53 protein-coding genes, 7 tRNA genes and 2 rRNA genes are annotated in these 52,884 nt (G+C 43.5%); 61 read left to right on the top strand and 1 reads right to left on the bottom strand.

Features of this window, described 5'->3' with window-relative positions:
* The first annotated feature begins 8 nt into the window (after nucleotides 1-8).
* From rrf (HT574_RS18915) to rsmI, 9 genes are all read left to right on the top strand, one after another.
* A 5S ribosomal RNA gene (rrf, locus tag HT574_RS18915) occupies nucleotides 9-125 on the top strand.
* A 201-nt stretch (nucleotides 126-326) separates the two neighbouring features.
* Nucleotides 327-533, top strand: a complete 207-nt coding sequence (locus HT574_RS18910) for a sigma factor G inhibitor Gin (RefSeq protein WP_017434453.1) — start codon at nucleotides 327-329, stop codon at nucleotides 531-533.
* Nucleotides 534-711: 178 nt separating this feature from the next.
* On the top strand, nucleotides 712-2,151 hold the full coding sequence (locus HT574_RS18905) for an aminotransferase class I/II-fold pyridoxal phosphate-dependent enzyme (RefSeq protein ID WP_017434454.1): 1,440 nt from the start codon (nucleotides 712-714) through the stop codon (nucleotides 2,149-2,151).
* A 14-nt stretch (nucleotides 2,152-2,165) separates the two neighbouring features.
* Entirely contained in the window at nucleotides 2,166-2,798 is a 633-nt protein-coding gene (tmk, locus tag HT574_RS18900; RefSeq protein WP_017434455.1) for a dTMP kinase, read from the top strand.
* An 84-nt stretch (nucleotides 2,799-2,882) separates the two neighbouring features.
* Nucleotides 2,883-3,890 (top strand): DNA polymerase III subunit delta', encoded by a 1,008-nt coding sequence (gene holB, locus HT574_RS18895; RefSeq protein ID WP_175245751.1) that lies wholly within the window; start codon nucleotides 2,883-2,885, stop codon nucleotides 3,888-3,890.
* The gene (locus HT574_RS18890) at nucleotides 3,883-4,710 is read left to right on the top strand and encodes a PSP1 domain-containing protein (RefSeq protein WP_017434457.1); all 828 of its coding nucleotides are present in this window, start codon (nucleotides 3,883-3,885) and stop codon (nucleotides 4,708-4,710) included. The genes holB and HT574_RS18890 overlap by 8 nt, the downstream gene beginning before the upstream one ends.
* 14 nt (nucleotides 4,711-4,724) lie before the next feature.
* Entirely contained in the window at nucleotides 4,725-5,084 is a 360-nt protein-coding gene (gene yabA, locus HT574_RS18885) for a DNA replication initiation control protein YabA (RefSeq protein ID WP_175245746.1), read from the top strand.
* Nucleotides 5,085-5,147: 63 nt separating this feature from the next.
* Nucleotides 5,148-5,897, top strand: a complete 750-nt coding sequence (locus HT574_RS18880; protein WP_175245750.1) for a tRNA1(Val) (adenine(37)-N6)-methyltransferase — start codon at nucleotides 5,148-5,150, stop codon at nucleotides 5,895-5,897.
* A gap of 14 nt (nucleotides 5,898-5,911) precedes the next feature.
* The gene (rsmI, locus tag HT574_RS18875; RefSeq protein WP_175245745.1) at nucleotides 5,912-6,787 is read left to right on the top strand and encodes a 16S rRNA (cytidine(1402)-2'-O)-methyltransferase; all 876 of its coding nucleotides are present in this window, start codon (nucleotides 5,912-5,914) and stop codon (nucleotides 6,785-6,787) included.
* Between the two features lie 35 nt (nucleotides 6,788-6,822).
* On the opposite strand, the gene HT574_RS18870 is transcribed toward rsmI, so the two are convergent.
* Nucleotides 6,823-7,122, bottom strand: a complete 300-nt coding sequence (locus tag HT574_RS18870; RefSeq protein ID WP_017434461.1) for a transition state genes transcriptional regulator AbrB — start codon at nucleotides 7,120-7,122, stop codon at nucleotides 6,823-6,825.
* Nucleotides 7,123-7,573: 451 nt separating this feature from the next.
* On the opposite strand from HT574_RS18870, the gene metG reads away from it, so the two are divergent.
* From metG to HT574_RS18610, 52 genes are all read left to right on the top strand, one after another.
* The gene (metG, locus tag HT574_RS18865; RefSeq protein WP_175245744.1) at nucleotides 7,574-9,520 is read left to right on the top strand and encodes a methionine--tRNA ligase; all 1,947 of its coding nucleotides are present in this window, start codon (nucleotides 7,574-7,576) and stop codon (nucleotides 9,518-9,520) included.
* A 143-nt stretch (nucleotides 9,521-9,663) separates the two neighbouring features.
* On the top strand, nucleotides 9,664-10,434 hold the full coding sequence (locus HT574_RS18860; RefSeq protein WP_175245743.1) for a TatD family hydrolase: 771 nt from the start codon (nucleotides 9,664-9,666) through the stop codon (nucleotides 10,432-10,434).
* Nucleotides 10,435-10,635: 201 nt separating this feature from the next.
* Nucleotides 10,636-11,871, top strand: a complete 1,236-nt coding sequence (locus HT574_RS18855; protein ID WP_175245742.1) for a G5 and 3D domain-containing protein — start codon at nucleotides 10,636-10,638, stop codon at nucleotides 11,869-11,871.
* Nucleotides 11,872-12,119: 248 nt separating this feature from the next.
* The gene (rnmV, locus tag HT574_RS18850; RefSeq protein WP_175245749.1) at nucleotides 12,120-12,683 is read left to right on the top strand and encodes a ribonuclease M5; all 564 of its coding nucleotides are present in this window, start codon (nucleotides 12,120-12,122) and stop codon (nucleotides 12,681-12,683) included.
* Nucleotides 12,676-13,557 carry a 16S rRNA (adenine(1518)-N(6)/adenine(1519)-N(6))-dimethyltransferase RsmA gene (rsmA, locus tag HT574_RS18845; RefSeq protein ID WP_175245748.1) on the top strand — a complete coding sequence of 294 codons (882 nt, stop codon included), beginning with the start codon at nucleotides 12,676-12,678 and terminating at the stop codon, nucleotides 13,555-13,557. The genes rnmV and rsmA overlap by 8 nt, the downstream gene beginning before the upstream one ends.
* Nucleotides 13,558-13,671: 114 nt before the next feature.
* The gene (gene yabG, locus HT574_RS18840; protein WP_017434467.1) at nucleotides 13,672-14,556 is read left to right on the top strand and encodes a sporulation peptidase YabG; all 885 of its coding nucleotides are present in this window, start codon (nucleotides 13,672-13,674) and stop codon (nucleotides 14,554-14,556) included.
* A gap of 195 nt (nucleotides 14,557-14,751) precedes the next feature.
* On the top strand, nucleotides 14,752-15,009 hold the full coding sequence (gene veg / locus HT574_RS18835) for a biofilm formation stimulator Veg (protein WP_175245741.1): 258 nt from the start codon (nucleotides 14,752-14,754) through the stop codon (nucleotides 15,007-15,009).
* 107 nt (nucleotides 15,010-15,116) lie between these two features.
* Nucleotides 15,117-15,296, top strand: a complete 180-nt coding sequence (locus HT574_RS18830; protein WP_017434469.1) for a small, acid-soluble spore protein, alpha/beta type — start codon at nucleotides 15,117-15,119, stop codon at nucleotides 15,294-15,296.
* 206 nt (nucleotides 15,297-15,502) lie between these two features.
* Entirely contained in the window at nucleotides 15,503-16,372 is an 870-nt protein-coding gene (gene ispE / locus HT574_RS18825) for a 4-(cytidine 5'-diphospho)-2-C-methyl-D-erythritol kinase (protein ID WP_175245740.1), read from the top strand.
* Between the two features lie 55 nt (nucleotides 16,373-16,427).
* The gene (gene purR, locus HT574_RS18820) at nucleotides 16,428-17,252 is read left to right on the top strand and encodes a pur operon repressor (protein WP_017434472.1); all 825 of its coding nucleotides are present in this window, start codon (nucleotides 16,428-16,430) and stop codon (nucleotides 17,250-17,252) included.
* A gap of 26 nt (nucleotides 17,253-17,278) precedes the next feature.
* On the top strand, nucleotides 17,279-17,653 hold the full coding sequence (locus HT574_RS18815) for a RidA family protein (protein ID WP_017434473.1): 375 nt from the start codon (nucleotides 17,279-17,281) through the stop codon (nucleotides 17,651-17,653).
* Nucleotides 17,654-17,796: 143 nt separating this feature from the next.
* A complete protein-coding gene (gene spoVG, locus HT574_RS18810; protein ID WP_003247437.1) occupies nucleotides 17,797-18,087 on the top strand; it encodes a septation regulator SpoVG in 291 nt (96 codons plus the stop codon).
* Nucleotides 18,088-18,227: 140 nt separating this feature from the next.
* Nucleotides 18,228-19,607: a bifunctional UDP-N-acetylglucosamine diphosphorylase/glucosamine-1-phosphate N-acetyltransferase GlmU gene (gene glmU, locus HT574_RS18805; protein ID WP_175245739.1), complete on the top strand. Its 1,380-nt coding sequence runs from the start codon at nucleotides 18,228-18,230 to the stop codon at nucleotides 19,605-19,607.
* Nucleotides 19,608-19,620: 13 nt separating this feature from the next.
* Nucleotides 19,621-20,568: a ribose-phosphate diphosphokinase gene (locus tag HT574_RS18800; protein WP_017434475.1), complete on the top strand. Its 948-nt coding sequence runs from the start codon at nucleotides 19,621-19,623 to the stop codon at nucleotides 20,566-20,568.
* Between the two features lie 80 nt (nucleotides 20,569-20,648).
* On the top strand, nucleotides 20,649-21,281 hold the full coding sequence (locus tag HT574_RS18795) for a 50S ribosomal protein L25/general stress protein Ctc (protein ID WP_017434476.1): 633 nt from the start codon (nucleotides 20,649-20,651) through the stop codon (nucleotides 21,279-21,281).
* 66 nt (nucleotides 21,282-21,347) lie between these two features.
* Nucleotides 21,348-21,908 (top strand): aminoacyl-tRNA hydrolase, encoded by a 561-nt coding sequence (gene pth / locus HT574_RS18790; protein WP_175245738.1) that lies wholly within the window; start codon nucleotides 21,348-21,350, stop codon nucleotides 21,906-21,908.
* A 66-nt stretch (nucleotides 21,909-21,974) separates the two neighbouring features.
* Nucleotides 21,975-22,205 carry an anti-sigma-F factor Fin gene (fin, locus tag HT574_RS18785; protein ID WP_017434478.1) on the top strand — a complete coding sequence of 77 codons (231 nt, stop codon included), beginning with the start codon at nucleotides 21,975-21,977 and terminating at the stop codon, nucleotides 22,203-22,205.
* A 143-nt stretch (nucleotides 22,206-22,348) separates the two neighbouring features.
* On the top strand, nucleotides 22,349-25,882 hold the full coding sequence (gene mfd / locus HT574_RS18780; RefSeq protein ID WP_175245737.1) for a transcription-repair coupling factor: 3,534 nt from the start codon (nucleotides 22,349-22,351) through the stop codon (nucleotides 25,880-25,882).
* A gap of 197 nt (nucleotides 25,883-26,079) precedes the next feature.
* Nucleotides 26,080-26,616: a stage V sporulation protein T gene (gene spoVT, locus HT574_RS18775; RefSeq protein WP_175245736.1), complete on the top strand. Its 537-nt coding sequence runs from the start codon at nucleotides 26,080-26,082 to the stop codon at nucleotides 26,614-26,616.
* Between the two features lie 120 nt (nucleotides 26,617-26,736).
* A complete protein-coding gene (locus HT574_RS18770; RefSeq protein WP_175245735.1) occupies nucleotides 26,737-28,320 on the top strand; it encodes a putative polysaccharide biosynthesis protein in 1,584 nt (527 codons plus the stop codon).
* Nucleotides 28,321-28,326: 6 nt separating this feature from the next.
* Nucleotides 28,327-29,793 carry a bifunctional methyltransferase/pyrophosphohydrolase YabN gene (yabN, locus tag HT574_RS18765; protein WP_175245734.1) on the top strand — a complete coding sequence of 489 codons (1,467 nt, stop codon included), beginning with the start codon at nucleotides 28,327-28,329 and terminating at the stop codon, nucleotides 29,791-29,793.
* Nucleotides 29,794-29,809: 16 nt separating this feature from the next.
* Nucleotides 29,810-30,094, top strand: coding sequence for an RNA-binding S4 domain-containing protein (locus tag HT574_RS18760; RefSeq protein ID WP_042410401.1), 285 nt, complete (start codon nucleotides 29,810-29,812; stop codon nucleotides 30,092-30,094).
* A gap of 120 nt (nucleotides 30,095-30,214) precedes the next feature.
* A complete protein-coding gene (gene yabP, locus HT574_RS18755) occupies nucleotides 30,215-30,520 on the top strand; it encodes a sporulation protein YabP (RefSeq protein WP_003247459.1) in 306 nt (101 codons plus the stop codon).
* Nucleotides 30,517-31,149 (top strand): spore cortex biosynthesis protein YabQ, encoded by a 633-nt coding sequence (yabQ, locus tag HT574_RS18750; protein ID WP_175245733.1) that lies wholly within the window; start codon nucleotides 30,517-30,519, stop codon nucleotides 31,147-31,149. Before yabP ends, yabQ begins: the two co-directional genes overlap by 4 nt.
* An 18-nt stretch (nucleotides 31,150-31,167) precedes the next feature.
* Nucleotides 31,168-31,539, top strand: a complete 372-nt coding sequence (locus tag HT574_RS18745; RefSeq protein ID WP_042410399.1) for an FtsB family cell division protein — start codon at nucleotides 31,168-31,170, stop codon at nucleotides 31,537-31,539.
* Nucleotides 31,540-31,844: 305 nt separating this feature from the next.
* Nucleotides 31,845-32,243 carry a S1 domain-containing RNA-binding protein gene (locus HT574_RS18740; RefSeq protein WP_017434486.1) on the top strand — a complete coding sequence of 133 codons (399 nt, stop codon included), beginning with the start codon at nucleotides 31,845-31,847 and terminating at the stop codon, nucleotides 32,241-32,243.
* A 438-nt stretch (nucleotides 32,244-32,681) separates the two neighbouring features.
* Nucleotides 32,682-32,758, top strand: a tRNA-Met gene (locus HT574_RS18735).
* 5 nt (nucleotides 32,759-32,763) lie between these two features.
* Nucleotides 32,764-32,835, top strand: a tRNA-Glu gene (locus HT574_RS18730).
* Nucleotides 32,836-33,038: 203 nt separating this feature from the next.
* On the top strand, nucleotides 33,039-35,516 hold the full coding sequence (spoIIE, locus tag HT574_RS18725; protein WP_175245732.1) for a stage II sporulation protein E: 2,478 nt from the start codon (nucleotides 33,039-33,041) through the stop codon (nucleotides 35,514-35,516).
* Nucleotides 35,517-35,581: 65 nt separating this feature from the next.
* Nucleotides 35,582-36,319 (top strand): VWA domain-containing protein, encoded by a 738-nt coding sequence (locus HT574_RS18720; RefSeq protein WP_017434488.1) that lies wholly within the window; start codon nucleotides 35,582-35,584, stop codon nucleotides 36,317-36,319.
* A complete protein-coding gene (locus HT574_RS18715) occupies nucleotides 36,285-37,265 on the top strand; it encodes a protein kinase domain-containing protein (protein ID WP_175245731.1) in 981 nt (326 codons plus the stop codon). The genes HT574_RS18720 and HT574_RS18715 overlap by 35 nt, the downstream gene beginning before the upstream one ends.
* Nucleotides 37,266-37,391: 126 nt before the next feature.
* Entirely contained in the window at nucleotides 37,392-38,789 is a 1,398-nt protein-coding gene (tilS, locus tag HT574_RS18710) for a tRNA lysidine(34) synthetase TilS (RefSeq protein WP_017434490.1), read from the top strand.
* Nucleotides 38,790-38,802: 13 nt separating this feature from the next.
* Entirely contained in the window at nucleotides 38,803-39,348 is a 546-nt protein-coding gene (gene hpt / locus HT574_RS18705; protein WP_017434491.1) for a hypoxanthine phosphoribosyltransferase, read from the top strand.
* Nucleotides 39,349-39,444: 96 nt separating this feature from the next.
* Entirely contained in the window at nucleotides 39,445-41,361 is a 1,917-nt protein-coding gene (gene ftsH / locus HT574_RS18700) for an ATP-dependent zinc metalloprotease FtsH (protein WP_017434492.1), read from the top strand.
* 98 nt (nucleotides 41,362-41,459) lie between these two features.
* Nucleotides 41,460-42,236, top strand: coding sequence for a type III pantothenate kinase (locus HT574_RS18695; protein WP_026078399.1), 777 nt, complete (start codon nucleotides 41,460-41,462; stop codon nucleotides 42,234-42,236).
* A 14-nt stretch (nucleotides 42,237-42,250) separates the two neighbouring features.
* Nucleotides 42,251-43,141, top strand: coding sequence for an Hsp33 family molecular chaperone HslO (gene hslO, locus HT574_RS18690; RefSeq protein WP_017434494.1), 891 nt, complete (start codon nucleotides 42,251-42,253; stop codon nucleotides 43,139-43,141).
* A 94-nt stretch (nucleotides 43,142-43,235) separates the two neighbouring features.
* Complete coding sequence (gene cysK, locus HT574_RS18685) at nucleotides 43,236-44,162, top strand: cysteine synthase A (RefSeq protein WP_042410391.1); 927 nt, start codon at nucleotides 43,236-43,238, stop codon at nucleotides 44,160-44,162.
* A 116-nt stretch (nucleotides 44,163-44,278) separates the two neighbouring features.
* A complete protein-coding gene (trpE, locus tag HT574_RS18680; protein WP_175245730.1) occupies nucleotides 44,279-45,700 on the top strand; it encodes an anthranilate synthase component I in 1,422 nt (473 codons plus the stop codon).
* A gap of 7 nt (nucleotides 45,701-45,707) precedes the next feature.
* Nucleotides 45,708-46,286, top strand: coding sequence for an aminodeoxychorismate/anthranilate synthase component II (gene pabA, locus HT574_RS18675; protein ID WP_175245729.1), 579 nt, complete (start codon nucleotides 45,708-45,710; stop codon nucleotides 46,284-46,286).
* A 4-nt stretch (nucleotides 46,287-46,290) separates the two neighbouring features.
* Nucleotides 46,291-47,169: an aminodeoxychorismate lyase gene (gene pabC, locus HT574_RS18670; RefSeq protein ID WP_175245728.1), complete on the top strand. Its 879-nt coding sequence runs from the start codon at nucleotides 46,291-46,293 to the stop codon at nucleotides 47,167-47,169.
* Complete coding sequence (gene folP / locus HT574_RS18665; RefSeq protein WP_017435419.1) at nucleotides 47,166-48,020, top strand: dihydropteroate synthase; 855 nt, start codon at nucleotides 47,166-47,168, stop codon at nucleotides 48,018-48,020. Before pabC ends, folP begins: the two co-directional genes overlap by 4 nt.
* The gene (gene folB, locus HT574_RS18660; protein WP_175245747.1) at nucleotides 48,013-48,372 is read left to right on the top strand and encodes a dihydroneopterin aldolase; all 360 of its coding nucleotides are present in this window, start codon (nucleotides 48,013-48,015) and stop codon (nucleotides 48,370-48,372) included. Before folP ends, folB begins: the two co-directional genes overlap by 8 nt.
* Nucleotides 48,373-48,900 carry a 2-amino-4-hydroxy-6-hydroxymethyldihydropteridine diphosphokinase gene (gene folK / locus HT574_RS18655; protein WP_175245727.1) on the top strand — a complete coding sequence of 176 codons (528 nt, stop codon included), beginning with the start codon at nucleotides 48,373-48,375 and terminating at the stop codon, nucleotides 48,898-48,900.
* A complete protein-coding gene (locus HT574_RS18650; RefSeq protein WP_175245726.1) occupies nucleotides 48,852-49,073 on the top strand; it encodes a helix-turn-helix domain-containing protein in 222 nt (73 codons plus the stop codon). The genes folK and HT574_RS18650 overlap by 49 nt, the downstream gene beginning before the upstream one ends.
* 15 nt (nucleotides 49,074-49,088) lie before the next feature.
* Nucleotides 49,089-50,090, top strand: a complete 1,002-nt coding sequence (gene dusB / locus HT574_RS18645) for a tRNA dihydrouridine synthase DusB (RefSeq protein WP_175245725.1) — start codon at nucleotides 49,089-49,091, stop codon at nucleotides 50,088-50,090.
* Nucleotides 50,091-50,178: 88 nt separating this feature from the next.
* Entirely contained in the window at nucleotides 50,179-51,663 is a 1,485-nt protein-coding gene (gene lysS, locus HT574_RS18640) for a lysine--tRNA ligase (protein ID WP_175245724.1), read from the top strand.
* Nucleotides 51,664-52,024: 361 nt separating this feature from the next.
* Nucleotides 52,025-52,141 (top strand): 5S ribosomal RNA (gene rrf / locus HT574_RS18635).
* Between the two features lie 9 nt (nucleotides 52,142-52,150).
* Nucleotides 52,151-52,226, top strand: a tRNA-Val gene (locus HT574_RS18630).
* A 285-nt stretch (nucleotides 52,227-52,511) separates the two neighbouring features.
* A tRNA-Lys gene (locus HT574_RS18625) sits at nucleotides 52,512-52,587 on the top strand.
* Between the two features lie 4 nt (nucleotides 52,588-52,591).
* Nucleotides 52,592-52,676: transfer RNA gene (locus HT574_RS18620), tRNA-Leu, on the top strand.
* A 22-nt stretch (nucleotides 52,677-52,698) separates the two neighbouring features.
* Nucleotides 52,699-52,773 (top strand) — tRNA-Gly (locus HT574_RS18615).
* A gap of 6 nt (nucleotides 52,774-52,779) precedes the next feature.
* A tRNA-Leu gene (locus HT574_RS18610) sits at nucleotides 52,780-52,865 on the top strand.
* Nucleotides 52,866-52,884 lie beyond the last annotated feature (19 nt).

Raw genomic sequence — 52,884 nt, 5'->3', positions numbered from 1 at the left:
ATTACTTGCCTAGTGACTATAGCGGAGAGGAAACACCCGTTCCCATCCCGAACACGGAAGTTAAGCTCTCCAGCGCCGATGGTAGTTGGGGCCAGCGCCCCTGCAAGAGTAGGTCGTCGCTAGGCAATTGTTGTTGGAACAGCTGATTAGGCGTAACGCTTAATCAGCTGTTTTTATTTTTCTTCCCTATTAAACTCAAACATCTGGAAAAGACATATGGTGGTTCCGATCATGTGACATGTGATAATTTTCCAAATGCATAATAATGATCTATTAGTATAGAAACTTATTAATGTGGGAAAAATAATGGGTGGGAGGTGGAGAAGGTGGGGACATCCATTACTAGCAAAGATGACATGGAAAAGGTATGTATCGTTTGCGAGCAGTCAAAACAAGAAGGCATTCACATTTTTGGCCGATTTCTTTGTCTAGACTGTGAAAAAGCAATGGTTCAGACTGATACAGCCGATCCGAAATATAGATTTTACGTAAAACAATTAAAGAAAATTATATCTTCTGAAATATATTCATAAGGTCCTATTGATATAGGGCCTGTTTTTATTATGCCGCCGTGTCCGCTTGCTATGAATCAATTGGAAAATCATCTCGCTTTGTCTGCTTCTATTCAAGTCGGTTCGTTAATGTTAATATATATTTTGTTATTGATGCACAGCAATGAAAAATGACCTTGGAAAGAAAAGAGGGTTGTTCATGGATCAAGGGAAAACCCCCTTATATACCGCTCTAAAACGTCATGATGCCATCCATCCGTTTTCCTTTCATGTGCCAGGTCATAAATACGGTTTTGTATTTCCGGCAAACGCAAGAAATGATTACGAACCATTATTAAAACTGGATGCTACGGAGTTAACCGGATTAGATGATTTACACCATCCGGAATCGGTTATTGCCGAGGCACAGTTGCTAGCGGCAAAACTGTATAATGTAGAAGAGACATTTTTTCTTGTGAACGGTTCTACAACTGGAAACTTGGCGATGATTTTTGCTGTTTGTGGGGAAAAAAAGAAAGTCATTGTACAGCGCAATTGCCATAAGTCGGTGATGCATGCGCTTCAGTTAGCAGGGGCCACTCCTGTTTTTCTTTCTCCTGAATTTGATGAAGACGTTCGTGTTGCTTCTTATGTGGCCTATGACACGATAAAAAAGGCGCTCGAACTTCATCCAGATGCCGCGGCGCTAGTATTAACCAATCCTAATTATTACGGCATGGCCGTTGATCTTACAGAAGTAGTTCATCTCGCGCATCGCTACGGCATTCCCGTACTTGTCGATGAAGCGCACGGCGCCCATTTTATTCTCGGCCAGCCTTTTCCGAAAACAGCGGTCGCGTGCGGAGCGGATGTAGTTGTTCAGTCAGCTCATAAAACGCTGCCGGCTATGACAATGGGTTCGTATTTACATTTCAATAGTTCATTGGTCGATAAAGAAAAACTGAAATATTTTTTGCAAGTATTTCAATCGAGCAGCCCATCTTATCCGATTATGGCATCGCTGGATTTAGCGAGAAGCTATGTCGCTTGTTTGACAAAAAACGATGTCAAAAAGGTGGCTGAACAAATCAGAGAGTTTAAAGATGCTTTAGCAACGATTGAAGGAATTGCCATCGTGCATTCGCACCAGCCGCTTGTACAGACCGATTTGTTGAAAATTACGCTGCAAACACGGAGCGAATTATCAGGCTATGAATTGCAGCAGTTGCTAGAGCGCGAAGGAATTTTTGCCGAGCTAGCCGATCCGTTTAACGTTTTGCTTATCTATCCGCTTGCTGTGATTGAACAGATGGAGCAAGTGGTGGAAAAAATACAACAGGCGTTTCGCGGCTTGCGTTATAGTGAGCAGTTGCTATATTCGTTTCATTCTTTCTCGTTTTTGCCATCTACGGATGCGATCTCGTATAAGGAATTGCAAACGTTGCCGAAAAAAGTAGTAGATTTAAAGAGAGCGGAAGGATATATTGCCGCGGAAACGATTATACCTTATCCGCCCGGGGTGCCTCTGTTATGGATAGGGGAACGAATTTGCAAGGAACATATCGAACAAATCGAACAGCTAAAACGTTGCCATGCACGCTTTCAAGGTGGAAGATATTTATCTACTCAGCAAATAGAAGTGTATGATCTTATAAAATAAGGGAGATGTAGCGTATGAAAGGATGCTTTTTTTCGTTCGAAGGACCTGATGGCGCAGGAAAAACGACGATGATTGCGAAGCTAGAAACATTTTTACGGGAAAAAGGATTTGCCGTACTGTCGACAAGAGAACCGGGGGGCGTGCGCATTGCGGAGGCCATCCGCTCGATTATTCTAAATCCAGATCATACAGAAATGGATGGACGTACTGAAGCACTGCTTTATGCTGCGGCGAGAAGGCAGCATCTTTTAGAAAAAATTATTCCAGCCGTCGAGGCTGGTAACATTGTGTTGTGCGACCGGTTTGTTGACAGTTCTTTAGTGTATCAAGGGTTTGCCAGAGGATTGGGTGTGGACGAAGTATTGCAAATCAATCAATTCGCGATTGATGGATATTTTCCATCACTAACCATTTATTTTGATATTGATCCGAAAATGGGGCTGGAGAGAATTCAAAAAAATAAGCAGCGAGAAATAAACCGGCTCGATATGGAAAGCTTGTCCTTTCATTATAAGGTACGGGAAGGATATTTAAAGCTGGCCGAACGGTTTTCTGAGCGGATTGTTACTATTGATGCTTCCAAGCCGGTTGATGAAGTATTTGCCATGACCGTAACGGCGGTAATGAAGCAAATAGAAGGAAGATAGCAACGGTATTTCCATGAAACAAAACATGATAGGAAGAACAGGACATGGTAGAATAATGATAAAGGAAATAAGCGAGTGATGACGATGACGATGCAGTGGGAACAGCTTGAGCAATACCAGCCTGTCGTAGTAAAGATGCTCACCAAAAGTCTTGAAAAAGGAAGAGTTTCCCATGCTTACTTATTTGAAGGGCAGCGCGGAACCGGGAAAAAAGCGGCAAGCCTTTTGCTGGCGAAAAGTTTGTTTTGCTTGCATCCGTTGGAAATAAAACCTTGTAATGAATGCCGAAACTGCCGCCGCATCGATTCGGGAAACCATCCGGATGTTCATGTTATTGCGCCGGATGGACAATCGATTAAAAAAGAACAAATTGAACTGCTGCAGCAGGAATTTACGAAAACGGCAATGGAGGCCGATAGAAAACTATATATTATTGAACACGCTGATCAAATGACCACGAGTGCAGCGAACAGCTTGCTGAAATTTTTAGAAGAACCCCGTCCGGGAACGGTGGCGATTTTGCTGACAGAGCAATACCATCGCATATTGGAAACAATTGTTTCCCGCTGTCAAGTTTTTTCGTTTCAACCACTGCCGCCTGCTTTGCTTGCCAATGATTTAATAGAGCAGCAAATTCCGCCTCATATGGCTTTTCTTGCTGCCCATGTGACAAACAATTATGAAGAAGCACTTGAATTAAGCCGAGATAGTTGGTTTGCGCAAGCGCGAAAAATAGTGTTACAATTATATGAAATGTTAAAGAAAAACGATTTGCAGGCTCTTTTTTTCCTTCATGATCAATGGGTTCCGCACTTTCAGGAAAAGCAGCAAATTGATTTAGGGCTGGATTTGCTTTTATATATATATAAAGATATGTTGCATATACAATCAGGGCAACCGGATTATGTTGTGTATCGGGATAAGATCGACGATTTGCAGCAATGGGCGCTCGCTTGCTCTCAGCGGCAGATCATCCAAAGCATGGAAATCATTTTACAGGCGAAAGCACGTTTAAATACAACGAATATGAGCGTACCGCTTTTAATGGAGCAACTCATCCTTGATTTAAAGGAGGGAAAAGCGTTTGTATAATGTAGTTGGCGTTCGTTTTAAAAAAGCAGGAAAGATTTATTATTTTGACCCTGGGGAGTTAATTATTCCTGCCGGAGAGTTTGTTATTGTAGAAACCGTGCGCGGGATTGAATATGGAAAAGTAGTGATCAGCAACAAGCAAGTCGATGAAAACGATATTGTGCTGCCGCTGAAAAAAGTGATCCGCATCGCCGATGCGAAAGATAAATGGATTGTCGAAGAAAATAAAAAAGCGGCGCGCGAAGCGTATGATATTTGTCTGAAAAAAGTGGAAGAGCACGGATTGGAAATGAAGCTAGTTGATGTGGAATATACATTTGACCGCAATAAAGTGATTTTCTATTTTACCGCAGACGGGCGTGTGGATTTCCGCGAGCTTGTAAAGGATTTAGCAGCTATTTTCCGCACGCGCATCGAGCTACGGCAAATTGGCGTGCGCGATGAAGCAAAAATGCTGGGCGGAATCGGTCCGTGCGGAAGAATGCTGTGCTGTTCCACGTTTTTAGGCGATTTTGATCCCGTCTCCATTAAAATGGCAAAGGATCAAAATTTATCGCTCAATCCGACCAAAATTTCTGGTCTTTGCGGCCGCTTGATGTGCTGTTTGAAATACGAAAATGAGGAGTATGAAACAGCAAAAGAACAGCTCCCTGATTTAGGCGAATTTGTGGAAACTCCGCACGGTCTTGGCAAAGTGATAGGATTAAATATTTTGGAACGGGTATTACAAGTAGAGCTGTCCGAACATGGACGAGTCGTGGAATATACGCTTGATGAATTGATGAAAGACGGAACTCTGCCAATTCGAGCCGCAGATTAATTGGGGTGGGCAATGTGGATAAGAAAGAGATTTTTCAATCTGTAACAAGCATGGAAGAACAACTTAGCCATTTATACCGCCAGCTTGTGCAATTAAAGGAGTATGTATCGCAACTACTTGAGGAAAATCACCATTTACAAATTGAAAATGCGCATTTGCGCCGGCGGCTTGAGCAAATGGCTAATGAATGGACGGAGGAAAAGCGCAAAGGTCATAGGCATGGCCATGAGCGCAAACTGATTGATATCGGCGAAGGGTATGATAATTTAGCGCGTCTTTACCAGGAAGGGTTTCATATTTGTCATGTCCATTATGGAAGCGTCCGAAAGGAAGGAGATTGTCTGTTTTGCTTATCCTTTTTAAACAAAAAATAAGTATAGGTTGTAGCCTTTCCATTTTCGGAGAGGTTATTTTTTTGAACGTAGGGAGGATGGATGATGGTCGAATTATATGAAGATGAGAGGCTGGATTATCTTTTAAACGAAGAGATCCGCATTATTCAAAGCCCGTCGGTGTTTTCCTTTTCGCTCGATGCGGTGCTGCTGGCCAAGTTCGCCTATATGCCGATTCAAAAGGGAAACATTGTCGATTTATGTACGGGAAACGGTGTTATTCCGCTATTGTTAAGCAGGAGAACAAAAGGAAAAATTATCGGCATTGAAATTCAGGAACGGCTTTGCGATATGGCAAAGAGGAGTGTGCAATATAATGGCTTGGAAAAACAGATAGAAATTATTCAAGGCGATATTAAAGAAGCGCCTAAACAGTTAGGATATAGCAAATATGACGTGGTGACGTGCAATCCTCCTTACTTTCCGACAGTCAGCAAGGAGGAAATGAACAAAAATATTCATTTGGCCGTCGCCCGTCACGAAATTTATTGTACGCTTGAAGATGTGATTCGCGTAAGCAGCCAGCTGTTAAAGCAAGGCGGGAAAGCAGCGTTTGTGCACCGCCCAGGACGTCTCCTTGATTTGATCACCTTGATGCGTGAGTACCGGTTAGAGCCGAAACGGCTGCGCTTTGTCTATCCGAAAATGGGAAAAGAGGCCAATACGATTTTGGTAGAAGGAATCAAAGATGGGAATCCGGATTTGAAAGTGTTGCCGCCACTGGTGGTGTATAATGACAATAATGAATATACCGATGAAGTGAAGCAAATATTATACGGTATTATCCCATCATAAAGGAGCAGAAGAACATGCTTTGGCAGCAAAAAAGCTTTACAGAGCATAAAGATAAGGGAACATTGTACATTGTCCCAACACCAATCGGCAATCTCGAAGATATGACGTTTCGGGCGGTGCGGGTTTTGAAAGAAGTGGATATGATCGCGGCGGAAGATACGCGGCAAACGAAAAAGCTGCTCAATTATTTTGACATTCACACACCAGTGATGAGTTACCATGAACATAATAAATACACGAGCGGACCGCAAATTATTGAGCGGCTGAAAGAAGGAAAATCGGTAGCGCTTGTCAGCGATGCGGGAATGCCGGGAATTTCCGACCCGGGACATGAACTGATTGTGTCTGCACTCAAAGAGCGATGCACCGTCGTTCCGCTTCCCGGCGCCAACGCAGCCTTAACTGCGCTGGTTGCGTCGGGGCTGCCGACCGATCACTTTTATTTTTTCGGCTTTCTCGAGCGAACGAAGAAAGAAAAGAAACGGCAGTTGGAATCATTAAAAACGGTTCGCGAAACGATGGTTTTTTATGAAGCCCCCCATCGCCTAAAAGAAACACTGGCTATGATGTATGAAGTGTTTGGCGAGCGCCGCGCCGTCATCTGTCGTGAGCTGACGAAACGGTTTGAAGAGTTCATTCGCGGCAATTTGAGCGAGGCGGTGGAATGGGCGGAAACGAATGAAATCCGCGGGGAATTTTGTTTGATTATTGAAGGAGCACAGGAAGTGAATGAAGAGAAAGAAACATGGTGGCATTCGCTGACATTAGTAGAGCATGTAGAATATTATATAAAGGAAAAACGACTTTCGACAAAAGAGGCGATTAAACAGACAGCAAAAGATCGAAATATGTCGAAACGCGATGTCTATCAGAAGTATCATAACGAGTAAAAAAAAGGAGTTTCTCAGAAGCTAGAGAAACTCTTTTATTTATCGTTATTGGTAGCCGATTGTTGCAGATGTTCTTGGATTTCTTTTAAAAGAATTTCCGCACCTTCACGGCTTAAAATAATTTTACCGCCGGCTAATTTGAAATTGTCATCAGAAACTTCGCCAGTGACGACACATGTCATATTTGGCTTATATTTTTTCAAAATGATGCGGTCGTCGTCTACATAGATTTCCAATGCGTCTTTTTCAGCAATATCTAACGTACGACGTAATTCAATCGGAATTACGACACGGCCTAACTCGTCAACTTTACGGACAATGCCTGTTGATTTCATGGAACGCTTCCCCTCTCTATAAAAATAGTTTTTTATTTCACTAGGATTTATTCGTCAATATTCGACAAATTTCCTACATCCTAATCATATCAGCGTTTCCATTATACGTCAATCCTTTTATATGTAAAATTTTAAAAAAATGTATATTATTATTTTGAAAAAGATAGCCGTACACCATTGGCATTCCATTTTTGTCTTATGAAAAAACGCCAAGTCGCATGGCCCGTCTGCTAGGCAGTATAATCGCTATTCTATTTATACTTATCCTCCTATAATTAATTCGCCCGTTTTGATCGAAATATGACGTAATTTTATATGCCTGATGTATATTTTTTTTCCACAGGAGAAATAGATGTTTTTGTAGAATGAAAAAATTATGTAAAATAGAAGTAACATCGCTCTCGTCCGTCGGGCGGGGGCTTTTGTTCTAACAGAATAGGGAGGTATGAAGATGGAGAAAAAGACGTTTTATCTTACGACCCCGATTTATTATCCGAGCGGAAACTTGCATATTGGCCACGCCTATACGACCGTAGCGGGGGACGCGATGGCACGCTATAAACGCCTGCGCGGTTATGATGTCATGTATTTAACCGGAACGGACGAGCATGGGCAAAAAATTCAGCGCAAAGCGGAAGAAAAAGGAGTAACACCGCAACAATATGTCGACGAAATTGTCGAAGGCATTCAAGAATTGTGGAAAAAGCTCGATATTTCTTATGATGACTTCATCCGTACGACACAAGAACGCCATAAAAAAGTAGTAGAAAAAATTTTTGCGCGTCTTGTCGAACAAGGTGATATTTATTTAGGTGAATACGAAGGATGGTATTGTACACCATGCGAATCATTTTATACTGAACGGCAGCTCGTTGATGGAAACTGCCCGGACTGCGGTCGTCCAGTAGAGAAAGTAAAAGAAGAATCGTATTTCTTTAGAATGAGCAAATATGTCGATCGCCTTTTGCAATACTATGAAGAAAATCCGGAGTTCATCCAGCCGGAGTCTCGCAAAAATGAAATGATTAACAACTTTATTAAACCAGGGCTTGAGGATTTGGCGGTTTCTCGTACAACGTTTGACTGGGGCATTAAAGTTCCGGGCGATCCGAAGCACGTTATTTATGTATGGATTGACGCGCTTACGAACTATATTACGGCGTTAGGGTACGGCACTGATAACGATGAGAAGTTTCGCAAATACTGGCCGGCAGATGTCCATTTAGTCGGAAAAGAAATCGTCCGCTTCCATACGATTTATTGGCCAATTATGTTAATGGCGCTCGATTTGCCGCTGCCGAAAAAAGTGTTCGCGCACGGTTGGCTGTTAATGAAAGACGGCAAAATGTCGAAATCGAAAGGAAACGTCGTGGATCCTGTTACATTAATTGACCGCTATGGGTTAGACGCGCTTCGTTACTATTTACTTCGTGAAGTTCCATTTGGTTCTGACGGCGTGTTTACTCCAGAAGGGTTTGTCGAACGCATTAATTATGACTTAGCAAACGACTTAGGCAACTTGTTACATCGCACGGTAGCGATGGTGGAAAAATATTTTGATGGCATTATTCCACCATATCGCGGCGCGAAAACAGCATTTGACAACGATCTTGTTGAAACGGCAAAAGAAGTAGTGAAGCAATATGAAGAAGCGATGGAAAAAATGGAATTCTCGGTGGCGCTTGCATCTGTATGGCAACTGATTAACCGGACTAACAAATATATTGATGAAACGCAGCCTTGGGTGCTCGCAAAAGATGAAAGCAAAAAAGAACAGCTGGCGTCGGTAATGGCCCATTTAGCGGAATCGCTTCGCCATGTGGCTATTTTGTTGCAGCCGTTTTTAACGCGTACGCCGGAAAAAATTTTTAAGCAGCTTGGCATTGTTGATGAACCATTAAAACAATGGGACAGCTTATACGGGTTCGGCCTCATCAAAGAAGGCACGAAAGTAACAAAAGGTGAACCGCTATTTCCACGGTTAGACATTGAAAAAGAAGTGGAATATATTAAAGCGCATATGCAAGGCGGCGCGCCGGCAAAGCAGAAAGAGGAACAGCAAGCACCAAAAGCGGAAGAGATCACGATCGACGATTTTGCAAAAGTCGATTTGCGCGTTGCCGAAGTGGTGCACGCGGAGCCGGTGAAAAACGCCGATAAGCTGCTAAAGCTGCAGCTTGACCTTGGCGATGAAAAACGTCAAGTCGTCTCGGGAATTGCGCAATTTTACAAACCAGAAGAACTGGTTGGTAAAAAAGTCATCTGTGTAACGAATTTAAAACCAGTAAAATTGCGCGGCGAATTGTCCCAAGGTATGATTCTTGCCGGGGAAGAAAACGGAGTGCTGTCTGTTGCTACCGTTGATAAAAATGTTCCGAATGGGACAAAAATAAAATAATGGTAAACATAAGAGGTGTGGTGTTCATCGGTACACGACACCTCTTTGTTGTCATTTTGTAATAAAAATGTTAACAGCCTGTGATATATGTAATGGATTTCTATGTTACACTTAACAACAAGGTAGAAAAGGGGTTTACTGTTATGCTCTTTGACACCCATGCGCATTTAAATGCGGTTCAATATAACGAGGATTTGCAAGAAGTAATTGACCGTGCTCTTAACGAAGGAGTTTCTCATATTGTCGTCGTCGGTTTTGATCGCCCTACGATTGCACGGGCGATCGAGCTAGCGGAGCAATATGATTTTATTTATGCTGCGGTTGGCTGGCACCCTGTAGATGCGGTCGATATGACGGATGATGATTTACAGATGATCGAAGAATTAGCAGCTCATCCAAAAGTAGTGGCCTTAGGAGAAATGGGTTTGGACTACTATTGGGATAAATCACCAAAGGAAATACAACATGACGTATTTCGGCGACAGATCGCTTTGGCGAAAAAAGTAAAATTGCCGATTATTATTCATAACCGCGAGGCAACAGCGGATATTTTACAAATTTTAAAAGAGGAAAACGCTGCCGAAGTGGGCGGAATTATGCATTGTTTTAGCGGAAGTGTAGAAGTGGCGAAACAATGCATTGATATGAACTTTTTTATTTCGCTTGGCGGACCGGTAACGTTTAAAAATGCGAAAAAGCCGAAGGAAGTAGCGGCGCAAATTCCGCTTGAGCATTTATTGATTGAAACAGACTGTCCGTATTTAACGCCTCACCCTTTCCGTGGAAAGCGAAATGAACCGAGCTACGTCAAATACGTAGCGGAAGCGATCGCCGAGATTAAAGGTATTTCCTTTGAGGAAGTAGCAAAAGCGACGATGGAGAATGCGAAAAAATTATTCGGCATTTATCGCTAAAAACATTTGTCAAATGATAAGGAGACTTGTCTAAACATGATCGAATAAAAAAAGTTCTACAAATTTAGGACGTTACATATGATAAACATGTCGACAAGTCTTCCTTCCCTTTTAACCGAATTTTCTGCATAATAGAGTGTGTTTATGCGTACATGTTAGAGGGAGAGGGGAAATAAGCGAAAGAAGGAGGCGTTTTACATTATGTTGCCCAATATGAAGAGAATTTCCGATTCATTGAGGAAAAACTTCACTGTTACTGCTAGTAGTTTTATAGCTTTTTCAGCGACAACAGGATTTGCCGGGTACGAAATAGCCAAAGATGATGTGACACTAACGGCAAACGGAAAAAAACAAGAGATCCGTACTCATGCAAAAACGGTAAAAGAAGTATTAGAGGAGCAAAATATTAAGCCAAGGAAAGAAGATTACGTCTATCCATCGTTAGATACGCCAATTACAGACGATTTAAACATCGTTTGGGAAGCGAGCAAGAAAGTCACTTTGACAATAGATGGGAAAGAACAAGAAATATGGACGACTGCAAAGGACGTTGCCGAGCTATTAAACTCGCAACATATTAAAATCGGAAAGTACGACAAAATTGCCCCAGCATTAAATACAAAAATTAAAAAAGGAATGGAAGTGAACGTGGAGAAGGCATTTCCAGTCCGATTAAATGTCGGTGGTAAACAGCAACAAGTGTGGGCAACTTCGACTACTGTCGCTGACTTTTTGAAACAACAAGGGGTACAATTAGACAAACTGGATCGAGTAGAGCCGTCTCTGCACGAAAATATAAAAGAAAATATGACCATTAACGTGATAAAAGTTAAAAAAGTCACCGATGTAGTGGAAGGACCAGTGGGATTTGCAGTCGTCACGAAACAAGACGCCACATTGCCAAAAGGAGAACGACGGGTTATCCAACCTGGAGAAAAAGGGCTTGTTGCCAAAACGTATGAAATAGTATTGGAAAACGGAAAAGAAGTATCGCGTAAATTAATTGCCACAAAGACGATTAAAAAAAGCGAAACCCGCATTGTGGCTATTGGTACAAAAGTGATTGAAAGACGGCCTGCAGTGGCTGAAAGACGATCTGTCAAGGTGCAAAACCGCCCGACATCACGCGGTCAACATAGTGCTGCGGCGAAAGAGTTCTATGTGACCGCTACCGCCTATACCGCATATTGCGAAGGCTGTTCGGGAACAACGAGAATGGGAATTAATTTGCGTAGAAACCCTTCTGCAAAAGTTATTGCCGTTGATCCAAATATTATCCCGCTCGGATCAAAAGTATACGTAGAAGGGTATGGATATGCTATTGCTGCAGATACAGGTTCAGGTATTCACGGTTATGAAATTGATGTGTTTTTGCCTAAACAATCCGATGCAATTCATTGGGGTAGAAAACGCGTAAAAATAAAGGTTCTGCAATAAAGGGAAAGCAGGCGGAGGGTTTTTCACCCTCTGCTTTTTCGTTATAATGAAAGAAGATATTTCACCTATTTAGACGGAGAAAATCGAAAAAAAGTTTCACTGATTTTACAAAAAATAAATATTATACCGTTTCATGAGCAGCAGAAAAACTATCCAAGCATTATTTTACCGGAAAGGAGGCATTGCAGAAATAGGAAAAAAGACTTATTCCCATTGCGGAATGAGGAAATGATTTCTGCACATTGGTGATGAGAATTAAGGAAATTATTGTTGTCGAGGGAAAAGACGATACAGCGGCGGTTCGGCGCGCTGTTGATGCGGATACGATTGAAACAAACGGTTCGGCGATCAGCGAAGAAATTATCGAACGCATTAAGTTGGCAAAAGAAAAACGGGGAGTCATTATTTTTACGGATCCGGATTTTCCGGGGGAAAAAATTCGTAAAACGATTACCCAGCATGTTCCTGGCTGCAAACATGCTTTTTTGCCAAGGAAAGCGGCCATCGCGAAAGACGGAAAAGGAATTGGCGTTGAACATGCGTCTGTGGAAGATATTCGCCAAGCGCTAGCAAACGTATATGAAGAAACAACCGAGTGGAAGGAAGAGATCACGTTTGACGAACTTGTCGCTGCCGGCTTAATCGGAGGAGAGCTGGCGAAAAAGCGGCGGCAGCGATTGGGGGAAAGGCTAAAAATCGGCTATGCGAACGGAAAACAGCTTTATAAGCGGCTGAAAATGTTTCAAATCTCCAAGGGAACGTTTTATGCAGCTTTAGAGCAGGTGATGCGGGAGGAAACAAATGATGCATAAAGATATTGCCACACCAAGGCGTACAAAGGAAATTTTGGATCAATACGGGTTTTCCTTTAAAAAAAGTTTAGGACAAAACTTTTTAATTGATACCAATATTTTACGGAAAATTGTCGACGCTGCAGAAATTTCCTCTGAAACAGGAGCGATTGAAATCGGTCCAGGAATTGGGGCATTAACAGAACAATTGGCGCGTCGGGCAAAAAAAGTGGTCGCCTTTGAAATAGACCAGCGATTATTGCCGATTTTGGCCGATACGCTGTCTCCGTATGGAAATGTGCGAATTATTCATCAGGACGTGTTAAAAGCAGATATTCATCAAGTGATTGCGGACGAATTTACAGATGTAGCCGATATTATGGTGGTAGCTAATTTGCCGTACTATGTCACCACGCCGATTATTATGAAGCTGTTGACCGACCGCCTGCCGATTCGCGGCATGGTGGTGATGCTGCAAAAGGAAGTAGCCGACCGTCTAGCTGCCAAGCCAGGGACGAAAGATTATGGCTCATTGTCCATTGCAGTCCAGTATTATACAGAAGCAGCGGTCGTCATGACGGTGCCGCGGACCGTGTTTATTCCGCAGCCGAACGTCGATTCCGCCGTGATTCGATTAATAAAGAGAAAACAGCCGCCCGTAGCGGTAAACGATGAGGCATTTTTCTTTCAAGTGGTGCGGGCTAGCTTTGCACAGCGCCGAAAAACGATTTTAAACAATTTAGTCAACAATTTGCCAAACGGAAGGGCGATGAAAGAGCAAATCGAAATCTCCTTAGCTAACGCGAGCATTGATCCGCGCCGTCGCGGGGAAACGTTGACGATGGAGGAGTTCGCCGCACTAAGCAATGTATTACACAACCTATTGAAACTTTAAATGCATTTTTGAGCTGGCGTGCAGCAGGAAATGAAATAATGTCTATCACCTATTGTCCGAATATGCATATGGTACTTATTAGTAGGCATTCATTTCATAATGGAGTGATGGGTGATGGACATTAAGATCGGCGATATTGTGGCTAGAAAATCATATAAATGTGATTTATTGTTTCGCGTAATCGATATAAAAGAAAAAGGGGACGAAAGGGAAGCCATTTTATATGGCGAAGATGTGAGACTGATTGCTGATGCTCCATGCAGCGATTTAGTCATCATCGACGAACGGGAACAGCAGGAAAGGAAGAAAAAGGAAATTGAGCTGATTGAACAGTCATATAAACTGTTTCGCCAAGATTACCATGCAATGAAGCAAAAAATTGAATATCGGGCAACAGGAGGATATCAAACGGAAAAGGATTTTTTTCAAATCCCGGGGCGCGTCCTTCATTTGGACGGTGACCCTTTATATTTACGAAAATGTTTGGATTTATACGAACGGATTGGTGTGCCGGTATACGGAGTGTATTGTGAGGAAAGCGAAATGCCGGAAAAAGTTGGTGTACTGATTGAACAGTTTCGCCCGGATATTTTAGTCATTACCGGCCATGATTCCTATTCGAAATCAAAAGGAAAAGTAAATGATTTGAAGGCTTACCGCCATTCGAAACATTTTGTGCAGACGGTAAAGGAAGCGCGCAAAAAGGTTCCTCATCTTGACCAGCTTGTTATTTTCGCGGGGGCGTGCCAGTCCCACTTTGAATCACTGATCCGCGCCGGTGCCAACTTTGCCAGCTCCCCGGCACGAGTAAACATTCATGCGCTCGATCCCGTCTATATTGTTTCGCGGATTAGTTTCACTCCTTTTATGGAGACCGTCAATGTTTGGGATGTGCTTCGCAATACATTAACCGGAGAAAAAGGACTTGGAGGGGTGGAAACCAAGGGAGTGCTGCGTACGGGAATGCCCTTCCGTTTAATTCATGATACAGGTGATTAGAACCGCCATGATGAAAAGGCGGTTTTTTATTTTTAATCGATACATATTTTTACATAAAAGCGCCATAATATACATAAAAGAAGAATTTTGTAGAAAAATATGCATTGACAGTAATGAAAATGCATTGATATAATCTTTATTTTTGACTTTGAAAAGAATTTTTGTTACAATTAAAAGCAGTGAGGTGGATAGTGAATGCCAAAAACTTTATCCGATATTAAAAAAACATTGGATTCTAATATCGGCAGACGTTTGACATTGCGGGCAAACGGAGGGCGAAGAAAGACGATTGAACGCTGTGGAATATTAGCAGAAACGTATCCATCGGTATTTGTAATTGAACTCGACCAAAAAGAGAACGCGTTTGAACGAGTATCGTTTAGTTACGCGGACGTGTTGACGGAAGCGGTAAAATTGACATTTTTAGATGATGATAAAGCTGGCGGGCAGTAGACAATTTTGTTTGCTGCTTTTTGTTTTGTCATAAATAGGTCAACATAAAGACGTTTATTTTTTTTCATACTAAAACTGTCGCGGTAGATAAGAGGGGGTTGTTGACATTGGGTCGTCGCCGTGGAATTATGTCGCAGCGCTTTAAAGAAGAATTAGCAAAAGAATTAGGCTTTTATGATGTTGTGCAACGAGAAGGATGGGGAGCGATCCGCGCCAAAGACGCGGGAAATATGGTAAAATTGGCGATTGAAAAAGCAGAGCGACAGCTTGCCGGAAAGATGGAGTAACTCCATTGTTTGCAATGTTGGAAGATAAAAATGCCGCGACAGCCGAAGCGCGACCGCTTCGGCTTTTATTTGATGCCGTTTATTATATTGTTTGACATGGGTGGATGAAATATACTTTTCTTTATTTAGCAACATTCATGATTTGTGTTATTATGATAAAATGGGTTTATGAAGAAAGTTGGAAGTCGTTAAAGTAGGTGGAACGTTTGAGGCTATTAGTGAAGGCACCAGCAAAAATTAACTTGTCTTTAGACGTGTTACATAAGCGGCCGGATGGGTATCACGAAGTGAAAATGGTCATGACAACGATTGATTTGGCAGATCGGATTGAATTAATTCCGCGTGCCGATGATGCAATACAGATTATTTCACAAAATCGGTTTGTTCCAGATGACCACCGCAATTTGGCATATCAAGCGGCAAAGTTATTAAAGGAGACCTTTTCCATTAAACAAGGTGTGGCGATCTCTATTACCAAACATATCCCGGTAGCGGCGGGTCTGGCGGGAGGAAGCAGCGATGCCGCCGCAACATTGCGGGGATTAAATAAGCTTTGGAATTTAGGTCTTACCCTTGATGAATTAGCAGAATTAGGAGCGCAAATCGGTTCTGACGTATCGTTTTGCGTTTACGGCGGAACGGCGATTGCCACCGGGCGCGGTGAAAAAATTACCCCCATCCCTTCACCACCTCCATGCTGGGTTGTGTTGGCAAAACCGTCCATTGGCGTTTCTACCGCGGAAGTGTATCGGAATTTAAAGGTGAAGGAAGTAGTGCATCCGGATGTCGATGCCATGGTCGAGGCAATTGAACGCCAAGATTATTTTGCCATTTGCCAATTAGTCGGGAACGTATTAGAAGAAGTAACATTGAAAATGCATCCGGAAGTAGCGCATATTAAAGAACAAATGAGACGGTTTGGAGCAGATGCAGTATTAATGAGCGGCAGTGGGCCGACGGTATTCGGGCTCGTCCAGCATGATTCAAGAATGCAGCGCATTTACAATGGGCTTCGCGGTTTTTGTGAACAAGTATTTGCTGTTCGTTTATTAGGCGAACGTCATTCACTTGATTAAACACGTACATTTTTGGTATATTTACTTTATAATATTCGGTTTTGGGAGGTCCGCTATGAAGTTAAGGCGCAGCGGCCGTTTAGTGGATATGACCCATTATCTTCTTGAACGGCCACATCAACTTATTCCGCTTACGTTTTTTGCGGAGCGTTATGAATCGGCCAAGTCATCGATTAGCGAAGATTTAGCCATTATTAAACAAACGTTTGAACAGCAAGGGATCGGAACGATTAAAACATTGCCGGGGGCTGCTGGCGGCGTACAATATATTCCAAAAATGTCGAAGCAGGAAGCGGAAGAAATTGTGACATATTTATGCGAGCAGCTATCGCGTCCGGATCGGTTGTTGCCCGGTGGATACCTATACATGACCGATATTCTCGGTGACCCTCGTATTATGAACAAAATCGGCAGGCTCTACGCGTCCATTTTTGCCGACCGGCCGGTCGATGTCGTCATGACCATTGCGACAAAAGGAATTCCGCTCGCTTATGCGGTCGCCCACTTTTTGTATGTTCCGGTCGTTATTGTCCGCCATGACAATAAAGTAACGGAAGGATCGATGGTCAGCATTAACTACGTTTCCGGTTCTTCAAAGCGCATTCAAACGATGGTGCTGGCGAAGCGGAGCTTGGCGGAAGGAGCCAATGTATTAATTATCGACGATTTTATGAAAGCGGGCGGCACGGTAAACGGAATGGTAAATTTGCTAAATGAGTTTAACGCCAAACTTTCCGGTATCGGTGTTCTTGTCGAATCGGAAGAAACGAAAGAACGGCTCGTAGACGAATATATTTCGCTTGTGAGACTGTCATCGGTGGATGTCAAAGAAAAACAAATTACCGTAAAAGCAGGAAATTACACGCAGTTTATGGAATAGATAAACGAGAAAGGAGAGCAAACAGAATGAGAAAAGTAGAAACGAATAAAGCGCCGCAGGCGATCGGTCCGTATTCACAAGGAATTATCGTCAATAACATGTTTTACAGCTCGGGGCAAATTCCGCTCACTCCCGAAGGAGAGATGGTACAAGGCGACATAAAAGCACAAACGCATCAAGTATTTCAAAACTTAAAAGCCGTTTTGGAAGCGGCTGGTGCATCGCTTGATACAGTAGTCAAAACGACGGTGTTTTTGAAAAACATGGATGATTTTGCGGCAATGAATGAAGTATATAGTCAATATTTCACAAATCATAAACCGGCGCGCTCGTGCGTGGAAGTGGCGAGACTGCCGAAAGACGCGCTGGTCGAAATTGAAGTAGTCGCGTTGATTCAATAAGTTTCCATCGCCTGCCTTTTCCCTAAAAAGTCGAGAACTAGGTATTTTTATTTATAAAAAATTTTCAAAAAAAAGAAGGAAATAGAGAAAATACGTGGAATAAAAATAATCAAGTCTGATATAGGGAAAAGGTGGTGAGCATAATGGAAGTTACTGACGTAAGATTACGCCGCGTAAATACCGAAGGACGTATGAAAGCGATTGCCTCGATCACACTGGATAACGAATTCGTTGTCCATGATATCCGCGTCATTGATGGCAATAACGGATTGTTTGTCGCAATGCCAAGCAAGCGTACTCCAGATGGAGAATTTCGCGACATTGCACATCCGATTAACTCAGCCACGCGCGGAAAAATTCAAGAGGCAATATTAGCTGAGTATCATCGCTTAGGTAAGTTGGAAGAGGAACTTGAAGAAGCTGGTGCTTCATAAAAATACGAGAAAGGGCCTGTGCCAAATGGACAGGCTCTTTTTTTTGCCTTATTCTAGAAAAATCAATGATTCCTTGAAATACACTATTAATTGAGATATATTCAATTATGGATAAAAAGGTAAAATTGGAGGCCTTATATATGGTAAAACGATATGCGGTCATATTGGCGGCTGGACAGGGAACCAGAATGAAATCGAAACAATATAAAGTATTGCACCCTGTTTGCGGCAAGCCAATGGTTCAGCATGTAGTGGACCAAGTTTCACAGCTGGGAATAGAAAAGCTTATTACCATTGTCGGTTTTGGGGCGGAACAAGTAAAACAGCAGCTTGGCGACCAAAGCGAATATGCCCTTCAGCAAGAGCAATTAGGAACGGCGCACGCAGTGATGCAAGCATCCCCTTATTTACGGGGAAAAGATGGAGTAACGCTCGTTGTATGCGGTGATACACCGTTAATTACTGCTGAAACGATGCAAGCTTTGCTTCATCATCATCTTGCGACAAAGGCAAAAGCAACGATTTTGACAGCAATCGCAGATAACCCTGCCGGATATGGTCGCATTGTTCGCGATTCCCATGGAAATGTTGAAAAAATTGTCGAACATAAAGATGCAAGCGAACAAGAACGCGCCATCAAAGAAATTAACACAGGGACATATTGCTTTGATAACAAGTCTTTATTTGAAGCGCTTACACATGTATCAAACAATAATGTACAAGGTGAATATTATTTAACAGATGTCATTGAAATTTTAAAATCAAATGGCAGTATCATTTCCGCGTACAAAGCTCCATCTTTTGAAGAGACGATTGGGGTAAACGACCGCGTTGCCCTCGCCGAAGCAGAAAGAATTATGCGCGAGCGGATTTGTCGCAAGCATATGATGAACGGGGTAACGATTATTGATCCTGCTCATACGTATATATCGGTTGAGGCGCAAATCGGCCGTGACACTGTGATTTATCCAGGAACGGTCATTGAAGGAAAAACAGTAATCGGTGAAGACTGTACGATTGGACCAAACTCGGAAATCAAAGATTGTTTGATTGGAAATGGCACAACGATTCGTCATTCCGTTGCCCATGACAGCGAAATTGGGAGCGATGTCACGATTGGACCGTTTGCTCATATTCGTCCATTGTCGAAAATCGATGATGAGGTCCGCATCGGAAATTTTGTCGAGGTGAAAAAATCGACGTTTGGCAAAGGAAGCAAAGCGTCGCATTTAAGCTATATCGGTGATGCGGAAGTCGGCGCCAACGTCAATCTTGGCTGCGGATCCATTACCGTAAACTATGATGGAAAAAATAAATATATGACAAAAATTGAAGATGGGGCGTTTATTGGTTGTAATGCCAATTTAATTGCTCCTGTGACGATTGGAAAAGGTGCTTATGTTGCCGCTGGCTCCACCATTACCGAGGATGTTCCTGGAAATGCATTATCGATTGCCCGTGCGCGGCAAGTAAATAAAGAAAACTACGTCGACCGTCTGTCGATCAAGAAAAATTCTTAGTGGAGGTCTATCAATGTCTGAGTGTTATCACAACCTAAAATTATTTGCGTTAAATTCAAACATGAAGTTGGCAGAAGAAATTGCGGAAATTATGGAAATTGAATTAGGCAAATGTTCTGTCTCCCGTTTCAGCGATGGGGAAATTCAAATTAACATTGAGGAAAGCATCCGGGGTGATGATGTTTTCGTTCTTCAATCGACAAGCGTCCCGGTCAATGAGCATTTAATGGAATTATTAATTATGATCGATGCATTAAAACGCGCCTCGGCACGAACGATTAATATTGTGATGCCGTATTACGGGTATGCCCGTCAAGACCGAAAAGCGCGCTCCCGTGAACCGATCACGGCGAAGCTGGTAGCCAATCTTTTGGAAACAGCAGGGGCTTCGCGCGTCATTACGCTTGATTTGCACGCGCCGCAAATTCAAGGATTTTTTGATATTCCAATCGACCACTTGATGGGAGTTCCGATTTTAGCTGACTATTTTAAAGGCAAAAATCTCGATGATATCGTCGTTGTTTCTCCAGACCACGGCGGTGTGACACGGGCAAGAAAACTTGCCGACCGTTTAAAAGCGCCGATTGCCATCATTGATAAGCGCCGACCAAAGCCAAATGTGGCGGAAGTCATGAATATCGTTGGACAAGTAGCAGGGAAAACTGCTATTTTAATTGATGATATTATTGATACGGCCGGAACGATTACATTGGCCGCCAACGCCTTGGTCGCAAGCGGAGCGAAAGAAGTGTACGCGTGCTGTACGCATCCGGTGCTGTCCGGTCCGGCAATTGAACGCATTCAAAATTCACAAATTAAAGAACTGGTTGTTACCAATACAATTGCGTTGCCAGAAGAAAAGAAAATTGATAAAATTGTAGAGCTGTCAGTTGCACCGCTGATTGCGGAGGCCATTACACGCGTATATGAAATGAAGTCTGTCAGCGTATTGTTTGATTAATGGAAAAACATGTTTAGACCTTCTTGTTTTAGGATAAAGTATCAATAGATTCTAATTCTAATTCAGGAAGGTGAGGAAACATGGCTATAGTACTAGAAGCAAAAGAACGCACAGACAAAAAACATTCCACACTTCGACGCATTCGTTTACAAGGAAACATTCCTGGAATATTGTATGGGAAAAATGTTGATAATAAAATGATTTTTGTCAGTGGTGCAGAACTGGAAAAAACGATTCGTGAAGGTGGACGCCATAGCTTAATGACGCTGAAAATAGGCGGAAAAGATTATTCCGTCCTGATGCGCGAGATCCAAAGAGATCCGCTGCGCGGCAATATTCTTCATGTTGATTTCCAAGCAGTAGATATGTCGACAGAAGTAGATATTGATGTCGATGTGCGCTTGATCGGCGAAGCTGCCGGAGTAAAAGACGGCGGCGTATTGCAGCAAAATCTGCATCAATTATCGATTCGCGTATTGCCGGCGAATATTCCGTCGTCGATTGATATTGACATCTCGCACCTTCAAGTAGGCGATGTGATTACGGTAGGAGATGTAAAAACAGACGGAAAATATGAAATTAATCACGAGCCTTCTGAAGTGATTGCGACCATCTTGCCTCCGCAACAAGAAGAGGAAATCCATAGCGGTGAACAGCAAGAACCTGGTCATCCTGATGCAGAAGAGGGAAGAGAAACGACTCCAGAGTCGTAAATTTAGGACGTAACCGTTTTCGGTTACGTCTTTTGTAGTATCATCGCAAAGAGAGGAGACCGAGTATTGAAGTTATTTGTTGGCCTTGGGAATCCAGGAAAAGAATACGAACAAACGAGGCATAACGTTGGCTTTATGGTCATGGATGAACTGGCAAAACGATGGAATATTTCTTTTCAAACAACCAAGTTTCGCGGTATGATGGCATCTGCCATTATTTCTGGAGAAAAAGTAGCATTATGCAAACCGTTGACATATATGAATTTATCAGGGGAATGTGTTCGACCGTTAATGGATTACTATGGTATTGATGTCGATGATGTCATTGTCGTATACGATGACCTTGACCTTCCACCTGGGAAAATTCGCTTGCGCATGAAAGGAAGCGCCGGCGGACATAATGGCATTAAATCACTGATTTATCATTTAGGCACCCAAGAATTTAAACGGATTCGCATCGGTATTGGGCGCCCGGCAAACGGGCAAAAGGTAACCGATTATGTGTTAGGCCGTTTTGCGAAAGAAGAAAGTGACACGGTAATGGAAGCGATTTTACGTTCGGCTGATGCGTGTGAAAAAGCGGTGACGACGCCGTTTCTGCAAGTGATGAATGAATTTAACAAATGAATATTTTCCTCCTAATCGGTGCAAAATGAAAGTATGAATACGCGCCCTTTAGGAGGTTTGTTGGCAATGGCATTGCATTATTATTGTCGGCATTGTGGAACGAAAGTAGGGACGATTGATCAAGTTTCCATATATAGTGAACAATTAGGGTTTCATCATTTGACAGAGGAAGAACGTTTGGAGATGATTTCGTATCAGCCGAACGGTGATATTCATGTAAAAACAATTTGCGAAGATTGCCAAGAGGCATTGACAAGAAATCCAGAGTTACATCAGTATGAGAAGTTTATCCATTAACGGGGCTTTGGGCAACCAAAGCATTTTTGTATTTTTTCTTATAAATATATCCATATATAGTCATATATGGAACAAAACGATCGGTTTGTATACAAATATAGCAATAGAGAAATACAATGATATTGAGAGGAGGGAGAATAGGGGTGCTTTCGTTGCATCGCTATTTAGCTGAAAATCAAGATGTTCGTTCCATTATCGAAGGCGTAAAAGTGGGATTGAAAGAACAGCTCGTTGCCGGGTTATCCGGGTCGGCCCGGTCTGTTTTTGTTTCGGCATTATACAAGGAAACGAATAGACCGATTCTACTCGTTACCCATAATTTGTTTCACGCGCAAAAAATGTATGACGACCTTGTTCAATTGCTCGGAACCGAAGAGGTGTTTTTATATCCGGTCAATGAGGTTATTGCCGCTGAAATGGCGATCGCCAGTCCGGAGTTAAAGGCACAGCGTTTAGAAGTGATGAATTATTGGGCGAAACGGCAACAAGGCATCGTTATTTGTCCAGTTGCTGGATTGCGTCGTTTGCTTCCTCCCGCATCGTTATGGAGGGATCATTTATTCACATTCACGGTTGGCCAAGATATCGATATTGACCATTATAAACAACAGTTCGTACAAATGGGATATAAACGTGTAGCGACAGTATCGGCCCCTGGGGAATTTAGCATTCGCGGCGGTATTATTGATATTTATCCGTTAACTACTGAATTTCCGTATCGGATTGAGCTGTTTGATACGGAAATTGAATCGATACGTACATTCACCGCGGATGATCAGCGTTCCCGTGATGAAGTACAACAAGTAACCATCGGACCTGCTGATGAAATGATTGTTTATGGAGAGGCGTTAGAGCGGGGAATCGAACGAATCGAAGCAGGGTTAGCGGAAAGTCTCAACAAATTAAAAGATGAGAAGGCCAAACAATTATTGCTAGAACATGTATCAGCAGAACTTGAGCAATTAAAACAAGGACAAGAAATTGAACAACAATATAAATATATGGCGCTCTTCTACAAAGAGCCTGCTAGTTTGCTAGACTATCTTCCGGAAAATGGCATATTGCTGATGGATGAGATGAGCAGATTGCAAGAGGCGGCTGAAAGCTTAGATAAAGAAGAGGCAGAATGGTACACCAGCTTGCTTAGTAATGGAAAAATAATCCATGATGTGCCAATTTCTCACTCATTTTCGGAATTGTTGCAAAAACATCGCAAACAGCGGATTTATTTGTCTTTATTTTTACGACATGTCCCGCATACCCATCCAGAAAATATTGTCAATATTTCCTGCAAACAAATGCAGAATTTCCACGGGCAAATGTCGTTGCTGAAATCCGAGCTAGAAAGATGGAAAAAAGCCAACTATGCGGTAGTTTTTTTGGCGCCGAACGCAGAGCGGATGAAAAAGCTGCAATCCGTTTTGGAAGACTATGAAATCGATGTTGCCCCGTTAAGCAAGGACGCGGTGCTGATGCACGGCAAATATCAGATGATCGAAGGCGACTTAAATACAGGGTTTGAGCTGCCGATGCAAAAGCTTGCCGTGATTACGGAAGAAGAATTGTTTAAAAAACGGGCAAAAAGACTGATTCGCCGTCCAAAATTATCGAATGCGGAGCGGATTAAAAGTTACTCGGAACTGCAAGTTGGCGATTACGTTGTCCATGTCAACCACGGTATTGGTAAATATTTAGGAATCGAAACATTAGAGATTAACGGTGTGCATAAAGATTATATCCATATTCAATACCAAGGCAGCGATACGTTATATGTGCCGGTCGATCAAATTGATCAAGTGCAAAAATACGTAGGCTCTGAAGGGAAAGAGCCGAAGATTTACAAATTAGGCGGCTCCGAATGGAAAAAGGTGAAAAAGAAAGTCGAGTCGTCCGTCCAAGATATCGCTGAAGATTTAATTAAGCTGTACGCTGAACGGGAAGCAAGCAAAGGATACGCGTTTTCCCCGGATACAGAAATGCAGCGGGAATTTGAAGCGGCGTTTCCGTACCAGGAAACGGAAGATCAGCTTCGTTCGATTGAAGAAATCAAGCGCGATATGGAAAGCGATAAGCCGATGGATCGCCTTCTTTGCGGTGACGTTGGCTACGGAAAGACGGAAGTAGCGCTGCGGGCCGCGTTTAAAGCGATTATGGACGGCAAACAAGTCGCATTTCTCGTACCGACGACAATTTTAGCACAGCAGCATTACGAAACGGTGCGCGAGCGATTTCAAGGGTTTCCAATTAACGTCGGACTGTTAAACCGCTTTCGCACTAGAAAACAGCAAGCGGAAACGATTAAAGGGCTAAAAGAAGGAACCATTGATATGGTCATTGGCACACACCGCCTATTATCCAAAGATGTTCAGTTTAAAGATTTAGGGCTTCTCATTATTGACGAAGAGCAGCGATTTGGCGTTACCCATAAAGAAAAAATCAAGCAGATGAAGGCTAATATTGATGTGCTGACATTAACGGCAACGCCGATCCCAAGAACTTTGCATATGTCGATGATCGGAGTGCGCGACCTGTCGATTATTGAAACGCCGCCGGAAAATCGCTTTCCGGTGCAAACGTATGTGATGGAATATACCCCTGAACTCGTAAAGGAAGCGATTGAACGGGAGCTGGCTAGAGACGGACAAGTGTTTTTCTTGTACAACCATATTGAAGATATTGATAGGAAGGCGGAAGAAATTTCACAGCTTGTGCCGGAAGCGCGTGTAACCTATGTGCACGGGCGCATGTCAGAAAACGAGTTGGAATCCACGATGTTGGCGTTTTTAGAAGGGCAGTACGATGTACTGGTGACGACGACGATTATTGAAACAGGCGTGGATATTCCAAACGTCAATACGTTGATTGTCTACGACGCTGATCGCATGGGGCTGTCGCAATTGTATCAGCTGCGCGGGCGTGTCGGTCGCTCCAACCGCGTTGCGTACGCATATTTCACATACCGAAAAGATAAAGTGCTCAATGAAGCGGCAGAGAAGCGGCTTCAGGCAATTAAAGAATTTACCGAACTCGGATCAGGGTTTAAAATTGCAATGCGCGACTTATCGATTCGCGGTGCTGGCAATATATTAGGGGCGGAGCAACACGGATTTATCGATTCGGTTGGATTTGATTTATATTCGCAAATGCTCAAAGAAGCCATCGAGAAACGAAAAGGCATCAAACGGGAAGAAGAAAAACAGGAAGTGACGATCGATTTGGAAATCGACGCGTACATTCCAGATACGTATATTTCCGATGGGTTGCAAAAAATCGATATGTACAAGCGGTTTAAAGCGGTGGAAACGATGGAAGACGTGGAAGCGCTGCGTGAGGAAATGGAGGACCGCTTCGGCGATTATCCAGATGAAGTCGCTTACTTGTTCCAAGTAGCGGAAGTGAAAGTGTTCGCTAAACAAATCGGTGTCGAATCCATTAAGCAGCAAAAGCAGCAAGTAGAAATTTTATTTGCTGAACATGCATCAAAAAATGTCGAAATACAGCGCCTGTCCAAAATTGGCGGGCAATACGGACGCTTGTTTGGCTTTGGTATGGAAGGGGCTAAATTAAAAATTGTGTTATATATTAAAGATTTCAAGCCGCAAGAGTGGCTGATGATTTTATACGAAACCTTAAAGGAGCTTTCCTGTGTCAAAGATGAAAAATCGATTATTGCTTAAATCAAACAATGTTTATGTTTAAAAAAGCTTGGCGATAATGTAGGATGGGTAATTTTATCTAAAATTCAAAAAATCACTTTCATCGCGTATATAACTTGGATTATGAAGGATACTAATCACAGCAATGGTGAATTCCCCATAACAAGGATTCATCGGAGTATTCTTCAAATCCTAGATGAAAGTGAGGGTATCTGCAGATGAAAGCAACGGGTATAGTTCGTCGAATTGATGATTTAGGAAGGGTTGTCATACCGAAAGAAATTCGAAGAACCTTGCGCATTCGTGAAGGAGATCCACTCGAAATATTTGTTGACCGCGATGGTGAAGTCATTTTAAAAAAATACTCGCCGATTAGTGAATTAGGCGATTTTGCGAAAGAATATGCCGAAGCGCTATTTGACAGTTTAGGACAGCCAGTATTGATTTGTGACCGCGATGTTTTCATCGCTGTTGCGGGTGTGTCGAAAAAAGAATATTTAAATAAAAATGTCAGCTCATTAGTGGAAAAGGTGATGGAAGAGCGCAATTCCGTACTTCATACGGAAGAGGGAGAAGCCGAACTCGTCGATGGAGTTACAGAAAAGTTAAAGTCGTATACGATTAGCCCGATTGTGGCCAACGGCGATCCGATCGGAGCTGTCATTATTTTATCCAAAGAAAAAGAGCTTGGCGAAGTGGAACATAAAGCAGTGGAAACAGCCGCCAGTTTTTTGGCACGGCAAATGGAACAGTAACAGCTGTAGCAACAAAGGATCGACAAGAAAAGGTAGCGTGCTATGCTACCTTTTTTTTTTGCGCTATAATAGCAATCGTTACTGGATTTATGAAGCTATGCGCGCGGAAGGAGAAACACGATGAAACTGCAAGAAGGGAGCATATGGAGAGGGACGGTCGTTTTAACGATCGCTGCCTTTGTAACAAAACTATTGAGCGCTGTTTATCGCGTCCCGTATCAAAATATCGTTGGAGACGTCGGTTTTTATATTTATCAGCAAGTGTATCCGATTTACGGCATTGCTATGTCGCTTTCATTGTATGGATATCCGGTTGTCATTTCCAAACTGATCGCAGAGCGGATAGCAGAGCGCGGCCAAAACGGAATTGCCTCCGTTTTGCAAATTTCTTTTTTGTTTTTATGTATGCTTGGCCTGCTTATTTTTACCAGCCTTTATATAGGGGCAAAACAGCTTGCGATATGGATGGGCGACGGCCAGCTCGCCCCGCTCATTCGCCTTCTTTCTTTTTCGTTCCTGCTATTTCCATTTATTGCATTGATGCGCGGCTATTTTCAAGGGCATAACCATATGATGCCGACTGCGGTTTCCCAAGTCGGCGAACAGCTTGTCCGCGTGTCTGCCATCCTTTTCTTGTCGTATTCGTTGATAACAAGCGGATATGACGTCTATGCAGGTGGAACGGCGGCGATGGCCGGCACATTGGCGGGAATGGTGACCGCACTTCTTTTATTGACAGCGTTTTGGATAAGAAGGGAAAATAGAGGAAGAATACATATCAAAATAAAGAGTGCGGAAGCAAGGAGCATTATATCGTATTTATTTGTCAAAGGAATTATTATTTGCGTTACCAATATGGTGTTGACACTTATTCCATTAGTAGACTCGTTTTTATTATTGTCTTTGCTTGGCGAACGAGGCGGAGAGGGCATGGAACACGCCAAACTGTTAAAAGGAATATACGACCGCGGCCAGCCTCTTATTCAGCTCGGCACGGTAGTAGCGACTTCTTTCTCGCTAGCGCTTGTTCCGCTTATTTCCGGTGCGAAAAAACATCGCAGCGATCAATTTCTTTGTGAAAAAGCCGATTTGTCGTTGCGCGTCGCATTGGTAATTGGATTAGGCGCTTCTTTAGGATTGATTTGTCTCATTCGCCCAATTAATATCATGCTGTTTGAAAACGATCTCGGTTCGTTTTCTCTGGCAATTTTAACAGCTTCTGTTTTCTTTACGACATTGGCGCTTACGATTTCGGCGCTATTGCAAGGAATGGGATATGAATGGATTGCCGTAGCGGGTGTATTTGTAGCGGTGGCAACGAAAAGCGTTTTGAATTATCTTTTGGTTCCTGCGCTTGGGATGATTGGCGCCGCCATTGCGACAACGGGGTCTTATGCGGCAATGGCTTGCTTTTTATACATCGCATTGCGAAAAAAACTGCCTTTTTACGCCCCCCGAAAAAACTATATATATTCCGTTGTGAAAGCGGCCGCAGCGATGGTAGTTGTATTGCGGCTGTATGCATTGCTCGTCGAAACGTGGGATGACAGCCGTCTGTTCGCCGTCGGCGAAGCGTTAGGCGGCGTTTTGCTTGGGGCTGTTACGTATCTTACCATAGTGATCAAAGAACATGTATTTTCTGAACAAGAATTATCTCTTCTTCCGTTGGGAAACAAACTGCGTTTATTATTAGGAAATAGGTGATAAGAGATGAATACGATTTATATTTTTGGATTAGGCGCTGGGGATATCGAACAGTTGCCGTTAGGGGTATACCGCAAGTTAAAAGCCGCTTCTCCGCTTTTTTTGCGGACAAAGGAGCATCCTGTTGTCAAGGAATTACAGGAAGAGGGAATCACGTTTACCTCCTTTGACTTTATTTACGAAAAACATGAACAATTTACAGAGGTGTATCAGGAAATTGCAGCAGTTTTATTGGAACAAGCGAAAAAAGGCGACATCTTTTATGCTGTTCCTGGCCATCCGCTGGTAGCGGAAAAAACGGTGCAGCTTTTATTAGAAGCCGAACGCCGCAATGAATGCCGCGTTGTCATTGAGGGCGGGCAAAGCTTTCTCGATGCGCTGTTTACCACATTAAAAATCGATCCCATTGAAGGATTTCAGCTGATGGATGCTACCTCATTACAAGGGGGCGAATGGTCATTAACAAAGCATACGATTTTTTGTCAAGTATATGATTCGTTTATCGCATCGGACGTGAAATTGACGTTAATGGAACAGCTTCCCGACGATTATCCCGTCTATATCGTAACGGCAGCGGGAAGCAAAGAGGAGAGGGTAACGAAAGTTCCACTATATGAGCTGGACCGTGTGGCGACATTGAACAATTTAACGAGCGTATATGTTCCTCCTGTCCGTGACGAGAAACTGCTTTATCACCGTTTTGAAACATTGCGGCGTGTCATCGCGACATTAAGAGGACCGAACGGCTGCCCGTGGGACCGTAAACAAACCCATGCCTCGCTAAAACGATATTTGCTCGAAGAAACATATGAACTGTTTGAGGCGATCGATGATCATGACGATGATCATATGATCGAAGAGCTTGGCGATGTGCTGCTGCAGGTGATGCTCCATGCGCAAATCGGCGAAGATGAAGGGATGTTTTCCATTGATGATGTCATCCGCGGAATTACGGAGAAGATGATTCGCCGCCATCCGCACGTATTCGGCAACGTTACGGTGGAAAGTGCCGAACAGGTCGTGGAAAATTGGCAGCGCATTAAAGAAAAGGAAAAAGAAACGAATGATGAGCCCGTTTCGCTGCTTGCAGATGTTCCAAAGAGTCTGCCGGGTACGTTAAAAGCGTATGAGTTGCAGAAAAAAGCGGCAAAAGTAGGGTTTGATTGGGATGATGTCGAGCCGATGTGGGAGAAAGTTGCCGAAGAAATAGCTGAATTTCAGCAAGAGGCGGCAAAACTACATGATCGTTCCCGGCTTATCAGCGAGTTTGGCGATATTTTATTTGCGCTCATTAATGTCGCCCGCTACTACGACATTAATCCAGAGGAAGCGCTGCATATAGTCAATCAAAAGTTTTATCGGCGGTTTTCTTATATAGAGGAGCAGGCGAGAAAAAGCGGCAGGGCGATCACATCATTTTCCCTTGCCGAACTGGACCGCTTTTGGGAAGAAGCAAAAGAAAAAGGATTGTAAAAGGGAGAGATAAGGTATGCGTTTAGATAAATTTTTAAAAGTTTCCCGTCTCATTAAACGCCGTACGCTGGCAAAAGAAGTAGCCGATCAAGGGCGGATTACGATTAACGGCGCCGTGGCGAAGGCGAGTTCGACGGTAAAAATAGGGGATGAATTGACGATTCAATTTGGGCAAAAACGGCTGACAGTAAGGGTGATTGATTTAAAAGAAACAACCAAAAAAGACGAGGCGGCCCATTTATATGAAGTAATCCGCGAAGAACGAATTGCTCCGAAAATAGAGGATGATGAAGAAATCTAATTTATGCATATAGGCTTGTTCTAAAATGGCTCCCGCATTCATACATATGGTACCAACATTAGGTTAGGAAAGAATGTTTCTGTCTTAGACTTGATTTTAATAGGAATGCGGGGGATGAAAATGAGCCAACATTATGATTTTGGTGGAAATACAAATAAAGGTCCTGTCCAAGAACACGATGTGATTATGCGGGGAAGACGTCTCCTTGATATCACCGGGGTCAAACAGGTGGAAAGCTTTGATAATGAGGAATTTTTGCTAGAAACGGTAATGGGATTTTTATCGATCCGCGGGCAAAATTTGCAAATGAAAAATTTAGATGTCGATAAAGGGGTCGTTTCGATTAAAGGAAGAATCTTCGATCTCGTTTACTTAGATGACCATCAGGAGAAGGCTAAAGGATTCTTTAGCAAGTTGTTCAAATGAGCTTAACAACACAGTTGGCGACCATGCTCGCGATGATTGGAATGGGAGGCTGGCTTGGCGCCGCATTGGATACGTATAATCGCTTTTTGCAGCGACAGGATCGCGCCCATTGGATTGTGTTTATCAATGACATTTTATTTTGGATCGTTCAAGGTTTAATCATTTTCTATGTGTTACTGCTCGTCAATCAAGGCGAGCTGCGCTTTTATATTTTCTTGGCGATTTTATGCGGTTATGCCGCTTATCAAAGTTTGTTTCGCACGATCTATTTAAAAGTGCTAGAATGGCTGATTTGGTTTGCAACAAGACTGTACCAATTTTTCATCCAGCTGTGCCGTTATCTCCTCATTCGCCCGGTTCAGTTCTTCTTTCAAATGTTATTAGTTTTCATACTGTTTATATGGAAAGCGCTTCTTTCTTTGCTTCGCCTATTTCTGCGTATGTTGTATCAATGTACAAAGCTGTTGGTTGCTCCGTTTCGCTGGACGGGCTTGATCATTTGGAAGATCGCTCCGCCAAGTTGGAAAAGAATAAGCACAAAAATTTTTGCCTATCTAACAGGAATTATTCGCCAGGTGAAGAATATGAAAGATAGGATTAGAACGTGGATATCAAAATGGCAAAAATAAAAGCAGAGGTGCAGAATAATGAGTGTACCGCACAAAACGAATGTAACAAAATTAAAATCTTCATACATATCAGCGCAGGAGGAGAAAAAGCAGAAAGCGTCAAGAAGACGGCGGATTGCCGTCGTCCGCTTTACTTTTTTGGGGATTGTACTGGCGCTAGTTTCTTCGGCATTTGTTTATACGATGCAATCTCAAGCAAAGGATATTGAAGCAAAACAAGCCAGCAAAAAGCAGCTTGAACAAAAGTTAGACAAGCTGGAAAAACAGCAGAAACAGCTGAAGGAGGAAATTAAAAAGCTGCACGACGACGAATATATCGCGGAGCTGGCGCGCAAAAAATACTATTTATCCAAAGATGGGGAGATTATTTTCGTCACCCCAGAAAAGTAATTTTTGCAAAAGCATTGACTTAAGTCTTGGGATGGAGTGAAACACGGTTTTGAGCCGAGCTGACAGGGCGCTAAACACCAGTGGGGTGTTTGTCGATGAAAGTTTGGCGGAACAAGAGTGAGTGCCTGCACGCAGGTGCAGGAAAACTCTTTAGTACGTCAGAGCCACCGACTTTAGTCTTGTGAAGGTTCAGCTTGCGTCTTCCGGTGAAATACGGGCGCCCGCCTTATTGACACTTGTTTTTTGCATTCGTTATAATGAAAGAAAATAATTTTTAAAGTTTTTTAAGGAGGAGCACTTTTTTTATGTCAATTGAAGTAGGCAGCAAGTTACAGGGCAAAGTAACAGGAATTACGAAATTCGGGGCGTTTGTGGAGCTGCCAGAAGGAGTCACTGGACTGGTTCATATTAGTGAAGTGGCGGATAATTACGTAAAAGACATTAACGATCATCTGAAGGTTGGAGATATCGTTTATGTCAAAGTCATTAATGTAGAGAAAGATGGGAAAATCGGCTTGTCCATTAAAAAAGCAAAAGACACGCCGTCTTCACAGCGTCCGCGACATAAAACGAACGACCGAGCCGCTGCAGAAAGCTTCGAACAAAAAATCAGTCGTTTCTTGAAAGAAAGCGAAGACCGTCTGGCGTCACTGAGACGTCATATGGAGTCGAAGCGGGGAGGTCGTGGAGCAAGACGTGGGTAACTTGCTGCTGAATGTATAACAGGTTAAGATCATGGAATAACGGATAAAAAGCATCCATTTCTTTGATGGATGCTTTTCTTGTTTCGGCTTTTCGGCGAGGGGCGTCCTATTTCATTTGCCAAGGCACATGATGGAAGAAGGTGTGCGACTATATCAGTTTAACTTGAAGATTCGACTTCCGATGGATAGGAATATCATTGCACCGTTTTTCGACAGTCTACGGCAAGTCAGTGGCTTGCCTTCGTCACGCTAGCGCGTGACAGAAGAAAAACATCGCAATCCTTGGATACAAAGCGCAAAATATGAAACACCCATTTACATTTATATCGTCTTCTCTATTTTCGCTACGCCGATGGAAGATTTCACTAATCAAATTTAGATCGGGAACCTATTGACAATAATATATTAGATCCATTATTATATTAGATGTTGTTGCGTGGCGGCGTAGCTCAGCTGGCTAGAGCGTACGGTTCATACCCGTGAGGTCGGGGGTTCGATTCCCTCCGCCGCTACCATATGAGGCCCGTTGGTCAAGTGGTTAAGACACCGCCCTTTCACGGCGGTAACACGGGTTCGAATCCCGTACGGGTCACTATGAAAACGAGGATGTTTCTCGATCGAGGAACATCCTCGTTTTTTCTTTTTTGTGTTTTTGAAGAACCAATTTGTGAATTTATGACGTGTTAGCAAGAAATGCGTCGAACGTTTTTTTTTCTTGCTTTTCTTTTTTTGACAAATTTTTGATTATTACAAATATATAATAGGGTCAAGAGAAAAGCAAAGGAGAGGATCGGAATGGAAAGAGTGGAAAGAAGGTTGATGAATCGAATTTCGGAAGTGTCTATTAACGAAACACAAGCAGTGTTGTCGCGCTGGGTTCGCCATGTGAAATTGCGGCTGGGACACTTATTTATTCATAAGGGATTTCTTCTTATTATTATCGGCTTTTTACTTGGGCGAGCTCTTATTCTGTCTAAATTAACTCCGTTTGCTTTACCGTTTTTCGCCGCTGTTTATATGTTGCGCCGCGACAAGGCTGCATTAGCGTTTATTGCATTGCTGGCAGGTTCTCTTACTTTATCGTTTGAAACAACGTTGTTTGTATTTGTCGGAGTGTTTGGTTTTCTCATTATTCATGCATGGATTCGAAAATTTTTTAGTGAGTCGTTAAAATTGGTGCCTTTTGTTGTTTTTTGTCTATCCTTTTCTACAAAATTAGCGATTTCGTATTATTGGTTAGGAAACCAAACGTTATACGAAGCCGTCATGGCATTGGTGGAAGCTGGTTTAGGGCTGGTGTTAACGCTTATTTTTATCCAAAGCATTCCGCTGCTAACGGTGCGTAAATATAAACATGCATTAAGAGCGGAAGAAATTATTTCGTTAATCATTTTACTGGCATCCATGCTAACGGGAATGATCGGCTGGACGGTTTACGGACTTTCGCTCGAGCATGTGATGTCGCGCTATCTTGTGTTGCTATTTGCGTTTGTGGCAGGAGCGACGATTGGTTCTACCGTGGGGGTCGTGACAGGGTTGATTTTAAGTTTAGCGAATGTGGGTAATTTATATGAAATGAGTTTGCTGGCATTTGCCGGACTTTTAGGAGGGCTTCTAAAAGAAGGAAAGAAAGCTGGCGTGTCTTTCGGATTGCTGATTGCCACATTGTTAATTGGACTGTACGGGAACGGCAAAACGGAGATTGTGCCGACGATTATGGAATCATGTTTTGCCGTGATTCTCTTTACTTTGACATCCCGCTCCATAACGGAAAAAATCGCAAAACATATCCCCGGTACAGTGGAATATACGAATGAACAACAGCAATATGTCCGAAAAATCCGTGATGTGACGGCACAGCGAGTTTCTCAATTTTCAAATGTATTTCAGGCGCTGGCCAACAGCTTTTCCACAGGGGGGTTGTCTGCTTCTGACGATTATAGAGAACGGGAGATTGACTACTTTTTGAGCGATATTACTGAAAAAACGTGCCAAACTTGTTTTAAGAAAGAGCAATGCTGGTCGTACAACTTTGATACAACATATGAATATATGAAACAAATTATGCTAGAAGCAGATGCGAAAACGCTGCCACACAATCACCAACTATTGCGGGAATGGGACCGCCACTGCGTCAAAGCGGACAAAGTAGTGGATCTCATTGAAAAAGACGTGATGGTGTATCAGGCGAATCGCAAACTGCGGAGACAAATCAACGAAAGCAGAAAATTGGTCGCCGAACAGCTGTTAGGAGTTTCACAAGTGATGGAGGATTTTGCTAAGGAAATTCAGAAGGAACGCGAAAACCATTATTTGCAGGAAGAACAAATTTTCCATGCTTTGCAGGAATTTGGAATCGAAATCGGCCATGTGGATATTTATAGCCTTGAAAAAGGAAACATTGATATTGAAATGAGCATTCCGTATTGCGAAGGCCACGGTGAATGTGAAAAGTTAATTGCGCCGATGCTGTCGGACATTTTAGGAGAAACAATCGTTGTCAAACGGGAAGAATGCGCTGTATATCCGAACGGCTACTGCCGGGTGGCCTTTGGCTCGACGAAAGCGTTTGTCGTCGAGACAGGCGTCGCGTTTGCGGCAAAAGGCGGCGGACTGGTGTCAGGCGACAGCTATTCCATGATTGAGCTTGGCACAGGAAAGTATGCGATTGCCATCAGCGACGGCATGGGAAATGGAGAGAGGGCCCATAACGAAAGCAACGAGACGCTGCGCCTTTTGCAAAAAATTTTACAAACGGGGATTGATGAATCGATTGCCATTAAGTCGATTAATTCCATCTTATCCTTGCGGACGACCGAAGACATGTATTCGACACTCGACTTGGCGATTATCGACTTGCAAAACGCTGTGACAAAGTTTTTAAAAATTGGTTCCACCCCGAGTTTTGTCAAACGAGGCGATAAAGTCATGAAAATTGAAGCAAGCAATTTGCCAATCGGTATTATTAAGGAAGTAGAATTTGAAATTGTCAGCGAACAATTAAAAGCCGGCGATTTATTGATTATGATGAGCGACGGGGTATTTGAAGGACCGGTGCACGTGGAAAATCAAGACCTATGGATGAAACGGAAAATTAAAGAATTAAAAACGAACGATCCTCAGGAAGTGGCGGATTTAATCATGGAAGAAGTGATTCGTAGCCGAGCGGGAAGGATTGACGATGATATGACGGTAGTCGTCGCGAAAATTAAACATAACACGCCGAAATGGGCCACGATTCCGGCTTATATGTATACAAAAAAAGCGCAATAATAGTATAAAAACCCTATCCTCCGGCGATGATGGTAATACATCAGAGCTGAGGAGGGAAAGAAAAAGTGCGTAAAGGGACGTTACGGCAAATTTTGCTCATTACTGATGGTTGTTCCAATCATGGAGAAAATCCAGTTGCGATGGCTGCACTAGCGAAAGAACAGGGAATTACCGTGAACGTGATCGGTGTGCTTGATCAAGATACGATTGATGAGAGTGGATTGCGCGAAATTGAAGAGATTGCTTTATCCGGTGGCGGGATTAGCCAAGTCGTTTATGCAAAGCAGTTGTCACAGACGGTGCAAATGGTAACGCGAAAAGCGATGACGCAAACACTTCAAGGCGTCGTAAATAAAGAATTGAAGCAAATATTAGGGTCCGATGTGTCGCTTGAAGATTTGCCACCAGAAAAACGCGGCCAAGTGATGGAAGTAGTCGATGAACTTGGCGAGACAGTGAAATTAGAAGTTTTAATATTGATAGATACAAGCGGAAGTATGAAAACAAAACTGCCAACGGTGAAAGAAGCGCTGCTTGATTTATCGCTTAGTCTGAACGCACGGATGGGAGATAATCGCTTTGCTGTATTTGTATTTCCAGGAAAACGGGGGGATGTGGAGAAAATTGTTGATTGGACGCCGCGAATTGAAGAGCTGTCGACGGTATTTCCAAAATTAACATCGGGAGGATTGACGCCAACAGGGCCGGCCTTGCGTGAAGCATTAGCGTATTTCGGCAGAAAAAGATCATTAAGGAGCTGGATTGGCGATGATGAGTCATACTTTGAGGAATCATCTATGTAATCTTCCGCAGGGAACGGTCATTACGGGAAAATGGCATCGCCATTCGTACAAGCTCCTGAAACAGCTTGGCAGCGGGGCAAACGGAGTTGTTTATTTGGCGGAAAGCAGGAAAGGGCTTGTTGCTGTAAAGCTTAGCGATGACCACGCGTCGGTCACATCGGAAGTCAATATATTGCGCTGGTTTTCCAAGGTCCAGGGAGTCGCCCTTGGACCTTCTTTACTAGATGTCGATGATTGGATGAATCCTTTTTTACATAAAACGGTCCCGTTTTATGTGATGGAATATATCAAAGGAGAAAGTTTTCCTGCTTTTATTCGCAAACACGGGAAAGAGTGGGTTATTATTCTTTTGTTGCAGCTTTTATCTGCCCTTGATCAGCTTCATCAGGAAGGATGGGTATTTGGCGATTTAAAACCGGAAAATTTGCTTGTTGCCGGTCCGCCTCCTACGATCCGGCTTCTCGATGTAGGCGGCACGACATTACAAGGGAGGGCGATTAAGGAATTCACGGAGCTTTATGATCGCGGTTACTGGGGATTAGGTTCGCGCAGGGCAGAGCCATCATATGATTTATTTGCAGCAACAATGATCATGATCACCGCTTGCTGCCCGATGAAATTGGAGAGAAAAGGGGATGGACGAAGCCAACTGCTGTCGATCATTCGGAAAGATACAATGTTACGAAAATATGAGGGGGTATTGTTGAAAGCAATCGATGGAAAGTATAAGCGTGCATCTGAGATGAGGCAGGACATTTTAGCAGCTTTTCATCGTTCATCCCGTTCTCGTTATCATCCGCAGCCGGTTCGGCGAATGAAGCCGATGTCGCGCCGGAGTAAAAAGAAAAAGCACCGCAAAGCCAAAGGAGTGGTAGAAACGGTATTGATCGCTGCGGTTCTTTTATGCGTGTACGCCATCTATGTGTATCATCAAGTGCTCCATTAATAAAATTTTTTTATCGCTAGCACGGCTATTTCTTGATAAAATAATGGGCGAGATTTTTGAGAAAATACTGCAATAATGGTACGATGAGAATGAAAGACTACGTTTGTATAAAGAGGTTTTTTCGAAATGATCGCGGAAGTGTACGAGTTTATCGAAAAGCATGCACTGCTTACCCGGAATGCAACAGTGATTGTTGGAGTATCAGGCGGCCCGGATTCGCTGGCGCTATTGCATTTTTTTTGGTCGATGCAAAAGAAATGGAATATCACATTGATCGCTGCCCATGTAGACCATATGTTTCGCGGCAAACAGTCTGAAGAAGATATGCATTTCGTGAAACATTTTTGCGCGACGCGCGGTATTATATGTGAGGCGAAGCAAATCGATGTTCCGGCGTTCCAGCGCCGGTCGAAACTAGGAGCCCAAGAGGCAGCGCGTCAATGCCGCTATCAATTTTTTGCGGAAGTAATGAAAAAATATCAAGCGCAATATTTAGCTTTAGGCCATCATGGTGATGATCAGGTTGAAACGATTTTAATGCGGCTCGTGCGCGGAAGCACGAGCAAAGGCTATGCCGGCATTCCTGCAAAGCGCCCGTTTTGTGGCGGATACATTATCCGTCCGTTTCTGGCGGTAAGCCGTACGGATATTGAAGCGTACTGCCGGCAGCACCAAATCACGCCGCGCCATGACGCTAGCAATGATAAAGAAGATTATACGCGAAATCGATTTCGCCATCACATTATTCCATTGTTAAAAAAAGAAAATCCGCGCCTTCATGAACGGTTTCAACTGTATAGCGAAATGGTAATGGAAGATGAGGAGTTTTTAGAGGAATTAGCGAGGGATGCGCTGAATAAAGTAATGGAAAAACAACGCGATGCGGTGATGTTAAAAATTAAGCCGTTTCTTGCGTTGGCAAAGCCTTTGCAGAGAAGAGGACTTCAGTTGTTGCTTGGCGATCTTTATCAAGGCGTCCCTTCTTCCCTCTCTTCAGTACATATCCATAGTATATTGACGCTTTTGCGTTGCCGCCGTCCTTCGGGGAGGTTAGACTTGCCAAATGGCTTAAAGGTTATTCGCTCTTATGATTGCTGCCTGTTTACTTTTCAGGAAGAAAAAAAAGATGCAGGCTATATATTCGAATTACATATTCCGGCTGTATTGCCCCTCCCAAATCATCATGTAATCGTTAGCGAATTTTGGGAACACTATCCGAATGAGCAGAAAGGAAATGATATGTTTATTATCGATCCAGAGGCAGTTTGCCTCCCGCTGCGGGTACGGACGCGCCGCGCGGGTGACCGGATGACGTTGAAAGGGATGACAGGAACAAAAAAAGTAAAAGAAATTTTCATTGAAGCGAAAATTCCATTGCATGAAAGAGAACGCTGGCCGATTGTCGAGGATGGACAAGGAAATATTATATGGATTCCGAAGCTAAAAAAATCGGCTTTTGAAGCAACCGATGTTACCAAAACACACTATATTGTATTACACTATAAAGAGCAGATGAACAGCTAGGAGGAAAAGAAACATGGGGATGAAAGACGATATTCAAAAAATACTGATTACCGAAGAGCAAATTCAAGAAAAAGTAAAGGAGTTAGGCAAAATTTTGACGGAAGAGTATGATGGGCGGTTTCCGTTGGCGGTCGGCGTACTAAAAGGAGCCATGCCGTTTATGGCTGATTTGCTAAAGCATATTGATACATATTTAGAAATGGATTTTATGGATGTGTCTAGTTACGGGAATGCGACTGTATCGTCCGGTGAAGTGAAAATTTTAAAGGATTTAAATACATCGGTGGAAGGAAGGGACATTTTAATTATTGAGGATATTATCGACAGCGGCTTGACGTTAAGTTATTTAGTCGACCTGTTCCGTTACCGCAAGGCAAACTCGATTAAAATTGTGACGCTGCTAGACAAACCTTCCGGACGAAAAGCGGACATTCAAGCGGATTACGCTGGGTTTATTGTTCCAGATGAATTTGTTGTCGGCTACGGTTTGGATTATTGCGAAAAATACCGCAACCTTCCTTTTATTGGGGTGTTAAAACCGGAAGTGTATAATAAATAAAATTGCTTTTTTCGGCTGCTAGCGAATCGTTTGTATTTATACAAATTTCTATGATAGTATTGAGTATAGTGTGTTTCATATGGGAGGAGGCACGAAATGAATCGGATTTTCCGAAATACAATATTTTATCTATTGATCTTTCTCGTTGTCATCGGCGTGGTCAGCTTCTTTAACGGAAGCAACCAGCGGACAGAACCGATGACATACGATGCGTTTATTACCCATTTGGAAAATGGCGATGTGAAATCATTTTCCATGAAGCCGGAGCGCGGCGTATATGAAATTAAAGGGCAGCTTAAGACATACAATGAAGATCAATACTTTTCTACTTATGTCATGAACAGCGATACGGTGTTAAACCGTATTGATGCGGCGGCGAAGCGGACGCGAGTGGAAGTCCTGCCGGCGGACGAAACGAGCGGATGGGTCACCTTCTTTACCTCGATCATCCCATTTGTCATTATTTTTATCTTGTTTTTCTTCTTGCTGAATCAAGCGCAAGGCGGCGGCAGCCGGGTGATGAACTTCGGAAAAAGCCGGGCAAAGCTATATACGGACGATAAAAGAAAAGTTCGTTTCCGTGATGTTGCTGGTGCGGACGAAGAAAAACAAGAACTCGTGGAAATTGTTGAATTTTTAAAAGATCCGCGCAAGTTCGTCGAGCTTGGTGCCCGTATTCCAAAAGGGGTGCTGCTCGTAGGCCCTCCGGGAACAGGGAAAACGTTGCTTGCGCGTGCGGTTGCTGGAGAAGCAGGCGTGCCGTTCTTCTCCATTAGCGGTTCGGATTTCGTGGAAATGTTTGTTGGTGTCGGTGCATCGCGTGTGCGCGATTTGTTTGAAACGGCGAAGAAAAATGCTCCATGTATCATTTTCATTGATGAAATTGATGCGGTCGGTCGTCAACGCGGTGCAGGACTTGGCGGTGGACACGACGAACGCGAACAAACGCTCAACCAATTGCTTGTTGAGATGGATGGTTTTAGCGGCAATGAAGGAATTATCATTATCGCAGCAACCAACCGTCCAGACATTTTAGACCCAGCGCTGCTGCGCCCTGGACGCTTTGACCGGCAAATTACGGTAGATCGCCCAGACGTCAAAGGCCGTGAAGCAGTATTGCGTGTACATGCTCGCAACAAGCCGCTCGATGAATCGGTTGACTTAAAAACGATTGCGATGCGTACACCAGGTTTTTCCGGCGCGGATTTGGAAAACTTGCTGAACGAGGCGGCTCTGGTGGCAGCGCGGCGGAACAAAAAGAAAATTGATATGAGCGATATTGATGAAGCGACGGACCGCGTCATTGCCGGGCCGGCAAAGAAAAGCCGCGTCATTTCCGAAAAAGAGCGCCGCATTGTTGCGTTCCACGAAGCAGGGCATACCGTCATCGGCATGGTGCTTGCCGATGCGGAAATGGTGCATAAAGTAACGATCGTACCACGCGGTCAGGCGGGCGGTTACGCGGTGATGCTTCCAAAAGAAGACCGCTATTTTATGACAAAACAAGAGTTAATGGATAAAATCACCGGCTTGCTAGGCGGACGGGTAGCAGAAGAAATCGTGTTTAATGAAGTCAGCACAGGCGCGCATAACGACTTCCAGCGCGCAACCAATATTGCCCGCCGCATGGTGACGGAATTCGGAATGAGCGAAAAACTCGGTCCGATGCAGTTTGGCCAACCGAGCGGGCAAGTATTTTTAGGCCGCGATTTGCATAATGAGCAAAATTATAGTGATAAAATTGCTTATGAAATTGATTTAGAAATTCAACGCATTATTAAAGAGTGTTACGAAAAGGCAAAAAGCATTTTAACGCAACATCGCGATAAATTGGATTTAATCGCTACAACACTGTTAGAAGTAGAAACGTTGGATGCCGAACAAATTAAACATTTGTTTGAGCACGGCACATTGCCAAACCGCGATCAAAGTGATGAAGGCAACAACCAAGACAATAAAGACCAAGGCGGTAACAACGACGTCAAAATTAATATTCAAAAGAAAGATGAGTAGAGGTGTCTCTTTTACAGGGACATCTTTTTTTATCCAGAAAAAACAATGTATGATATGATGAAGGAAGTAATAATTTTGTGAAAAGTGGGGATGAGGCAATGATTTTTGTGTTAGATGTTGGCAACACGAATACAGTGCTGGGGGTATATGACGGGGATGAATTAAAACATCATTGGCGCATTGAAACAAGCCGCGGCAAAACCGAAGATGAGTACGGAATGACGATCAAGGCGCTATTGAACCATGTCGGTCTTCAGTTTTCCGACATTGATGGCATTATTATTTCTTCCGTTGTTCCACCAATTATGTTTGCGCTGGAGCGGATGTGTTTAAAATATTTTCATATTAAGCCAATCATTGTCGGGCCAGGAATTAAAACAGGTCTAAATATTAAATATGACAATCCAAGGGAAGTAGGCGCCGATCGGATTGTCAATGCGGTTGCCGGCATCCATTTGTATGGCAGCCCGCTCATTATTGTCGATTTCGGTACGGCGACGACGTATTGTTATATTAACGAACATAAACAATATATGGGGGGCGCGATTGCTCCAGGGATTATGATTTCAACGGAGGCGCTGTTTGCGCGGGCGGCGAAATTGCCGCGTATCGAAATCGCCCGTCCTGACGATATTATTGGAAAAAATACGGTTAGTGCGATGCAGGCGGGAATTTTGTATGGCTATGTAGGGCAAGTAGAAGGCATTGTTTCACGGATGAAGGCAAAAAGCCCTGTTCCGCCAAAAGTGATTGCGACAGGAGGATTAGCGTCCTTAATTGCCAGCGAATCGAATGTCATTGATATTGTGGATCCGTTTTTGACGCTAACGGGATTAAAAATTTTGTATGAGAAAAATGTAGATAAAAAACAATGAAAGGTTGAGTTGGTATGGGAGATTACTTAGTGAAAGCATTGGCTTATGACGGGCAAGTAAGAGCGTACGCGGCCCGCACGACAGAAACGGTTGGCGAAGCACAGCGCCGCCACCAAACGTGGCCAACTGCCTCCGCAGCGCTTGGACGGGCGCTTACCGCGGGAGTGATGATGGGAGCGATGTTAAAAGGCGATGAAACATTAACGATTAAAATTGATGGCGGCGGCCCGATCGGCACCATTCTTGTCGATAGCAATGCCAAAGGAGAGGTACGCGGGTATGTCACTAATCCACATGTGCACTTTGAGCTAAACGAACATGGGAAATTAGACGTGGCGAGAGCCGTAGGAAAAAATGGAATGTTAACGGTCGTGAAAGACTTGGGGCTGCGTGATTTCTTTACTGGACAAGTACCAATTATTTCCGGGGAGCTCGGTGAAGATTTTACGTACTATTTCGCTTCTTCGGAACAAGTTCCGTCTTCCGTTGGGGTTGGCGTACTCGTCAATCCAGATCATACGATATTGGCGGCGGGAGGCTTTATTCTTCAACTAATGCCAGGAACGGAAGAAAAGACGATTGATCAGATTGAAAGGCGCTTACAGACTATTCCGCCTGTCTCGAGAATGGTGGAAAGCGGATTGACACCCGAAGAGATTTTGGAAGAACTGCTTGGGAAGGGAAATGTCAAAGTGTTAGAAACGCTTCCGGTCGCGTTTGTTTGCCGCTGTTCACGGGAACGAATTGCCGATGCGTTGATCAGTTTAGGCGCGCAGGAAATTCAAGATATTATCGACAAAGAAGGATACGCCGAAGCGTCATGCCATTTTTGCAATGAAACGTACCACTTCACCAAAGAGGAGCTTAAGCAGCTGAAGCAGCTTGCAGATGCGAAAAAAGCATAAAAATTTAAAAAGATCAAAATGATTGACAATTAAGCCAATAATTGATACATTGGAAACAAATTCGATAAAATTAATCGGGATTAGAGGTGGAAACATGGCGAGAACAGTAAACTCCATCACGGAATTAATCGGTGATACACCGGCAGTGAAACTAAATCGTATTGTCGATGAAGACAGTGCCGATGTCTATCTAAAACTTGAGTTTATGAACCCAGGAAGCAGCGTCAAGGACCGGATTGCCTTGGCGATGATTGAAGCGGCGGAAAAAGAAGGAAAATTAAAACCAGGCGATACGATTATTGAGCCGACAAGTGGAAACACGGGAATTGGCTTGGCCATGGTTGCCGCCGCAAAAGGTTATAAAGCGATTTTAGTCATGCCAGATACGATGAGTTTAGAGCGCCGCAATTTATTGCGTGCATATGGCGCTGAATTAGTGCTTACGCCGGGAAGCCAAGGGATGCGGGGCGCCATTGAAAAGGCAGAAGAATTAGTCAGAGAACATGGCTATTTTATGCCCCAACAGTTTAAAAATGAGGCTAACCCAGAAATCCACCGCTTAACGACAGGGAAGGAAATTGTTGAACAAATGGGCGACCAATTAGATGCGTTCATTGCCGGCGTCGGTACGGGTGGAACGATTACCGGAGCAGGACAAGTTCTTCGCGAAAAATATCCAAATATTAAAATTTATGCCGTAGAGCCTGCTGATTCACCGGTATTATCGGGTGGAAAACCGGGCCCGCACAAAATTCAAGGAATTGGAGCCGGATTTGTGCCAGACGTTTTAGATACAAACATTTACGATGAAGTCATTACGGTGACAACGGAGGAAGCGTTTGCCGCTGCTCGCCGCGCTGCCCGCGAAGAAGGAATTCTTGGCGGAATTTCTTCTGGTGCTGCCATTCATGCCGCGTTGAAAGTGGCGAAACAACTTGGAAAAGGAAAGAAAGTATTGGCCATTATTCCAAGTAATGGCGAACGCTACTTAAGCACGCCGCTTTACCAATTCGAAGACTAAATCGTCCTATTTCGGCAGGGGGAAAGAAACCCTGTCGAACTTTTTTTATAATGATATGTTGGCCGACTCATTGTACAATAGGTATATAGCGGTAGAAGGCAAGGGGTGATCTTGCTATGGAACAAAAACGAAAAAGGAAGAGGCGGACAGTTTCTTATGCGCACCGAGACTGGTTCTTGCAATATAAGATGATTGCGCATGAACAGCCGTATCATGTTTTATTAGAAAGCGGCCAAGGCGGACGGTATAGCATCATCGGATTCGCCCCCAATGGCATCATTCGCGCGACGGAAAATCAGCTCCATATTGTTTATCATGGGGAAGAAAAACGGTATGAAGGCAACCCGCTATTATTGTTGAAGCAATGGTTTGCCGGTGTCTCTCTTTCCGCCGCAGATGACGACATTCCTTTTCAGGGCGGGGTAATCGGTTATATCAGCTATGATGGTATGCGATATATTGAAAAAATCCCGTCCTATGCCAAAGACGACTTGCAGCTTCCGTATATGTATTTTTTCATTTTTGACGATGTATTTGTATACGACCATCAAAAGCAGCAGCTGCATATGATTGTTCATTACAGGGATGGAGAAGAATTTGAAGCAGAGCGGCGGCTCTCCTTTTATGAGATGTGTTGGCTGCAGGAAAAGAAAGAAGACATTCGTTGGGCATTTCAGGCTAAAAAAGTCGATCCCTCGGTTTCGATGACAAAAGAGGAGTTTGTGCAAGCCGTTTGCCGGGTGCAGCAATATATCGCCCAAGGCGACGTATTTCAAGTAAATTTATCGGTGCGCCAATCAAAGCCGCTGTTGGTACATCCATTTCATATTTACGAGCAGCTTCGCGTCATCAATCCATCTCCGTATATGGCGTATATTCATTTCCCAGAGTTTCAAATTGTTAGCGGTTCGCCTGAATTGCTCGTCAAAAAACGGGGAAATGACATTAGCACAAGACCGATTGCCGGAACGCGTTCACGCGGGAAAACAAAAGAAGAAGACGAGCGGATCGCGCAAAAGTTACTGGCCAACGAAAAGGAAATTGCCGAACATGCCATGCTCGTCGATTTAGAGCGCAATGATTTGGGACGTGTATGTCAATACGGTACGGTGAAAGTGGATGAGTGGATGACGATTGAACGATACTCCCATGTGATGCATATCGTTTCGCATGTATCGGGAAAACTCCAACAAGGAAAAGATGCATTTGATGTTATCCAAGCCATGTTTCCTGGCGGCACCATTACTGGTGCACCAAAAGTGCGAACGATGGAAATTATTGAAGAACTCGAGCCGGTACGGCGGGGATTGTATACCGGTTCGATTGGATGGATCGGATTTAATGGAGATATGGAATTCAACATTGCGATTCGCACGATGATCGCGAAAGACGGCATAGCCCATGTGCAAGCAGGAGCTGGAATTGTCATTGATTCGCATCCGGAACATGAATATGAGGAATGTTTGAAAAAGGCGGCAGCCCTTTGGAAAGCGAAAGAGCTGAGCGAAGCAGAGAAACTATATAAGAGCATGAGGTGAGATAGAAATGATTATCATGATTGATAATTATGATTCCTTTACATATAACTTAGTACAATATTTAGGTGTGCTAGGCGAAGAATTGATCGTGAAACGAAATGACGAGGTGACCATTAAAGAAATAGAGAGGTTAAATCCGGATTTCATTATGATTTCTCCCGGACCTTGCACGCCAAATGAAGCTGGCATCAGCCTCGAAGCGATCGCATATTTCGCTGGGAAAATTCCGATTTTTGGCGTTTGTCTTGGCCATCAAGCGATTGCACAAGCATTTGGCGGAAAAATCGTTCGCGCTGACCGTTTAATGCACGGCAAGACGTCGCAAGTATTCCATGATAGAAAAACGATTTTTAGCGGCATTCCTAGTCCGTTTACCGCTACTCGCTACCATTCCCTTATTGTTGAAAAAGAAACGTTGCCGGATTGCTTCGAGATTTCCGCATGGACAGAAGAAAACGAAATCATGGCGATTCGTCACAAGACACTGCCAGTAGAAGGAGTGCAGTTTCACCCGGAGTCAATTATGACCAGCCACGGAATGCAGTTGTTGAAAAACTTTATAGAAACATATAAAAGGGTTCGATAGTAACATGTACATATATATCAACGGAGACATCGCCCATAAAGATGAAGCGCGCATTTCACCATTTGACCACGGCTTTTTATATGGGCTTGGCGTATTTGAAACGTTTCGCACCTATGACGGTCATCCGTTTTTGCTTGATGACCATTTGGAGCGGCTAAACGGAAGCTTGCGGGAGATGAATATTGTCAAGGTTTTTACGCGCGATGAAGTGAAAGAAATACTTTACCGATTGCTAGAAGTAAACGGGTTAAGAGATGCCTATGTTCGTTTGAATGTTTCTGCAGGCATTGGCGATATTGGCTTGCAAACGGCTGCTTACGGCGAGCCGACGATTATTATGTATATGAAGCCATTGTCTGCGCCATCCTTTACAAAAGGAAAAGTAGGAATCATTTTAAAAGCAAGACGAAATACCCCGGAGGGAACCGAACGGTTAAAATCGCATCATTATCTCAACAATATTATAGGAAAACGGGAATTGGGCAGCCGCACAGATGCAGAAGGCATTTTTCTGAATGAACAAGGGTATGTTGCCGAGGGAATCGTTTCGAACATTTTTTGGGTAAAAAACGAAACCGTATATACTCCGGCAATTCGTACAGGCATTTTAAATGGTGTAACAAGACAGTTTGTGCTTGCGATGCTGAGGACGCTAAACATCGCTTATAAGGAAGGGTTTTACCCACTAACGCATCTAAAGCAAGCCGATGAAATCTTTGTGACGAATTCGATTCAGGAAATCGTTCCGATTTATCAAGTCGAGGGCCGCGCCTATGCAGGCGCCGATGGGACCATTACATCATTATTGCAGAAACATTATAGACGCTTTACGCCCTTTTTATGGACAAGACATGAATTGACAGAAAGGATTGGGGATCAATGAGCATAGCGAATGCAGCTCCTTTTGTACTGCGTTGCGGGGATTATGAGTTAGATTTACGTAAAAAAACAATGGTCATGGGAATTGTCAACGTCACACCTGATTCTTTTTCTGACGGCGGACGGTTTTATGATGTCGACCGCGCCGTCGAGCATGCCAAGCGGCTCGTGGCAGACGGAGCTGATATCATTGATATCGGCGGCGAGTCGACTCGTCCGGGAGCGGAAAAAGTATCGTTAGAAGAGGAGTTGCGCCGCGTCATTCCAGTCGTAAAGGCCGTTGCGAAAGAGGTGAAAGTTCCGATTTCCGTTGATACGTATAAAGCGGAAGTCGCCAAACAGGCCATTGAAGCGGGGGCCCATATCATTAACGATGTATGGGGAGCCAAAGCGGATGCAAAAATGGCGGAAGTCGCCGCTTCCTATGATGTTCCAATTATTTTAATGCACAACCGCCATCATTTAGAGTATCAGGATTTAATTTCCGATATGATCGCAGATTTGATGGAAAGCGTTGCGATCGTAAAACGTGCGGGGGTGAAAGACGAAAACATTATTTTAGATCCAGGTATCGGATTTGCGAAAACATTTGAGCATAACCTAGAAATCATGCGCCGTTTAGACGAATTTACCCAGCTCGGATACCCACTGCTGCTTGGAACGTCCCGCAAGCGGTTTATTGGTCGTGTGTTGGACTTGCCAGTTGATGAGCGGGTCGAAGGAACAGGGGCAACGGTATGCCTGGGGATTGTGAAGGGCGCTCATATCGTGCGCGTGCATGATGTATTGCCGATTGCGCGAATGGCGAAAATGATGGATGCGATGTTAGGAAAAGGAGTGGAGGGCGATCGATAAAATTTATCTTCAGCGAATGGAGTTTTATGGGTATCATGGTGTTCTTCCGGAAGAAAATGCGCTTGGGCAACGCTTTGTTGTCGATGTCACCTTGGAAACGAATTTACAGAAGGCTGGAAAGAGCGATCGGTTAGAAGATACGATTAATTATGCGGAAGTATACAATATGTGCCGCCAAATTGTTGAGAAAAGAAAGTACGCACTGATTGAAGCAGTAGCAGAGGCGATCGCTGGGCAAATTTTATCTTCTTTTCCAACTGTTATTCGCTGTACCGTTAAAGTCACCAAACCAAATCCGCCTATTCCAGGCCATTATGAATCCGTAGCGGTAGAAATCGTAAGGGGTCGTTAGATGGAAAATTATGCGTATATTGCGTTAGGATCTAATATCGGGAACCGACTATATTATTTGCGAGAAGCAGTCAAAGCATTGGACAACCATGAGCAAATTTCTGTCACTGCTACCTCGTCTATTTACGAGACAGAACCAGTCGGTTACATCAACCAAGATAAGTTTTTAAATATGGTTGTCAAAATTACTACTGCCCTTTCTCCTTTTGCATTGCTTGAGGTGACGCAAAAAATCGAACAAAAATTTGGAAGAAAGAGGGAAATACGCTGGGGACCAAGAACGTTAGACCTTGACATTTTACTATATAATCATGAAAATATTGAAACAGAGCAGCTTATCATTCCACACCCGCGTATGACGGAACGGGCGTTTGTGATGATTCCATTATTAGAAATAAATCATGATATTCATATCCCAAATGTTTCCCAATGCCTGGAAGACTTCATAGATCGACTACCTGACAGAGAAGGAGTTCGTATATGGAAGCAGAAAAATGGGGAAGACGTATTCGCGCTTTTCGGAAGCTAAAAGGATATACACAAGAAAGGTTGGCAAAAGAACTGGGGATTTCCATATCGATACTGGGAGAAATTGAACGAGGAAATCGCTTTCCGTCGGAGCAATTAATCCAACAAATTGCCGAACAGTTAAATATATCTGTAGAGGAGCTGGCTCCGCCGCAGTTAGAGTCGAGAGAATAGAAAGGAGGTAAACCGATGTTTAAAATCGGCGATGTAGAAATTAAAAACCGTGTCGTTCTTGCTCCAATGGCTGGAGTGTGCAATTCCGCATTTCGCCTTACGGTGAAAGAATTTGGGGCAGGGCTTGTTTGTGCGGAAATGGTAAGCGATAAAGGAATTGTCTATCATAATGAAAAGACGCTAGAAATGTTATATATTGACGAGCGGGAAAAGCCGTTAAGCCTGCAAATTTTTGGCGGGGAAAAAGAAACGCTTGTCAAAGCGGCCAAATTTGTTGACAAAAACACGAATGCCGATATCATTGACATTAATATGGGATGCCCTGTTCCAAAAATTACGAAATGTGATGCGGGGGCGAAATGGCTTTTAGATCCAAATAAAATTTATGATGTGGTTGCTGCCATTGTAGATGCGGTGGAAAAACCGGTAACGGTAAAAATGCGGATCGGCTGGGATGAAAATCATATTTATGCGGTAGAGAATGCCCAAGCCGTTGAACGGGCCGGCGGTAAAGCAGTCGCAGTCCATGGACGAACAAGAGTGCAGATGTACGAAGGAAAAGCAGATTGGAATATCATTAAACAAGTAAAAGAGGCAGTCAACATCCCTGTGATCGGAAATGGCGACGTAAAAACCCCACAAGATGCAAAACGAATGTTGGAAGAGACAGGGGTTGACGGAGTAATGATTGGACGTGCGGCTCTCGGAAATCCATGGGTCATCTACCGTACAGTCCATTATTTAGAAACAGGAGAGCTAATTCCAGAACCAACGGTTAGAGAAAAGGTGGATGTATGCCTTTTGCATTTAGACCGTTTAATTGCATTAAAAGGAGAATATATTGCTGTCAAGGAAATGCGCAAACATGCGGCATGGTATTTAAAAGGGGTGCGCGGAGCGGCAAAAATTCGCAACGCGATTAATGAATGCGAAACTCGTGAACAGCTCGCTACTCTATTGCTCAATTTCGTCGAAGAAGTGGAAAACAGACCGAAAACAGATGCACAGGCTGTATAAGAAACGAATGAAACGATTGCAGTGACGACTGCCAGCCTTCGCTGGCAGTATTTTTCATAAAAAACTTGTTAAATGGAGTGAATGGTGTATGAGTCACGAAGAATTAAATGATCAATTACTCGTCCGTAGGGAAAAATTAAAAAAATTGCAGGAAATGGGAGTAGATCCGTTCGGAAAACGGTTTGAACGCACACATAAAGCGCAAGAGCTGTTTGATTTATATGGCGATTTGTCGAAGGAAGAACTTGAGGAGCGGCAAATACAAGTGGCCGTCGCGGGACGGATTATGACAAAACGCGGCAAAGGAAAAGCGGGGTTTGCCCATATCCAAGATGTGACGGGGCAAATTCAAATTTACGTTCGCCAAGATGAGGTCGGCGAAGACCAATACGAGCTTTTTAAAATTTCCGATTTAGGCGATATTATCGGCGTTCGTGGAACAGTATTCAAAACAAAAGTAGGGGAGCTTTCGATTAAAGTATCATCCTACGAATTTTTAACGAAATCGCTGCGTCCGCTTCCAGAGAAATATCATGGCTTAAAAGATATTGAACAGCGCTATCGTCAGCGGTATTTAGACTTAATTATGAATCCAGAAAGCAAAAATACATTTATTACCCGCAGTTTAATTATTCAATCAATGCGGCGCTATTTGGATAACCATGGTTATTTGGAAGTAGAAACGCCGATGATGCATACTGTTGCTGGGGGAGCGGCAGCGCGCCCGTTTATCACCCATCACAATGCACTAGATATGACGTTGTATATGCGAATTGCAATTGAGCTTCATTTGAAACGTTTAATTGTCGGTGGCTTGGAAAAAGTGTATGAAATCGGACGCGTGTTCCGCAATGAAGGCATTTCGACAAGGCATAATCCAGAATTTACGATGCTGGAACTATACGAAGCATATGCTGATTTCCGCGATATTATGAAGTTGACAGAAAATCTGATCGCCCATATCGCGCAGGAAGTATTAGGAACGACCAAAATTCAATATGGCGAGCATGTAGTGGATTTAACGCCAGAATGGAAACGGCTTCACATGGTCGATGCGATTAAAGAATACGTAGGGGTTGACTTTTGGAAACAAATGAGCGATGAGGAAGCGCGGGAATTAGCAAAAGAACACGGTGTAGAAATAGCGTCGCACATGACGTTTGGGCATATTGTCAATGAATTTTTCGAGCAAAAAGTAGAGGACAAGCTCATTCAGCCAACATTTGTTTACGGCCACCCGGTAGAAATCTCGCCGTTAGCGAAGAAAAATCCAGATGACCCACGCTTTACCGATCGTTTTGAGTTGTTTATCGTCGGCCGTGAACACGCAAATGCCTTTACCGAATTAAACGATCCAATCGATCAGCGCCAACGCTTTGAAGCGCAACTAAAAGAACGTGAACAAGGAAATGACGAAGCGCATGAGATGGATGAGGACTTCCTCGAAGCTCTTGAATACGGAATGCCGCCAACAGGCGGTTTAGGGATTGGTGTGGATCGTCTTGTCATGTTGTTAACCAATTCCCAGTCTATCCGCGATGTATTGTTATTCCCGCAAATGCGTCATAAATAGGATGTTCCTTTCCTCTATGGGCGTTTTGCCCATAGGGGAAATGTTTTAAAAAATAAATAGTTGACTTTTAAATATAAATTATATAAAATAATAAATGTTGTTTTCGAAAAAAGAAAGAGGAATCAAGAGTTGACAATAAGATTTTTAGATGATATATTATGAAAGCTGCTTTGAAAGACGGATGACGGTGTATTAAAGGCGAATACAATACATAAGAAACACCTAAAGAAAAAGCTGTCAAATTAGGAGAAGATTTTGCTTTTATGAACAGCAAGAAGCGAATTTTAGCGAAATTTGATGCAATAAAATAGTTCTTGACAATGTTATCGGTTGAACTATAATAGAATTTGTCTATCACTTGCCTAGCGGCTATAGCGGAGAGGAAACACCCGTTCCCATCCCGAACACGGAAGTTAAGCTCTCCAGCGCCGATGGTAGTTGGGGCCAGCGCCCCTGCGAGAGTAGGTCGTCGCTAGGCAGTTGTTGTGGAGGATTAGCTCAGCTGGGAGAGCACTTGCCTTACAAGCAAGGGGTCGGCGGTTCGATCCCGTCATCCTCCACCATTTTCAATAAATAAAAAACATTAGCTTGGTGGGAAGCGGCGAGCTAAACATCCATAAATGCGCTACGAGTTGTCCCGACGCATCTAGCATCATTGAATCGGCTAGAAGAGGAAGGGACATCGGAATACTGAGTGTCCTGATTGCATATGAGCCATTAGCTCAGTAGGGGAGCAACAAGCGTAAGCTTCCATGAATTTGCCGCGAGTTGCCTCGACGCATTTGACATCTTCGAATTCGCTAGTAGAGGAAGAGGCAACGAAAAAACAATGAGTGTCTTCACCACGTGAGCCATTAGCTCAGTAGGTAGAGCATCTGACTTTTAATCAGAGGGTCGGAGGTTCGAGTCCTCCATGGCTCACCATCTTGCGGGTGTGGCGGAATTGGCAGACGCGCTAGATTCAGGGTCTAGTGCCCTTTACGGGCGTGGGGGTTCGAGTCCCTTCACCCGCATTCTTTCTTGATAATATTAATTGCGGAAGTAGTTCAGTGGTAGAACACCACCTTGCCAAGGTGGGGGTCGCGGGTTCGAGTCCCGTCTTCCGCTCCATCATTCGCCGGGGTGGCGGAATTGGCAGACGCACAGGACTTAAAATCCTGGGGTAGGTAACTACCGTGCCGGTTCGAGTCCGGCCCTCGGCACGTGCGCTCGTAGCTCAAT

Origin of the sequence: Parageobacillus sp. VR-IP, assembly GCF_013357975.1 — a bacterium.
Classification (GTDB): Bacteria; Bacillota; Bacilli; order Bacillales; family Anoxybacillaceae; genus Saccharococcus; species Saccharococcus caldoxylosilyticus.
Note: the sequence above shows the minus strand (reverse complement) of the source record. Positions and strands in the feature narration are given on the sequence as shown.

What these genes read in the sequence shown, in the direction of transcription:
- HT574_RS18905 (WP_017434454.1), top strand. Translation starts at nt 712, where the DNA reads ATGGATCAAGGGAAAACCCCCTTATATACCGCTCTAAAACGTCATGAT.
- tmk (WP_017434455.1), top strand. Translation starts at nt 2,166, where the DNA reads ATGAAAGGATGCTTTTTTTCGTTCGAAGGACCTGATGGCGCAGGAAAA.
- holB (WP_175245751.1), top strand. Translation starts at nt 2,883, where the DNA reads ATGACGATGCAGTGGGAACAGCTTGAGCAATACCAGCCTGTCGTAGTA.
- HT574_RS18880 (WP_175245750.1), top strand. Translation starts at nt 5,148, where the DNA reads ATGGTCGAATTATATGAAGATGAGAGGCTGGATTATCTTTTAAACGAA.
- rsmI (WP_175245745.1), top strand. Translation starts at nt 5,912, where the DNA reads ATGCTTTGGCAGCAAAAAAGCTTTACAGAGCATAAAGATAAGGGAACA.
- HT574_RS18870 (WP_017434461.1), bottom strand. Translation starts at nt 7,122, where the DNA reads ATGAAATCAACAGGCATTGTCCGTAAAGTTGACGAGTTAGGCCGTGTC.
- metG (WP_175245744.1), top strand. Translation starts at nt 7,574, where the DNA reads ATGGAGAAAAAGACGTTTTATCTTACGACCCCGATTTATTATCCGAGC.
- HT574_RS18860 (WP_175245743.1), top strand. Translation starts at nt 9,664, where the DNA reads ATGCTCTTTGACACCCATGCGCATTTAAATGCGGTTCAATATAACGAG.
- HT574_RS18855 (WP_175245742.1), top strand. Translation starts at nt 10,636, where the DNA reads ATGTTGCCCAATATGAAGAGAATTTCCGATTCATTGAGGAAAAACTTC.
- rnmV (WP_175245749.1), top strand. Translation starts at nt 12,120, where the DNA reads ATGAGAATTAAGGAAATTATTGTTGTCGAGGGAAAAGACGATACAGCG.
- rsmA (WP_175245748.1), top strand. Translation starts at nt 12,676, where the DNA reads ATGCATAAAGATATTGCCACACCAAGGCGTACAAAGGAAATTTTGGAT.
- yabG (WP_017434467.1), top strand. Translation starts at nt 13,672, where the DNA reads ATGGACATTAAGATCGGCGATATTGTGGCTAGAAAATCATATAAATGT.
- veg (WP_175245741.1), top strand. Translation starts at nt 14,752, where the DNA reads ATGCCAAAAACTTTATCCGATATTAAAAAAACATTGGATTCTAATATC.
- purR (WP_017434472.1), top strand. Translation starts at nt 16,428, where the DNA reads ATGAAGTTAAGGCGCAGCGGCCGTTTAGTGGATATGACCCATTATCTT.
- HT574_RS18815 (WP_017434473.1), top strand. Translation starts at nt 17,279, where the DNA reads ATGAGAAAAGTAGAAACGAATAAAGCGCCGCAGGCGATCGGTCCGTAT.
- spoVG (WP_003247437.1), top strand. Translation starts at nt 17,797, where the DNA reads ATGGAAGTTACTGACGTAAGATTACGCCGCGTAAATACCGAAGGACGT.
- glmU (WP_175245739.1), top strand. Translation starts at nt 18,228, where the DNA reads ATGGTAAAACGATATGCGGTCATATTGGCGGCTGGACAGGGAACCAGA.
- HT574_RS18800 (WP_017434475.1), top strand. Translation starts at nt 19,621, where the DNA reads ATGTCTGAGTGTTATCACAACCTAAAATTATTTGCGTTAAATTCAAAC.
- HT574_RS18795 (WP_017434476.1), top strand. Translation starts at nt 20,649, where the DNA reads ATGGCTATAGTACTAGAAGCAAAAGAACGCACAGACAAAAAACATTCC.
- fin (WP_017434478.1), top strand. Translation starts at nt 21,975, where the DNA reads ATGGCATTGCATTATTATTGTCGGCATTGTGGAACGAAAGTAGGGACG.
- spoVT (WP_175245736.1), top strand. Translation starts at nt 26,080, where the DNA reads ATGAAAGCAACGGGTATAGTTCGTCGAATTGATGATTTAGGAAGGGTT.
- HT574_RS18770 (WP_175245735.1), top strand. Translation starts at nt 26,737, where the DNA reads ATGAAACTGCAAGAAGGGAGCATATGGAGAGGGACGGTCGTTTTAACG.
- yabN (WP_175245734.1), top strand. Translation starts at nt 28,327, where the DNA reads ATGAATACGATTTATATTTTTGGATTAGGCGCTGGGGATATCGAACAG.
- HT574_RS18760 (WP_042410401.1), top strand. Translation starts at nt 29,810, where the DNA reads ATGCGTTTAGATAAATTTTTAAAAGTTTCCCGTCTCATTAAACGCCGT.
- yabP (WP_003247459.1), top strand. Translation starts at nt 30,215, where the DNA reads ATGAGCCAACATTATGATTTTGGTGGAAATACAAATAAAGGTCCTGTC.
- yabQ (WP_175245733.1), top strand. Translation starts at nt 30,517, where the DNA reads ATGAGCTTAACAACACAGTTGGCGACCATGCTCGCGATGATTGGAATG.
- HT574_RS18745 (WP_042410399.1), top strand. Translation starts at nt 31,168, where the DNA reads ATGAGTGTACCGCACAAAACGAATGTAACAAAATTAAAATCTTCATAC.
- HT574_RS18740 (WP_017434486.1), top strand. Translation starts at nt 31,845, where the DNA reads ATGTCAATTGAAGTAGGCAGCAAGTTACAGGGCAAAGTAACAGGAATT.
- spoIIE (WP_175245732.1), top strand. Translation starts at nt 33,039, where the DNA reads ATGGAAAGAGTGGAAAGAAGGTTGATGAATCGAATTTCGGAAGTGTCT.
- HT574_RS18715 (WP_175245731.1), top strand. Translation starts at nt 36,285, where the DNA reads ATGATGAGTCATACTTTGAGGAATCATCTATGTAATCTTCCGCAGGGA.
- tilS (WP_017434490.1), top strand. Translation starts at nt 37,392, where the DNA reads ATGATCGCGGAAGTGTACGAGTTTATCGAAAAGCATGCACTGCTTACC.
- hpt (WP_017434491.1), top strand. Translation starts at nt 38,803, where the DNA reads ATGGGGATGAAAGACGATATTCAAAAAATACTGATTACCGAAGAGCAA.
- ftsH (WP_017434492.1), top strand. Translation starts at nt 39,445, where the DNA reads ATGAATCGGATTTTCCGAAATACAATATTTTATCTATTGATCTTTCTC.
- HT574_RS18695 (WP_026078399.1), top strand. Translation starts at nt 41,460, where the DNA reads ATGATTTTTGTGTTAGATGTTGGCAACACGAATACAGTGCTGGGGGTA.
- hslO (WP_017434494.1), top strand. Translation starts at nt 42,251, where the DNA reads ATGGGAGATTACTTAGTGAAAGCATTGGCTTATGACGGGCAAGTAAGA.
- cysK (WP_042410391.1), top strand. Translation starts at nt 43,236, where the DNA reads ATGGCGAGAACAGTAAACTCCATCACGGAATTAATCGGTGATACACCG.
- trpE (WP_175245730.1), top strand. Translation starts at nt 44,279, where the DNA reads ATGGAACAAAAACGAAAAAGGAAGAGGCGGACAGTTTCTTATGCGCAC.
- pabA (WP_175245729.1), top strand. Translation starts at nt 45,708, where the DNA reads ATGATTATCATGATTGATAATTATGATTCCTTTACATATAACTTAGTA.
- pabC (WP_175245728.1), top strand. Translation starts at nt 46,291, where the DNA reads ATGTACATATATATCAACGGAGACATCGCCCATAAAGATGAAGCGCGC.
- folP (WP_017435419.1), top strand. Translation starts at nt 47,166, where the DNA reads ATGAGCATAGCGAATGCAGCTCCTTTTGTACTGCGTTGCGGGGATTAT.
- folK (WP_175245727.1), top strand. Translation starts at nt 48,373, where the DNA reads ATGGAAAATTATGCGTATATTGCGTTAGGATCTAATATCGGGAACCGA.
- HT574_RS18650 (WP_175245726.1), top strand. Translation starts at nt 48,852, where the DNA reads ATGGAAGCAGAAAAATGGGGAAGACGTATTCGCGCTTTTCGGAAGCTA.
- dusB (WP_175245725.1), top strand. Translation starts at nt 49,089, where the DNA reads ATGTTTAAAATCGGCGATGTAGAAATTAAAAACCGTGTCGTTCTTGCT.
- lysS (WP_175245724.1), top strand. Translation starts at nt 50,179, where the DNA reads ATGAGTCACGAAGAATTAAATGATCAATTACTCGTCCGTAGGGAAAAA.